The sequence below is a fragment of the Methanomicrobiales archaeon genome, assembly GCA_030019205.1.
GTDB lineage: Archaea > Halobacteriota > Methanomicrobia > Methanomicrobiales > JACTUA01 > JASEFH01.
In genome coordinates, this window is sequence record JASEFH010000021.1 from 1 (window position 1) to 45,764 (window position 45,764).

The window sequence follows — 45,764 nt, forward strand, 5'->3', positions numbered from 1 at the left end:
CTGGGGAGGCAGATGCTTCCGAATAATTTCCCAGAGATCGTCGTCGATTTCCTGGAAGGCCATGACCGGGGCTGAGGGTTCGCAAGGGACTTATAGTTTTGGGATGTCCTCATGGTGTTGACGACCATGCGCTGGATTTTTCTGACAGAATCGGTCAACTGATCCGGGATGGCGTCGAGAATCTGTCGGTATATGTCTTCGCCTTTTAGCAGGAACAAATACAACGACAGGAAGAGGATGAACGCACCGAATAATATTCCCGGGATGTTGTTGAGTATGGCGGATATGTGCGTTACCAGTACACCGATGACCGTGTTGAGCGCATTCGATACCTGGTAACCGGAGATCACCGGATTGCTCCCCAGGGAAACCAGCCATCTGTTGATGGTCAGCAGCATGGAGAAGAACACCCCGCTCCCTCTGATGAGGAGGTTCACCATGAACACGAGGACGAAGCCGATCAGAACGAATATCGCAACCGTTATCAGTGCGGCCGATCGTGGGGGGGGATAGGCGCTCGCACAGCCTCCGATGGAGCGGTAGCAGCACGATCGCAAGGGTCAGACCCAGGACGATCGCGGCGACGAGCGGGAAGTAGACGATGAAAATCGTACTGAGAATGAGGAATAGGATGATGATGGTCAGCAGGTCGTATCGAAACCTTTTTTCCGCCATGATCTCCGATACTGATAACTTGGATAAAGAGTTTTGGAGACCCAGCCCCCTCCCAGACCTGGACAGTCGGGTACATATCTGACAAGCCGGCAGCATGAGAGCAGAGCCGACCTGTTCGTGATGGTAGTTCGATAATGTCATTACGGTGGTTCAAGATGGACCATGCCCATGAAAACAGAGGGTGAAAGCCAGCTGTACACGGGAGACTGAAGACCGTGCTCGAACAACGCACTCTCTGGTAAAGTATAGGTCACGAATCCAAATCCCGCTCGAGGCCCTTTAAAAGAGTTCGTGCGTGATTGCGGTCGGGCCGGACCCAGGGGGAGTGCTTGCAGCAGCAAGGGAGTCGCCGATCTTGGCCTTGCGGGGGACACCGCCGATTCATTCGGCGCTTCCATCCTGGCACATCCTTCCTACATGGGGGGAGGGACGGGGAAGACAGCTTGCAACATTCGGAACCTGGTCGGGGAGAGCCCCCGCCTGCGGTAACTTCCTATGAATCCCTGACCATCACCGCCGCATCGCGAGGATTTTGCATGGGGTCGGCTGGACAGCTCGCAGGAAAGATCGGGTTCCGGTCGGGCATCCTCACGTTCGGCTTCGCCGCAGACTACAGCATCGCCCAGATCGCCGCACTCTTCGGTGTGTTCGCACCGCCCTGGGACTGGGTCTTCCTTTTCACACCCTCCCTCTTCCTGGCATCCGCCTTCCTGGTGTTGATGGTCGCCGTGCTGGGATTCGCCGCCGAGGAACACAGGATCTGGGGCTGCCTGGCCGTCGCGTTCGCGATCCTCTACGCAGCCCTGGTCAGCATGGTCTACTTCGTCGAACTCGTGGTCGTGGTGCCGCTCGTGCTCCAGGGCCGAGGAGGTCTCCCTGCTGCTGTTCGAGCCCGGCTCTTTCATGGTCGCCATGGATGCCCTCGGGTATGCCTTCATGAGCGTATCGACGCTCGTTGCCGCACCCGTATTCGTGGGCGGCGGATTGCTGCGCTGGACCCGACGGGCCCTCATCGCGAACGGGCTCCTGGCGTTCCTGTATCCCATCCTCCTAGCCATCGGCATCCTCTGGATCGCCACGCTTCTGCTGTCCGCCCTCCTCCTGACGATGGTCTTCAATACGGCCCGGGCAGGGTGAACAGCATCCCACAGAGCGCCGGCATGATACACGTAGGAGACGCAGGAAATCCCATCAGCCCGCTACCTCTTCCAGCGTTATGAGCAGGAATGCTTCCCCTTTATAAATATGGGATTACCCACAGGTATAGTGAATCCATGATCCGGCATAGGCCGGACTCTGCAGGGGAGTTGTTCATGAATCTCTGCATCATCTACCATTCCTACTCCGGCATTACACGGAGAGTTGCGGAGAAGATCCAGGCGGCGTGCGGGGGTGACCTCGTCGAGGTGCGGCCAAAGGAGAAGTATACGACGGTTTCAGCATACACGAAGGGCTGCAAGCGGGCGCGGAACGAGGAGCGGGACCCGATCACGCCCGAGGTCATCGATGTTTCAGACTACGACCGGCTCGTCATCGGCACACCCGTCTGGGCCTTCAAAGCAACGCCGCCTATCAATGCGGCGGTTGCCGCGCTCAGGAGCTGCGAGGGAAAGCGTGCGGTGCTCTTTGCAACCTGCGGCGGGATGCCGGGCGATACCCTCCCGATCCTGGCACGGGCCCTCGAAGCCCGGAGGGTGGCGGTGTCGGGAACACAGGTCCTGACCCGGAGGGATATCGGGGACCCGCAGAAGCTGGAAGGCCTGATCGCGATGGTTCAGGCCCCGTAGACGCAGGAAGGTCGGATGGACAGGCGTGCACCGATCCCGTATGCCTCCCGGTCGGCTGCCCCTGCTCCGTTAAAAGGTTGAATCCGAATCGAATCTAGAAGGACAGGCAATGGGCTGACAGTCCCTGTTGACGAAGTCCACAGCCTCTCGCGGCCTGCCTCCAACGTTACAACTCCGATCACGGCGCCATCCTGCGTGCGGGCGGTCTGCACGCTATCCTACCGCCTGTCACTGCCGCACGCTCGATGACCGCCCTTCGGGCCTGGTACAGGGTATACCAATGGATAAGGGCGGGGACGACGGGGGCGCTCTCAAAGCCATTCTGGAATGGCCGCCATGCTGGTTCTTCCTAGCTCCGGACGAGCCGGTAGCCGATGCCCGTTCCCATGTTGAGGCCGTACCCGAGTCCGATGAGCATGATTGCCATCGGCTCCAGGTATCGTGCGCTCTTCAGGGGGCCGACATCGACGGGATCGAACCCGATATCCCGCGCCAGTTGCACGGCGGTCCGTTTGGCCTCCGCATCGTCTCCGGCGATGAAAGCGGTGAGCTGCTCGCCGCCCAGTCTTCCCGAACTCTGGTTCTGTGCGAACACCGTATTGAAGGCTTTTATCACCCGGGCTCCGGGGAGTCTTTTCTGCAGTTCCTCCGCGGCGGATGTCGTAAACCCGATTGCCAGCTCCATGTTTTCGTCTAATGCATTCGTGACGTCGATGAGGGGCTTCCCATCTGCGGCCGGCCCGACGGCCCTGACAACGTCATTCACCGCGGAGAAGGGCACCGCCAGGATGATCGCCTCCCCCCACTCGGCGGCTTCGCGAACGGGCTCCCGTGGGTCACGGTGCCCGAACCGGATGTCGTGACCCGCTCTGCTCAACCCTCTGCCCAGCGCTGTTCCCACATTGCCCTTGCCGATAATTGCCAGTCTCATCCATTTTCACCCCGCTGAACCCTGCCGCCTGTCTATAAAAGCATTATGGGCACATGGAGCCTGCTGGCGGCTCCCTGCAGCCTGCGGACGCAGGCGTGACCAGGCGTCGTTGGGCCGCTCCCGCCGCGGTGCGGGGGACGAGATCCCGATTGTCATAAGGGCGAGGGCGATGGCTCGAACGCTGCATTTTGGCGGGGGCAGCACTCCGCGAGGCTGCCCTGGCCGCAGAGAGACCCCCTGGACGGCAGGGTGAGAGGCGCCGCCTTTGATGCAGAGCCAGTGGGCAACGTTAATATGCAGCCCTTTTATAAAGGGTCCCCGTATGGCAAAGACGGATCCGAGAATGTCCTGGGTCGGGGTAGTGGCAGGATTCGCCGTGATGTTCGTCATCAACAGCATCGTAGCAACCGTCACGAGCACCATCATCTCCCTATTCAGCACGATCATCGGGGGCTTCGTGGCGGGATGGATCGCCGGAGGCGGCGCATCAAACGGTGGAAAGGCGGGGCTGCTGGCAGGAGTCCTGAATGCAGTCGTTGTGGCGATCTTGATTGCCGCCTTCGGGCTTGTACCCTCGCCGGAGGACCTGAGCTTCCTTGCCGTTCTCGGCTCGACGCTCCTGGTGATCATCGCGCTCTTCCCCCTGTGGGGGCTTCTGGGCTATCTCGGGGGCTTGATTGCCGGAAAGGTGAAGGGCTCGTAGTCCCGGCTGTCAGGTGTCCGGCCGTACGGAGGCCGATCCCTTTTCTTACCACGGGGTGTGGCGGCACCCTCCGCCAGGATCGCCCGCGTGTCACGCCGACGACTATCGCCGGGACGGGATCGTCTCCCGAATGCCTCGGTCCATCAGCAAGTGCCCAACCTGATGATGATCGGATCCCCACCCGGATCGCATGTAACCCGACACTGCCGCGGATGTCTTTCAAGCGTTTCGGTACCGAAAGCATCCGATATTCCGGGGGTTTCAAAATCTTTCCTGACATGCTGCCGGTGCGTTAATCCCCCGTGAAAATGAGATACTCCATACAGCAGGGCATGGAAAGCTATATAAAGAATCCATGAGATGCGAGTGCGCAGCATGGAGCCTTCGAGACGGCTTTGTGCGATGCGATGGGAGAGGTGAAAAACACATGGCGCAAGGAGGTGCGGAAGCAGCACCCAGTCCCCCACCCGCACGAGTACAGGTGTTCATTCTGGATAGCCTGGTCAAGGATGCCGTCGTCAGGAATACCGCCGGCGACGACCTCGGGCACATCCGGGATCTGCTGCTCGATCTGGCCGAAGCCCGGATCGTCGCGGCTGTCCTGACTACAGCGCGGTACCTCGGGCTTGGCGGGAAATACTACGTGATCCCCTGGGATGCCTTCGAGAAGAGGTCGGCAGACAACGTCTACATCCTGGATATCCCCAAGGAAAAGTTAGCTCGTGCCCCGACATTCGACATCAACTGGACCGAGAACATCACGCCGGATTACCTGAACATGATCTTCGGCTACTATGGATACCGGCCGTACTGGGAGGAGAGCCGGGTGAACCTGCTACCATCCACATGATCTGGGGTAAAAAGGGCGGCGAGGCGGGTATATGACCTATAACCAGCCCATCTATCGAGACGGCGGACAGGATAAGGAGAATTAAGAGCCTCCTTCGGCTCTCATCGCGTCATCATAAAGAGCCTATATGCAAAAACAACGGTGTCGGGAGCTGACGCACCGCGTAAGAAAGATCTCGCCGTCAGAATCCCAATGACCGGCACCCAGCCCAATAGAGAGAGATCAAGCGAACAACCGGAGACGTTAATACGAGAAACGCAGCTGGATCTGGTGAAGATTTCATCAGGCTCTTTTTTTATGGAGCACTCCACGTCGAGGACTCTAACCCGCCCGGTTCTGTGAGATGCCGTCCTCCTATCGAGCTGTTGACGAATCGGTTAATCCCCCTGAACTATCGGAGTCCCGCGAGAATATGCCTGCTGCCCTCGACTTTCATTCCTGCAGGAATCCTCCAGATCCCGCGGGGGGTCGTGAATCCCATTCGATGGGGAGGATCCTTATGACAGCCGAACGGGGAAAATACCCTGTATTGTACTCGTCGGTGTCATCTTCATTGGTGCGAATTGACTCATTCTCCGGCCGCCCGAGCATACGAGACCCGTCCATGTTGTCCGGGTGACGAGCAGAGGCTACCAATCCCTGTGCCGCACACTTCCAGGGACGGCATAACGGATCCCGTTACCTCTCTGGCGCTCTTGCCGCCACCCCCCGGCCGTCCGTTTTTCCCGTACGAAGGATACGACCCCTGGCAGACAGTAAAATTAATATACAGGATATCCTTTGCGCTTACTCGATTCAAGGAGCGGTATAAAATGGATAGCACCTCCGATCAGCCCCCTTCGACATCAATAGCAGGCCCCCAGAACGTGATCCTGCCGCTTGCGCTGGCCCAGTTCATCTGCAGTTACGCTGCCTCGAATATGAACGTGGCCATAAACGACATCTCCATCGATCTGGGGACGACGGTAAGCGGTGTCCAGACGACCATCGCCGTCTTTACACTCACGATGGCGGCCCTGATGATCCCGGGCAGCAAGCTGACAGATATCCTGGGTCGTACGTACCTGTTCCGGCGGGGGCTCATGGTCTACGGAGTGGGAGCCCTGATAGCGGCAGCGGCGCCGGGGCTCGGGATTTTAATCCTGGGCTATTCGCTCCTGGAGGGCATCGGGACCGCGCTGCTGATCCCGCCCGTCTATATCCTTGCAACGGTCTTTACCCCCGACCTCACCTCGCGCGCCCGTGCGTTTGGCGCCATCAGTGCGGCGGGCGGGATCGGGGCGGCAGCCGGTCCGCTGGTCGGGGGGGTGATCGTCAGCGTGTTCAGCTGGCGTGCAGCGTTTGTCGTGCAGGCTCTGGTCGTCGCCATAGTCATCCTTCAGAGCCGCCGGATCGTGGATCCGGGAGTGCAGGGCCCCAAGCCCAAATTCGATATCGTCGGAACCATTCTTTCGGCGGCAGGACTCTTCTTTGTGGTCGTCGGCATCCTGCAGGCCTCGACGTACGGCTTTTTCCGGGCCACGCAGGATTTCGTCATCGGCAGTACGGTCGTGATCCCGCAAGGCGGCATCTCGCCGGTATGGTTGTTCGTTTCTATCGGAGCAATTCTGTTGATCGGATTCTTCTGGCATATCCGCTCGAGGGAACGGGCAGGCAAGGAGCCTCTGCTGCACACCAGGATGTTCCAGAACCGCGCCTCCAACCTCGGTCTGGTTACGCAGAACATGCAGTGGCTGGTCCTGCTGGGCCTCTCCTTCGTGGTGTCCGTCTACGTGCAGACGGTGCGGGGCTTCAGCGCGATCGAGACCGGTCTGGTCCTTACGCCGGCCACGATCGGCATTCTGTTGTCCTCGATGGCTGCAGGCAGGCTGGCGAAGAGGCGTCCCCAGGCGGTACTGATCCGGGCGGGTTTTATCATAACGGTAGTCGGCGTGCTCCTCCTGCTGGCGCTGGTACGGGAGACATCCAACGTCTTTACCTTCGTGCCGGGCCTCTTTCTGGTCGGCATAGGCGTCGGGATCATGCTGACATCCTCGGTCAACGTCGTGCAGTCCCTCTTTCCCGAGAAGGATCAGGGGGAGATCTCGGGCCTGTCGCGCAGCGTCTCGAACCTGGGCTCCTCGCTCGGGGTGGCGATTGCCGGCACCGTCATCGTATCCACCCTGGTCACGGGAAATCTGGGCTACGCCCTGGCCCTGGTCGTTCTGGTGTTCTTTGCGGTGGTCGGGCTTATTGCCGCATTCCTGCTGCCCGCCAATCCCGTGCCGGAAGCCCCGGAGCCCGGGCCCATCCCTGCCTGATGGGCGGTTTGCATGGCAGGAGGGGTTCTCAAGAACCCTCCGGTATTATCCTCTGGATCCATTGAACTGGGGGCTCTTCTTTCACATCGCACACATTTTGGCTGTAGGACGGATACCGTACATGAGACAGGTTTCGCGATCCCCGTGGCAGACTGGAGCGATTCCTCCCGCAGTGCCGCGACATCCCTTCCAACGGATTCCCGTCCCCGGCTCCGATGGGCCCCAACACGGCACTTTGATCTCTGGCGCCAATTTCTGGCTGCCATTGCTTCTAATCCATCAGAGATTGGATCTGTCCTTTCAGGCCTTTAACGGCCTGCTGCTGGGCGAGGGCGTGAACCCCGACGAGCTCGCGGACATCCGGCGGAGGGTAGAGTCGGACCTGGCGGTCGAGCGCGCCGGGGATATCCTCACGATGTACATGGGATCGCACGATCTGCTCGTGAATATGGGGGTGTGTTTCGTTGCAGGCACCACGGCAGAGCAGATGCACGAGGCGATCCGCCGCATCGAAGCCGACCTGGGCAGCGCATACCCGGAGATAAACCGCGTCTATATCGAAGCCGAGTCTCTGCCCGTGGAGGGGAAGGAGTACTGCCCGGAGAGACCTGTAGTTCGGTAGGATGTCTTTGAAAAACGGGGCGGTAATAGATGAAACATAGACCCCGACCATTTCTCCTGCGTCCAGGATATCGAAAGAAATTAGGCTCCAGGCCGAGGGTGCTTTTCCATCTTTTGGACAATTGCCTCCTCTCTATTGCGCTGATGTAGTCGCAGTCCACCCATTCGATGAGCGACCGATATTCCCCTGCCCTCGAGCCGGAACGGCTACTTCCCCGCAGCTGCGGATCCACTCCGCAGATAGGCAAAGATATTTAATACGAATTGCTTCATGTCACCGCGTTCCAGGACTGAATCGACATGGAACGAAGATCGTCCGGTGTTTGCGTTCATCCTGTCGTCCTGGATGACACCGGTACGAGGACAGGGAAGATCAATGAGCGAACTGGTCGTAGTCGCATTCGATGATGAGAATACTGCCTTCAGGGTGAGGGATAAACTGGTGAATCTCCAGAAGGACCACCTCATCGAACTGGAGGATCTGGTGGTCGTTGTCCACCAGCAGGACGGCAAGGTGAACATCAAGCAGGCCCAGGATCTGGTCGCCGGCGGTGCGCTGAGCGGGGCCTTCTGGGGACTCCTCTTCGGGCTGATCTTCTTCGCACCGTTCCTCGGGCTGGCCATAGGGGCCGTCATGGGTGCGCTCGCCGGAAAACTTGCCGATTACGGCATCGATGACAAGTTTTTAAAGGAGGTGGGCGAGCAGGTTCCGCCCGGCAGCTCGGCCGTATTCATGCTGATCAAGAAGGTCACTCCCGACAAGGTGCTGGCCCAGATGGGCGAGTTCAAGGGCCATGTAATCCAGACCTCGCTGACAGAGGAGCAGGAGAACAAAGTGCGGGAGGCGTTTGGCGAGAAGGCCCAGGCGGCGGCGGAGGCGGGGCAGGCAGCACCTTCGGCCTGAAATCGCCTTCCTTTTTCGATGCGATTCTTCGCAGGGCAACTAGCTGCATGGAGGTCTCCGCAGGAGGCTCGTATGTGGATACCCGTGTAGCTGCTCGACTCCCATAGAGCACCGGTGATACCAGAAACGTCATGATGGATGCCAGTCGCCTTCCGCACGTTCTTCCCATCCTCCAGGGCTGCCGGGAGCAGAACCGATCCCGCATTCTTCGTTGGTACAGCCCGGGACAGAATACGCGGATACACAGAGTTCTCCGCTCTGTAGCCATCCATGAACCGAAGGTTCACAGACCAAGGAGAATAAGAGTTCCCGCAATGAGGGGGTCTCATTTTCATGAGGTCGTCCCAAAACTCTCCAGATCGTCACGGCACAGGCCAGGTGTATGAGCCCCAGGAATGACTGTTCATAGCGTTCGTACCGGGGAATCAGCTTCTTGAAGGCTTCAATCCAGCTGAAGAACCGTTCGATAGCACTCCGTTTCTTGTAAAGGTCACGATTAAACAGAACCGGTCTTCCTCTCTTTGGAGATGTCCTATTTCTCGGATTTATTGGGATATTACTCCGGATTCTCCGTTTCCGGTTATAGCGTCGGATCTCGTGCGAATCGTAGGCGGTATCGGCGGTGATGATCGATGGTTTTTCAGCTGTCCCGGGAATCTCGAATGCATCCATCGTTGGTTCATAGAGCTGAGAATCGTGGATATTCGCCAGAGCGATCAGACAGGCCAAAGGGAGTCCCTGTTGATCGACCAGGGCGCTGAGCATATTCCCATTTACCCTTTTATAGCCATCATATCCGATATCTCCCCCTTTTTGGCACGAATATCCTTGGTATCGGTGATACAGTGGACGAGATCGAGTTTCTGGAGATCGTAGCCGGACTGCAGCAGGTCGAGGAAAATTGCCTGATAGGCTCCCCGCTTACAGAGTTCGAGGTGATACCGGTGGACGGTCGATTTGGTCCCGTATTTCTCGGGGACATCGTTCCAGGCACACCCGGTGGTCAGGACGTAGAGGATCCCATTGATGAGTTGGCGGGGATCCCGCCGGGGCCGACCGATGTGCGGTTTCTGGGGAGGGAGATGCTTCCGGATAATTTCCCAAAGATCATCGTCGATTTCCCGAAATGCCATGCCCGCGGCTCAGGGTCTTCCAGGGTCTTATAATTTTGGGATGTCCTCCATGTGAGAAAATCTTTCCGGCGTATTGTGCACATATCCTGCGGATATTTCTTCGGATACGAGGGCCTGGATCCTCCCCTCCCCGCTGCCCGTTCCGGGCCGCCCCCTCCCCTCGGAGAGGGAAGGGGAATAGTGCGATAGGCCTGGATGGGTCTCTCCAGATCCGGGCTATCGCACGAGAGGGGGAGAGGTCTCTCCTGCGAATATGCCAGTCGTCTCGGAGCATGCTCTCCCTTGGATGGGGATATCGACAGAGCCGGGTTCTCGACAGTTATTTATGCTGATCTGCAGGATAAACCCTATATGCGCCATTTCTTGGAGTGGTTCGAGCGTTTCATGTACATCTCGCTCATCGTATTCCTGATCGTGGTACTCGTCTTCACGCTCCTCGAACTGGGGTGGCTGATGGCCATAGGGCTGTTTCTGGTCTCTGCCTTCCGGCTGGAGAACCAGGAGGTGCTCGAATTGTTCGGCTACTTCCTGCTGATCCTCATCGGCCTGGAACTGCTGCAGACGATAAAAGTATACCTGGAGAGACGGGAGTTCCACGTCGAGATCATCATCCTCGTCGCCATCATCGCCATCGCAAGAAAGGTCATCCTCCTGGGTACGGAAACCTCTGGCGAGCTCATCGGCATCGCGCTGGTCATCATCGCCCTCTGCGGCGGTTATTACCTCATACGCCGGGCAGGAATACCGTATCCTTTCTCGCAAGACAGCGGGGCAGTCTCATCCGAGCGGCGAGAATAGCCGGGATACGGACTCCTTGATCCGGATCCAGCGGGACCGCTCTGCATACCGTGCAGCGGTCAGTTCGCTGCTCACGGCAAGATCGTCAAGAAAACGCCTCTTCAGCTCGGCCGCAACAGCCGCATCGTAGAAGAAGGCGTTCGCCTCGAAGTTCAGGCGGAAGCTGCGCACGTCCCAGTTCGCGCTCCCGACGGAGCCCGCTTTTCCGTCCACCACGATGGTCTTGGCGTGGATGAAGCCGTTGTCGTAGGTGTAGACCTTGACGCCGCTGTCGAGCAGGTCGGCGGCAAAGGAGAGGCTCGCCCAGTAGACGAAGGGATGATCGGGCTTGCAGGGGATCATCAGGCGGACATCGACGCCGGAGAGCGCTGCGATGCGCAGGGCATCCGAGATGCTCTCATCCGGGATGAAGTAGGGGGTCTGGACGTAGACGGACTCCCGGGCAGAGTTGATCAGCTTGATATAGCCCTCCTTTATCGGGTTCCAGCGTGTGTCCGGTCCGCCGGAGACGATCTGGACAGCCGTTCTGCCATTCCCCTCCAACCCGGGAAAGTAGACCGGGTCGGCGACCAGATATTCCCTGGTCGTGAAGTGCCAGTCGAGGAAGAAGCGGAGCTGCAGCAGGCTCACGGCCCGTCCCGTGATCTTCACGGCGGTGTCCCGCCAGTAGCCGAGAGGGCCTTTTCCCAGGTACTCGTCCCCGATGTTGAACCCCCCGATGAAGCCCGCTTTTCCGTCCATGACCGCGATCTTGCGGTGGTTGCGGTAGTTGAAGCGGTAGATCGAGGGGAAGAAGACGCCGATCTGTCCGCCGGCATCTGTCAGTTCATGGAAGGCCTGCTTCGATCCTTTGCCTGCACGCGTTCCCACGGCGTCGAAGAGCAGGCGGACCGCGAGACCCTCTCTTGCTTTTTCAGCAAGAGCGTGCACGACCTCCCGCCCGAGTTCGTCGTTGTTGACGATGAAGTACTCCAGGTGGATGTGGTGGCGTGCGTTGCGGATTGCGTCGAACAGGGCCGTAAACTTCTCTTTTCCATCCGTATAGATCTCGATCCTGTTGTCTTCTGTCACGAATGCACGGTTGTTCTGGAGAAGCGCGAAGATTGCGTCACGGTACTGTTCCGCTTCCGGGTTCGAGAACCGGAACTGCCCCTCGAGCAACTTGCGGTGCTGCTCCTCGAAGATCGATTTCAGTCGGGCGTCATCCTTCTCCTTGACGGTGAACAACCGCTGCCGGGTGTAGTTCTGTCCGAAGAAGAGGTAGAACAAAAATCCGAGGATGGGGAGAAAGAAGAGCGCCAGGAGCCAGGCCATCGCCGAAGTCGGGTTCTTCCGTTCGAAGAAGACAATACTGATGGCGGCCAGGACATTGAGTACCAGGACGATTCCCAAGATGAACTCCAGCTCCACCATATCCATGACCCCGGTGTCATAACCGATCGCCGAATGCCCGCTGAAACATCGGCCCGTCTCTGTGGACCCTCCTATTCCTCCTGGCATATATTATTGTATTGGTTCCGGGACTGGCACTCGAGTGCATGTATCAGTCGCCGCAATCTTTATACAGGCATCTGGAATACAGCCCTGAACCGAAAACGATGATTCTATCTGCCCCTGCCCCAGCGGATCCCCTCGCAGGCCATGCACGGCAGATCGTAGGAAAGGAGAACGGCTATAAATCAGACATCGCACCGGACAACAATACACCATGTTCGATGGGCCCGGCCTTCGGTCTCCAGGAGCCGATGTCACCCGACGCCTGTGCGGCGGAGGGGGTGTAGGGCTCATGGTCGATATCGCATCCTTTCAGGTGTTTCTCGAGACGGTCGGCATCCTTGCCGCGCTGATCTTCGTGATCTCGAACATGCTGTCGATGGGGTTCTCCCTCACGGTGTCGCAGATCATCGCCCCTCTGCGGAACACGCGCCTGGTGGTCCTCGCGCTCGTGGCCAATTTCATCCTCGTCCCGATCCTGGCCGTGGTGCTCGTCGCTATCTTCCCGCTCCCGGAGGGCCTGGCAATCGGCCTGATCCTCGTCGGCACCGCCGCCGGCGCCCCCTTCCTCCCCCGGCTCGCCCGGGCGGCGAAGGGCGACATGGCCTTCTCTGTCGGGCTGATGGTCCTCCTGATGGGAGTCACCATACTCTACGTCCCTATCGTCCTGCCTCTGCTGATCAGAGGAGTAACTGTCAATCCCCTGGATATCGCCCAGTCTCTCGTTCTGTTGCTGCTGTTTCCGCTCGCTGTTGCGCTCGTCGTCCGGGCACGCTACGAGGAGGCGGCACTGGGCCTGCTGCCCATCGCCTCGCAGGCGGCCAACCTGTCCCTGCTCGCGCTGCTCGTGGCATTCTTCGTGGCGTACTTCGGTGAGCTCGGCGATGTCATCGGCACCACCGCGATCCTGGCGGCTATTATCTTCCTGCTCGGCTCCTTTGTATTCGGTTACCTCCTCGGCGGTCCCGGCGGCGCCACGAGACGGGTGCTTGCCGTCGGGACCGCCCAGCGGAACCTCTCGGCCGCGATAGCAATATCAGCGCTGAATTTCACGGACCCGGACGTCCTCACCATGGTCCTCGCGGTGGCGCTGGCCGGTCTTGTGCTGCTGATGATCCTCGCGGGAGAACTGGGCAAGCTGGCCGAGATGCCGACTGGCAGAGCTCCGGAGCGTCCGTCGGCGGTACCAGGGAGTCGGCAGAAACAATGCCCCGGTTCGGATCCTCGACGTGCATCCCCCCATCCGCACGGGAAGTCGGGGGTCCATCTCCTGCCGCCGAAGGTGCAACCTGATCCTCCACGGAGTCGCTCATGGCTGGTCCGCACATTATCTTTGGCATATTCCTCTTCTTCGCCTTGTCTCGTATCGCCGAGAAGGCGCAGAGAGATATCTGAAGGGGGCTCAAAGATTATACCATTGCCATTGTCTCATTCTGCCAGCTGAACGAGTTTTACAGGAACATTTTTATAGTTCATGGAGGATATTGCGCGACCCGTTTTCCGCGTGCAGAGTTCTGAACAGGGGGAAAGAGAGCATCAATGCCCGACAACCCGTCGGGCAGCCGGGTGCCCCGACACCACCAACGACACCCTGCCGGGCGGGCGAGATTTATGAGGAGGAATACGGAAAATGGCAGAAGTGATGTACGGACCGATGCAGCTCATACTTATTGGATTTGAGAATCCCGACTTCCACGGCCAGATTCGCCGCGAACTCGAATCCGTGATGGAGAGCGGAGCCATCCGGCTTATCGATATGCGGTTCGTGTACAAGGATAAAGACGGAAACGTCACGGGCATGGAGGCCTCGCAGCTCAGCGATGAGGAGAGAATGCGCTTTGGGGCCGCCATCGGCGGGCTCATCGGGCTGGGCGCCGGCGGCAGAGAGGGTGCACGGGCCGGCATGGAGAGAGGAGCCGAAGCCGCCGCGCAGCGGACCTTCGGGATGACCGAGGACGATGTGCGGAGGATCGCCGACGAAATACCGAACGATACCGCCGCTGCGCTCTTCCTGATCGAGCACCTCTGGGCAAAGAACCTCAAACAGGCGCTCCGGGATGCGGGAGGATCCCTGATCGCCACCGGCATGGTCACGCCCGAGGCGCTTATGGCGATTGGAGCGGAACTCCGGATGGCCGTTGAAGCGGCGGAGAGGGGGGCGCCGGCGGCAGAGGCGCGCTGAAGGGTTCTCAATCCTATCCTTTTTTACAGAGACCTGGAACGGCCCTCAACCTACAGGGCGGAGAGGACTCGTGGCAGTGTGTGCGATGAGCAACGCCAAATGCAGGTTAAATGTTTCCAGAATCGGACAAGAAGAGTGATGGAGGGAAGACTGATCCTGGAAGAGTTATGCAACTCTGGACAGGAAAACTGAATTTTCCGGGGAAATCATTATCAAGAGGGAGGGCTGATCAGGGCATTTCAGCCCAGGTTTGCCCTGCGGCAGGAGTAGGACGATGAAGTTAAAAAATGCAGATACCATGGGCCTTCTTATGGGCGGCATCCTGATTTTCGCACTGTTCTGCGCAGGTTGCGCCACCGAGACGGTCCCGGATGCAGAGGCCGAACTCTGCTCGGACCTTGTGGAGCTGAATGCATCCCTCGCGAGGCTGGAGAGCCTGAACACCTCTTCGACGATGGACGAGTTCCGATCAGCGGCTGATCAGGTCCGCGACGACATGCAGCAGGTCAGGTCGAGCGCGGCGGATGTTCAGGAGGCACGGGCAGACGAATTGATTGCAGCGCAGGAGAATCTCGATCGAGCGATACAGGACGTCCCGGGTGACGCCACCCTCGAGCAGGCCCTTGCTACGGTTCGGGATGAACTGGCCGTGGTGCGGGTCGAGAGGGACCAGTACTTCGCCGACCTGGGATGTAGCTAAATAGAACAATATCGTGCGATGCGCAGTAGAGGGGATGCAGCGGCAGATAAAAACCTGAACTTCTGGCATATCTCTTGCAAGGCTGCACCTATTCCCCTCGGGGCATCATGCAACGATTCTCGCGGCGCAGGATAGCGCTGTACTCTGCAGCGTCTACTCTCTGACACCGCATAGCCCGGAGAGTACACGTCTGATAGCACAGACGATGGGCATTTGCGTGTTTGGATCATCTGGGGATAAATAATTGCAACGGATGCAGGCACGTTGTTTTTTAAGATTGTCCAGCAGATGCCGGGATTTCGTAGCGCGTGTTCGATATGTTACTTGTTGCATATATTGTCCACGTTCCCCGATGACTGGGGTGTTGCATCATTCGACAAGAACGACGTCAGGACCTTGAGACCTGCCCTTCACTCGTCGGTGGGATCTTCTCCCAACGCTGCTGCGTCACGAGTCGCGGAGGGCGAGGCACTTCGGTGCAACTCTTCTGTTGATCGTGCATATCGATAGTGTGACCGTGTGCTGCTATTCCCGACAGATCAACAGTTCGTTCCGTTTTCCCCCTTTAAAAGGGGGATCCTGACGGAATCCGGCTCTTTTTCAGTCAAATCCATCCAGACCCTTCAACCTCCGCACCTGGGCGGCGGTTTCCTGGCAGAAGAACATTCCGGGGAGGCAACGGCCGAATCCAGCCGGGTGTGCCAAAAATATGGCAAAGATATTAATACTGCGTTGCCCAGTAGCCCTCCCCTCATCTCGGGGGGAGGTGAGCGATCTCCCCAAAGGAGGGAGAACAGGTGATGAAGAATACGTTAGGTTGGCTCGTTGGTTTATCTGTACTCCTCGTCCTCCTCTGTATCGGTGCCGGCTGTGTCCTGGAACCGACGACCCAGGAGGCCGAGGCCCAGCTCTGCCAGGATCTCGGCGATCTCGATGCGGCGCTCACGCGGATGGAGAGCAGCAACCAGAGCTCCACGACGGCGGAACTGAGAGCGGTGCAGGACGATGTCACCCAGGCCATGAATCAGGTGCGGGATTCCGGCATGGAGGTCGCGGAGGCACGCACCCGGGAACCGGACGCGGCGTACCAGAATCTCGAGAACGCGGTCCGGTCTATTCCGAACGACGCAACCATAGAGGAAGGGCTAGCCTCCATCCGGGATGAGCTGGTCGCTGTCCGAAACGCATGGATCCAGCTCGAGGCAGAGGTCCAGTGCCCCTAGGATGGTATGGGTTCAGGGGAGATGGACGGTCCGGCATCGCATTCCGAACCTGCCTGGAAGCGACTGGAGAGAGGCTAGCCGCCTCCAGGCCACAAGCATACCGAGGAAGCATACATGCGACGAATGGCAGAACGCGGCCCCCGAGGCCGCGAAGGTGCAGGCGGGCACCAGTACAAGATGCGAGAGAAGCTGGTCTCTATCGGCGATGACTTCTGGATCGAGGATAATGCCGGTAACAGGGCGTTCAAGGTGGACGGCAAAGCGCTCCGCGTACGGAACACCCTGGTTATCCAGAGCAAGGAAGGGCAGGATCTCTACAAGATCCAGGAGAAGATGCTCCGGATCAAGGATACGATGGAGATCGAGAAGGGGGCCGGCGGTACGGCTGCAACAATCAAGAAAGCCCTGATCACACCCATGCGGGACCGCTGGACGGTAAATATCCCCGGGGGCGGGGACTGGGACATCCAGGGCAACATCCTGGACCACGAGTACCGGATCGAGAAAGGTCGGGAGAAGATCGCCGAGGTCTCCAAGAAGTGGTTCCGGGTGCGGGACACCTACGGAGTGGAGGTCGCCCCCGGGCAGGACGACGCGCTTATCCTGGCAATTACGGCAGCGATCGACCAGATGGCAAGCTGATCGGAGGTTTGAGGATAAGCATCCCTATGCGCGGAAAAGATAGGTCAGATAAAAGGATCGCCGCTGCGTTACTGCCCGAGCCGAAGGCCCCGAAGGGGTCCCCAACCTCTTTTCCACCTTTCTGGTTGCATCGGTGCTCATGATGCCGGAGAGCCTGGAAGGCGCCACAACGAACAAGACCGGATCCAGGCATTGTTGGGCCGAGATGATATCCAGGGAAGCACAACCGAAGACACAAGAACCTAAAGCGGAGATACTGCTCGAGGAGGAGCAGCAGTTGGTGGCGGGAGTCTTCGCCAGCAAGGAAGCGGCCGAGGCTGCAATCCAGAAGATCGAGGGGTTTGGCCCCCTGCTCCAGAACCTTGGTCCAGCACTTCCAGCCCTCCGGTAACTTGAGCTTCGACCCGAGGTTCGGTAGAGCCTCCATTACATCTGGTTCTTGTCAATGACGATCGCAAACGACTGCATGACAACGCTCATACCGTTTTGTGCATCCATGATGGGTGTTTGTCTGCACTCACACCGGCCAGTTGGTATTTATCTTACAGATTGATAAATGCCATTTTGTCATGACACTGAATCCGATAACGGGGTTCCAGAGGAGATACATGTCCTTTGGAGACATGCTCAGCGAGTGGTTGTATGGATTCATCATGGTCGCCGTTGTCAGTGGGATATTGGGCGGGTACAATCAGATCCTCTTGAACAGCCAACCCGGTTTTGGCAGGGTGTATCTCACGGTGGTCCTATTGGTACTCACCTTTGGGGTGAACATCGTTTGGGGGATCATCGATGGCAGTACCGTGATTTACGGCGGCCTGACGGATAAGGCAGACCTGGAGAAGATCATCGGTAAGCTCAAGAAGGACCGGAACAACCGGGAATTGAGGGACAGGGTTCTCGACTCGCTGGGGGACTCCTCTGTTGAGTATCTTCCGGATGAGGAGAAGGAAAAGATCGTGGACCGCATCATCGATGAAGCTCCGGAGTCTCCGGTGAGATATCATTTGAGCAGGGACGACCGCAATACCCTGATTGCCATCGCTTCCTGTGACATCCTCGCCGTTTTCCCGGTCATCCTCCCGTACCTGGTCCTCGGCTTCGGAAGAATTCCCCTTGTACTCTCCCGGCTTATCGCCGCTATCGCCATCGGGTACATTGTCTTCCTCTACGCCGAGCACACTGGCAGAAGGAAATGGCTGGCTGCAGGCATCTTCTTCCTATTAACAATCGTGATGATGCAAATCACCTACTATTACGGCTGGTGACCGGGCCTCTGGACGGATAGGATTCCATGCACCCCGGGGTACTGTCATGGTTTGAAATGCTCATCCCAGAAATTAATAATCCCGGAGAGTTGGAAAAAAGAGAGGTTCTAAACCCGATCTCTATGCCTGGAGACCGAGGGCACCGGCGATTTCGTCGAGGGCTGCTTTTTCCGGATCGCTGACAGCAACACCGTGCTCTTTGGCCGCTCCGGCCACCTTCTCCCCTATCTCCAGCAACCACCTCTTATAGGCCTCGGCCTCGTCGGGAGACACCGCAGAGAGAGCGGCGGCAGCGGATCTGCATGCCGCGATGGTCCTGTTTCTATAGCCCATCTGATCCTGCTTCAGGAGATTCTGCTGCTCCTTGATCAGCTCCTTGGCCCGGGGCTGCATGTCGGCAGAGACAAGACTGACCAGTTCGCTTCCACTCGCCGCTGCCAGTTTGGGCGGTTCCTGAAGCATCGCTTTGGTCTCGCCCCATGCACCCAGGACAGAGGGCGCTGCGGCCATCACCGTCATGGAGACCGCGTACGGCAGACTCTCGAGGTTCTTCCAATCATTCTCTCCAAATTGTTCCTTCATAGGCATGGACACCCCGATACTGTAGCGGATATTAATAGATTTCCCCAACGAGACGATGTGGGATTGTATCGGTTGTGGCATGGAGTTGTACGGTGGGGACTCTGTATTTTCGAATATTTGAGGAAATATCGATAGGATGACCGCCCATCTCCCATCAGGGTATCCGGCATGGAAAATGAGAGGAGACCACTCCTCTTTTCTCGGGAAGTCCTCCCTGCCCCGTTATCGTACTTCCGGAGGCGACATCAATCCCGCACGATCCAGGCCGCCACTTCCTTCTCGTGGTCGACGTAGTGTTCACCGCTCACGTCTATTATCACTCTGTCTATTGTTCCGCCTGTGAAGTGGAACGGTGCGGAGTAGTCCGGCGACACCGGGGACCCGCTGTCCCTTCCGACACAGAGCCCGTCGCCGGTGAGACCGAAAAAGCCGGGCTGCGTCTTGATCCGTCCCTGTCCCACCTTATCCATGTCCACGTAGAGCGTGAGGGTACCCAGGGCGCTCTTCGTCTCCGTATCCTCTCCGTCCCTGGCGAATTCCGCGGTGAAGACGTGCCGCCCGGCAGGCACGGGATCGCCAGAGGAGATCTTCTGGACATCGTCACCGAGCCAGTTGTAAACGTAGTGCAGTCGTCCGTCGGCGATATACAGGCTGTGGCCTCCGCCCACCCCCCCGTGGGCGAACAGCACGCCCTGCGCATCCCGTGAATCGATCGTCACACCGGCCGCGATGGTGTAGGAGCGCCCCCGAATGTTGACGGCGACGGACTCGGGAACTTCGGCGGTGCCCGGGTAGTAGACATAGCGGTTCCTGGGTCGGGAAGGCTGGGGCCGGGGCGTGGAGATGATCTCCAGCGCGCTGCGGTCATCGAGCGGCATGCCGTTGTAGACCCCTGCATAGTAGAACCAGAGCCCCTTGAGGAGCTCGAGCATGTCCCGGTTCTGGTCCGCCAGGTTATGCATCTGGGCCCGGTCGTCTTTCAGGTTGTAGAGCTCCCAGACGTCGTGCCCGAAGTTGCTCCAGCCGGAGAGAGGCGGGTGGACGGTGTTTGCCAGCCAGCCCTGGTGGTATATCGCCCTCTGGCCGAGCATCGCGTAGAACTGGGTATCCCGCCCCGGCGCATCGGGATCGTCGAAGGAGGGTGTAAAGCTCTCTCCCTCGATCGGGCTCTGGGTATAGCCCTTCAGCACCTTCGGCGGTTCGATGCCCAGCAGCTCGTAGAGTGTCGGGACGATGTCCACGGCGTGGATGTACTGGTGGCGTATCTCCCCCCGGGCTTTGATGCCGCGGGGCCAGGCGATAAGGCACATATCCGCGAGCCCCCCCTCGTAGCCGGCAAACCGCTTCCAGTACGGGAAAGGCGTGTCGAACGCCCACGCCCAGCCGCTGCAGTAGTGGTTGTACGCCCGGGGACCGCCGAGCTCGTCGATGAAGGGCAGATTCGCCTCGACCGTATCGGGCACGTTGTTGAAGAACTTGTTCTCGTTGAACGAGCCGCTCGGACCGCCCTCGGCGCTGGCCCCGTTGTCGGAGACGACAACGATGATCGTGTTGTCCAGCTGGCCGGACTCTTCGAGATAGTCGAGGATCCTCCCGATCTGGGCATCTGTGTAGGTGACAAACCCGGCGTACACCTCCGCCATGCGAATGAAGAGCTTCTTTTCGTCCTCGTTCAGCGAGTCCCAGGGAGGCACGAAGTCGAGGGCGGGCCAGGGCTGGCCATCCGGCCCGCTCGTTCCCGGCTCGCCGTGCGGATTGATGGGCGAGAGCTCGGTATTTTCGGGAAGGAGACCCATCCTCTTCTGGTTCTCCAGGATCTCCTCGCGGATCTTCTCGTAACCCGCGTCGAACCGCCCCCTGTATTTATCCGCCCACTCCTTGAAGACGTGGTGCGGGGCATGGGCGCAACCGGGGCAGAAGTACATGAACCAGGGCTTCTCCGGGGCGATTACCTTCGAGTCGCGGATGAACTCGATCGCTTTATCGGAGATGTCCCTGGAGAAATGATAGCCCTCGTCCGGACGGTAGGGCTGATCCATGGGGTGGTTGTCGTAGACCAGATCCGGGTACCACTGGTTGGTCTCCCCGCCCAGGAACCCGTAGAATCGCTCGAATCCCCGCCCGAGGGGCCAGCGCCCCTTCCACGCGGACATGTCGGTCTCTTCTCCCGGCGTTAAGTGCCACTTGCCGATGGCATACGTGTTCCAGCCCCTCTCGTTCAGCACCTCGGAGATGAACCCGTTCTCGAACGGGATGCGGGCGCTGAGTCCGGGAAAACCGGCGGACGCCTCCGTGATGCAGGCCATGTTGTTGCTGGTGGCGTTGCGGCCCGTGAGCAGGCTTGAACGGGTGGGCGAACAGAGCGCTGTCGTATGGAAATTGCTGTAGCGTATGCCCATATCGGCAATCCGCTTCATGGTGGGTGTCTCGATCGGCCCGCCGAAGACGTCCATGGCGCCGTAGCCCACGTCGTCCCAGACGATCATCAATACATTGGGGGCCTCTTCCGGAGCCTGCGGCTGGATGTAGGGCTCCCAGTCGGGCATGGAATTCCGGATGTCGATATCGATTGATCCACTCCATTTTTCAGGCATAAGAAATCTCCATCGTTTCTGGAGCTGATAACGCGGCGTAGAAATGATTTGCAGTTTAAATATCTTCTGTTGCCAGGACCGTCATTGTTGAGATCTGATTGCAGCTATGCGCTTCGACAAGGGGATATCAGAATCATCACACTCTGCCAAAGAGCGGGCGCCTACTCGGATGGGGGGGATCTAGAACGAACCTTGAAGGCGCCAGTACTCCCGGAACGGCATCGAGTTAGGATCGATCCGTGTATGTGTACCTATTCCCCCAATCAATATGCATGGAGGGGAGGATGCAGTGCACCGGCGCGTCCGCGGGCATCCCTCGTGGCGTGGTGGAGCCCGCCATCGGTGGGATTGCCGCCATCAAACGCTTTTTTAAGCGAACGAGTTGAGCAGCACACGGGGATGTTGCTGCAATCCTATTGGGACAGGATCTTCTGCTTCTCCTTCTGGAATTCCTCCTCCGTCAGGGCCCCCATCTGCTTCAGTTCGGCCAGCTCCTTGAGTTGAGCCATCTTCTGCTCTTGGGTGACGACCGTCTGGACGGGAGCAGGGGGCGCCTGCATCTCCTGTGGTGCCATCTGCTGCGCTTGCGTTTCCTTCTGTATCTCTCGTTGCTGTATCCGTTTATTGACCGCGTGCGACGTGGCAGTAGCCGTTCCGGCTACCACCGCTGTGCGGGCTACGGTGCCGATAAGGCCAGGTCGACCGCCTCGCATGGTATGCCTCCTCTAGTTTTTTAGCTCGCAGTACTGCCAGCGGCTGCCTCCTGCTCCTCTCTCCATGCCAGGGCGGCATCCACCCGCTCCCTCGGGATGCGATCCCCGGCAAGCACCCTGGCCCGGGCATTGAGGAGGGCATCCTGGAATCTCTTTGCCCAGAGGTGTTCGAAGAGCAAGAATGCTGCTGAGCTGTTTCTGTCAACAACATCGGTTAATTTCTGGATGTCCTCATCGGACAGGAGGGTTCTGGTCTCCTGCGCAATCGGTGCAAACGCATCGGCTGCATCCTTACTCAGGTCATCCAGTTCCATGACGCTCACCCGACCCTGATCATCCTTTCGCACGAATACGAGGTCGATGATTCGTATAGATCCGTTGTCGACGACTTCACGCAATGCCGGGATGATCTCACCCTTGAACTGGTTTCCCGGAAACTCGATCACCAGATACTCTACAGGGCCAAGAGACATAGTATCCCACCGTAGCAGGATACCCGTTCGTGTATATAATTCGATCCATGGCGGACACCTCAAGAAAAGCGCCAGCTGTACAGACGTGTTAGAAGGGGCTGCCGAGCTTCTCCAGCGCCCGGACAACCGGGGAGGCTCCTTCATGGAACGTACTGCCGGTGATGGAATCCAGAACTGCATGTTCAACAGGATCCCAGAACGTATCCGAAGGAGGCGAATCACCGGCCCATACGCACTCGAATCCACCTCTCTGTAAGGTGGCCTCAAGGGGTGCGATCGCTCGCGTATCCCCGATCTCTCCCAGGGCCCAGGCCGCGATCCAGACGAAATCGTCACACGGGTTTGAAAGCGCCTGTATCAAGGGTTCTACAGCCCGTGGGTCCCTGATCCTGCCCAGGGCCCAGGCCGCGACCATATTCAACGTGAATTCGTCTTCTCCTGCGACATAGGGGCGGGAAAAGTCAAGAGAGTGAATCAGCGGTTCGACCGCCCGGGGATCTCCAAGATAGCCAAGCCTCCATGCCGCTTTCCAGCGCACTTTGATATCTGTATCGGACAACTTTATAATCAAGCCAGGCACTGGATCCTCGCCGAGATCGGAGAACTCCTCCTCCTTGTTCCCATATCTTTCTCCAAACTCCTTTTGTGCGTCGTCCATGCACTCGGCGTAAATCCCTCTTAACATTTAATTGTACGCGTGGGTCGATGAGCGGGCAGCCGGCGCAATCATGCACATACGTGGGTGAAGATGCGGAACGGGCAGAAGCACAATATCCCAAACCTTTATGAATGGTGGGAGCAGTAAAGCGGGCAATCGCGGGATACGATAAGAGATGGCACAGCGGTGCATCCCGGAGCATTCCTATTAGTTCTATCGGTTCCGATAACGCCGGTCAAAACAGAGAGAAGGATCGATCCATGAACAGGCATACTGGTGCAGCGCCTCCCGCCTTCCATGTCATGGCAAAACCGACGGGGGCACAGTGCAATCTCGACTGTGCCTACTGTTTCTTCTTAAAAAAGGAGAGACTGTATCCGGATAGCAATTTCCGGATGACGGATGCGGTGATGGAGGCGTACATCCGCCAGACCATCGAGGGGCACCGCGTCCCCCGTGTGACGATCGCCTGGCAGGGGGGAGAGCCGACCCTGATGGGGCTCGATTTCTACCGGCGTTCTGTGGACGTGCAGAAAAAGTACAGAAAGCCCGGGACCCTCATCGAAAACACATTCCAGACAAACGGCGTCCTCCTGGATGACGCATGGTGCCAGTTCTTCCATGACAACCATTTCCTGATCGGCCTGAGCATGGACGGTCCTGCTGAACTCCACGATATCTATCGGAGGGATAAAAGCGGCCATGGAACGTTCGAACGGGTTCTCGACGCCGCCCTTCTCCTCCAGAAGCATAAAGTGGAGTTCAATATCCTCTGTACGGTCAACCGCAGGAACGCCGACCACCCGTTGGATGTGTACCGGTTCTTCCGCGATGAACTCGGGGTGCAGTACATCCAGTTCATCCCCATCGTGGAGCGGAACAGCGAGAGGGGGTACCAGGAAGGGAATACAGTGACCGATCGGTCCGTCCGCCCCGACCAATGGGGACGGTTCCTGATCGGGATCTTCGACGAATGGATCCGGCGGGACGTAGGAAGAATGTTTGTCCTGAACTTCGACGGGGCGCTCGCGGGCTGGCTCGGGATGGCGGGGACGGTCTGCATCTTTGGGCCCACCTGCGGTCTCGGGGTGGCGCTCGAGCACAACGGGGACCTGTACTCGTGTGACCACTTTGTCGAGCCCCGATACTACCTGGGGAATATTCTCCAAACGCCCCTGACAGAGCTCGTGGCCTCGGAGAAGCAGCGAGCGTTCGGGAGGGCCAAGAGAGATACGCTTCCCCTGTACTGCCGGGAGTGCGAGTTCATGGCCATCTGCAACGGGGAGTGCCCAAAGAACCGCTTCCTGGAGACCCCCAAGGGCGAGCCGGGGCTGAATTACCTCTGCGAAGGCTACCGGGCGTTCTTCACTCACGCCGACCGGCCCATGCGGATCATGGCAGACCTGCTGCGGCGGGGAAGGTTCGCCGACGAGGTGCTGCAGATTCTTGCAGCAGAGGAGAGATCACGTAAATCCGGATCGGTCAGGGTAGGCCGGAATGACCCCTGCCCCTGCGGGAGCGGACTGAAGTTCAAGAAGTGCTGCGGACAGGCCCCTGGGCGGTGAGGGATCGTGTCTGGCGTCGCCACCGATATTCCTCAAGGGATGTCTCTGCCCCGGTATATGCATAAGCTGACTCGGGATCCCGTTTCTTTTACGGATGAGCTGTACCAGATCGCCATCAGGAGTTTTTATATAGTCCTTTGTCATATTCGGACGCTGGTGGAGCCTTAATGGCCGAATATTCGCATGATAACTTCTGGGTTGCCGTTATCGCCGGATGGATCCTGATGCTTATCATCGACCTTTTCATTCCTGTTGTAGGGCCGTTTGTAGGAGGATTTGCCGCCGGCTACATCGCACGGGGTGGCCCGTGGAATGGCGGAGTTGCAGGTCTGCTCTCGGGTATCCTTGGGGGTGTCATCGTCGCGATCCTCGTCCTCGTCGGGGCCACGCTATTTCTGGGAGTGCTGGGGTTCCTCGGGGGGTTCTTCTTCGGGACGTTATTGATCGTATTTCTCTTCATCTTCCACGGGATCCTCGCGTTCATCGGCGGCGCGATAGCAGGGGCGTTGAGGATGTAAGGGCTCCAGAATCTAGGAGAGTGCCGAGTGGGCGATGCAGGCGCATCCCGAGCAGTACGGTGTGCACGGGACTGCAGAAAAGCTGGTGTGTTCACGATGAAGGGGAGGGTGCGTGTTCGAATGAGCAATCGGCGAGGCAGTCACTCCAGCGGAGCCATCGCCTTCCTTATCGTGTCATCCGTTCTCCTGATCGGGTGTGCATGCGGGCAGGCCCAGGAGGCTGGAACAGTCCAGGTGCTGACCGGATATCTGGCGCCGGAACAGGGGTTGTTCTACGACCTGCCCGATCTCCAGGAGGGGCAGACCTTGTATGTCTACGCCGAGGGGACGGGCGGCAACCTGGACCCCTTCATCGCCCTCTCGGATCCGAACCTCACTCCCTTCCAGGCCCGGAATGCCTTCGTTGCCGAGGTGAACCGATCGATCGCCGAGGGGCGCGATCCGCTCCTCGCCCTTCCGGAGGTTGCAGACCGGTTCTTCCTCGCCTGGGATGACGACAGCGGTGAGGGCTATGCTGCCGCCCTGGAGTACCGCATACCCGAGAGCGGGGATTACCGGCTGGTCATCGCCAGCACACCAACCAGAGAGACCTTCGGTGAGTACCGGCTCCTGGTCGGCCTGGATGCCCCGCAGGTGCTCACCGGGGAAGCGGAACAAGGCGGTGCACCCATCGCGGTCCTGAATACCACCCTCACCCCGCCCCGTCTGGCCATCACAGAGGCGAGCGGCTCACTGACGGAGATCCGCACATCGACCTTCTACACCCTCTACCCGGTGGAGGGCGGCGACACCTTCTATGCCTCCATCGAGGCAACCTCGGGCAACCTGATCCCCGTGATGGTCCTGCGGGATTTCGGCGGCAAACCCCTCTCCGCCGGCATTCCGGAGGGCGGGTCGAGAAGCGCTGCCCTGCAGTACACCTTTGAAGATGCCAGCAGCAACAACCGCCTGGAGATCTTCGGCCGATCTGTCAACGGGACGAATACGACTGGCGATTACCGGCTCCTGGCAGGGCTCAATGCCCCTGAGGTCCTGACGGGTTCGGCGAATGAGACCGCCCTGCCGCTGCTCCAGCAGCCCATCGAGGTGAAGGTCGGGGTGGAGCTGGACCAGATCACCACGGTGGACCAGCAGGCCGAGCACTTCGGCGTTGTGGCGAACATCTGGATGGAGTGGACAGACCCAAACCTTGCCTTCAGCCCCGATGCGTGCCACTGCAATTTCAAGCTCTACCGCAGCATCGAAAGTTTCGTCGCAGCGGAAGGAGAGCGGTGGCCGGAGTTCACCCTCTTCAACCAGCAGGAGCGGCGCTGGACCCAGAACCAGCTCATTCTGGTGGAGCCGGACGGCACGGCCACCTACTTCGAGCGCTTCTGGGTGATCCTGCAGGCACCGGACTTCAACTTCCGGCAATACCCGTTCGATGAACAGGACTTCTTCATTCGGATCGACTCTCTCTATCCCGAGGGTTTCTATGTGTTCGCCCCCTGGCCGGAGAAGACCGCCATCGGCGGGCAGCTCGGGGAGGAGGAGTGGTACATCACCAGTTCCGATGCCAACGTGACGAGCATCCAGCTGACGAACATCAACTCCCGGTACTCCTTCCACTTCAAGATGGCGCGGCATCTCACCTTCTACATCCTCCGCATCCTCGTCCCCATCCTTATCATCATTCTCCTGACCTACGTCACGTTCCTCCTCAAGGACTACGGAAAACGGGCCGATGTCGCCGCTGCGAACCTTCTGCTCTTCATCGCGTTCAACTTCACCATCGCCGGCGATCTCCCCCGTCTGGGATACCTGACCTTCCTCGATACGATTCTGATCACGACATTTGTGATCACCGCCCTCACCGTCGGGTATAACCTCTACCTCCGCTGGCTGGCGACAGAAAAGGAGAAGGAGATCGCGGAGAGGATCGATCGGGCGGCAATCTGGGGGTATCCGCTTGCCTATATCACCGTAATTGCTGTAATTGCTCTCGCTTTCTATTTATGAGGCGGATAGCCATCACGTAAGAATCAGGGGGAAGATAGACCGGATACCTCACGCCCTCGATAGCGATGTAACCGTTCTCCCGGCGATGTTATTTATTCATTTACAGCAGTTACGGTGACAGCAGCCACGTATTTCGAGGAAGGGCTGGAGGGGATACTTCAGGATCGAATGGGAGGGATAGATGAGAGAGATCGCTGTCAGGAGACTGGAGTCCGATGGAATGTCCAACCTGGAACTGGAATTTAAAACCATCAGCTCCTCGATGCCTCGGATCCCCGTCCCTTGCCCGGGAGGGAACTCACAGAAATAGCGGAGGAGCCGATCGCCGGCTACGTCGACGAATTCCTCGTAAAAAGGCCAGTAGAGTTGACCATCTCCCTGGCAAAGGATTCCATCCCCGCGGATGCGCTTGCCCGCATTTCCGATACAATTCGACGCCACTTCACATTCCGGTTGAACGATCTGGACCACGAGAAGAGATTGTCCCGGCGGGAGGGAAGGATCAGTTTTACTATTGCGGTATTCAATGCAGTCATCGCGGTCATCTTTGTTCTGTTCTTCGCTCCGTTCCTTGAAGATACCGTCTTTATCCTCCTCGGAGGCCCGGTCACCCAAAAATGGTGACCATCTGGGATACCTACGAGTATTTCGTCTATGATTATCGACACCTGACGAGCAAACAGAAGATCTACAGGAAGATCACTGGCATGGACATCCAGGTCAGAGGGCGGATCACAGAACGGGGAGTCCCCCTGCGCCGGCTGCGCAACCAGGAGGGTTTGGCGGTGGAAACAGGATTCTGTTCTCCGGATGCTTTGTTCGCTCTTGAGAGAGAGGGTAACTGCTCACCTGCCTCTCCTGAGGCAATCCCAGGATATTCGCCCTTTGTTTCGTATATTGAACGGTGAAGCCGGAGCACCTCCCGGCGGACCATCAGAAGATCGCCTGGATAAATCCCAGGGCCACGAGCATGAGGAAGACGACGACCAGGATCCAGCCCACCGTGATGAAGAAGATGCACTGCAGCTTATTCCAGCGGAGGAGCCATCCGACCGCCACGCTCGAATAAAGCCCGACAATGGGCATTGCGGGAAGGATAATGAGCGTTGCCGCCCCATATTTGGCGAGATAGGGGTATTTCTTTATCCCTTCTTCGGTCTTCTTCGTGAAGCGTTTCACCCGCTCGGACTCTTCGAAGGTCTCCAGGATCTCGTAGATGGCGAGGACCGCCCCGAGCTCCACGAAAGTCATGACCACCAGGACAAACCACGGGTCCAGGCCGAGCCCCAGCCCGACAAAGACCCCGTTCGCCTGGAGGACAAGCGTAGAGGTGATGAGCGTGAGTATCCTGCCTGCCGGGACGTCCAGGATAAGCCCGAGCAGCACGGGTATCGCCGTGGAGAGGGCAAGCCCATACAGGATCGCTCTCATCGCTTGCCGGACTGCATTGAGTATGTCAGCCATGATCCCGCTCGCACAGCTCAGGGATTGAATATGCCTGGAATCCCAGGGAGTTTGTTCTCCATTAAAATACTTTGCATCAGTCTCCATATATGGGAGGAACAACGCATCTGGCGCATCCGGGAGTTTCGGCATACGGGGAAGAATGATGATCGCTGTCCCCGGGTAAACGGAAATATGCGACCGGATCCGGATCGGATGGATCATTAGCTGGCTTTCTCTAAAAAGGAGCCCGCTGAGCGAAGTTATTTATATATGAGCATATGATCCCCGTCCTCGGTGTCAACATGACGGACGAATTGGCAGGGGCCGGGCCCGCAACATCGGCCATGGCCAGAATAGAGATGTTTCCCTGGTGGCTCGTGCTTCTCGAGGGGATCGTTGCACTCATCCTTGGTTTTGTTCTGCTCTTCTGGCCGGGGACAACGCTCCTCCTGCTTGTGACCTTCCTCGGCATATACTGGTTTGTCACGGGCATTTTTGCGCTCATCAGCGTCTTTATCGATCGAACGAGATGGGGCTGGAAGCTCCTTACAGGAGTTCTAGGCATCATCGCCGGAATTATCGTGCTCGCCTATCCGATCTATAGCGCCATCCTCATTCCAGCGTTACTGACCATCCTCATCGGCGTCTGGGGCCTGATCATCGGGTTCGTAATGGTGTTCCAGGCCTTCGGGGGGGCTGGATGGGGGGCGGGCATCCTGGGGGTTCTCAGTATCATCTTCGGGCTTGTGATCCTCGCCAATCCCCTGGTCTCGACCGCCGTGCTCATTATCATGGTCGCCATCTTCGCGATAATCGGAGGGATTTCAGCGATCTTTCTGGCGTTCCGGTTGCGGTAAAGAAGGCGTATTTCCGCCTGCAGGACTCCTGCAGGCATCTCAACTCCGGGTTCCCGACGACCTGCCCGTATCCTCATCGGGATTCTCGGGGTGGGCTACCCTCCACCTGTCCGTCTTTTTTTTGTTTCCTCAAACCGGAAGCAAATGCTGCTTTATCAAGGAAAATATCGAAAATCAGTCTCATGAATACAAGAGAGTGCCTCACGATATACATCATGAGTTGGGATGCGTTGGGATCTAGAGAGAATTCAATACAACACAATAAAGACACAAAATGCGTGTAGCACATATCAAAGTGAAATGCAATCCTGAACCAATGCCCCGAAAAGTATATCCATTCCCTTTGGCACTCACCCCGCATGTCATCCGCAAATAACGCGCCTGCAACGGAGGAAGGACGGCGGCTCCTCGAGGTCTATCAGCAGAACGCGCCCTGGCGCCGCTGGGGTCCGTACCTGAGCGAACGGCAATGGGGAACGGTGCGGGAGGATTATAGCGAAGATGGAAACTCCTGGGCTTATTTCCCCCACGATCATGCCCGATCCCGGGCCTACCTCTGGGGAGAGGACGGGATCGCGGGCCTCTCGGACGACTCCCAGCAGCTCTGCTTTGCCCTGGCACTCTGGAACGGCGCCGATCCTTTCCTCAAAGAGCGGCTCTTCGGCCTTACGAATGCCGAGGGAAACCACGGCGAGGACGTGAAGGAGTACTATTACTACCTGGACAATACGCCGACCCATGCCTACATGAAATACCTCTACAAGTATCCCCAGGCGGCATTCCCGTACGACGATCTGCTGGAGACGAACAGGAACCGCTCACGGGAAGAACCGGAGTACGAGCTGATCGATACCGGTATCTTCGATAACGATCGCTACTTCGATGTCTTCGTGGAGTATGCGAAAGAGTCTCCCGAGGATATCCTGATCCAGATCACCGTGTACAACCGGGGGCCGGAAGAGGCCGTCCTGCACCTGCTGCCGACGCTGTGGTTCCGCAACACCTGGTGGCTCGAGAAGGGCACGAAAAGACCGCTCCTGAAACAGATCGAAGGGCCCCCTGGCACCAGCGTCATCCAGGCCAGCCATCCGGCACTCGGCGACCGCTACCTCCACTGCGAGGGTGCTCCCGACCTGCTCTTCACCGAGAACGAGACCAACACGGAACGCATCTTCGGCACTCCGAACGCCAGCCCTTACGTGAAGGACGGCATCAACGAGTATGTTGTTTCCCATCGAATTTCGGCGGTGAATCCGGCGCGGACGGGAACGAAGGCCGCGGCCTACATCCCGCTGACCCTTGCAGGCGGGGAGAACCGGGTGGTGCGGCTGCGGCTGAACGAACGTCCCCCTTCCACGGCAGCCGAGGGTGAATCTCTCTTCGGGAGCCGGTTCGAGGAGATCCTGAGCGCCCGGAAGGAGGATGCGGATGCGTTCTACGACAACCTGACCCCTCCATCGGTCAGCCCGGATGCGGCCGGCGTGATGCGCCAGGCCCTCGCCGGCATGCTCTGGACCAAACAGTACTACTTCTACGACCTGGACCGCTGGCTCCGCCAGCATGGCTCCAATATGGCCATGGGCAGCAAACGGCCTGTCCGCAACAACGAGTGGTTCCACATGTACAATGCCGACATCATCTCGATGCCGGACAAGTGGGAGTATCCCTGGTATGCCGCCTGGGACCTCGCCTTCCATCTGGCCGCCTTTACGATGATCGACCCGGGCTTTGCCAAGCAGCAGCTGGAGCTGATCCTGCACGAACGTTACCTCCACCCGAACGGCCAGATTCCCGCCTACGAGTGGAACTTCAGCGATGTCAACCCCCCTGTGCACGCCTGGGCCGCCCTGTTCATCTACCGCGTCGAGGAGGAACTATTCGGCACGGGAGATGTCCGGTTCCTCGAGAGCGTCTTCCAGAAGCTCCTGATGAACTTCACCTGGTGGGTGAACAGGAAAGATCGTTACGGCCAGAACGTATTCGAAGGAGGGTTTTTAGGGCTGGACAATATCGGGGTCTTCGATCGCAGCGCCACCATCCCATCGGGAGGCTACCTGGAACAGTCCGACGGTACCGCATGGATGGCGCTCTACTGCCAGAACATGCTTGAGATCGCATCGACTCTTGCCGTTCACAATTCGGTCTACGAGGAACTCGCCATCAAGTTCTACGAGCACTTCCTCTGGATTGCATCGGCCATGAACCGCATGGGCGAGAACCAGGAGGGGATGTGGGACGAGTGGGACGGGTTCTTCTACGACCTCCTGCACCTGCCGGACGGAAGCGCCACCCGCCTCAAAGTGCGGACCCTGGTGGGTCTCCTCCCCCTATGCGCCAGTACCGTCTTCGAGCCGGATGTGCTCCGCGGAATGCCCGCCTTCCTGGAGCGCGCAAAGCGGTTCAATCAGAGCCATCCGCTGCTCACCGCCAACATCACGTCGCCGGCCCGGGCCGGGTTCCAGAATCGCCGCCTTCTCTCCCTGGTAAACGAGGAGAGGCTGCGCCGGATCCTCGCGCGCATGCTGGACGAGAGTGAGTTCCTCAGCGACTTCGGGATCCGCTCTATCTCCCGGGCCCATGCCGAGAACCCGTACACCTTCATCCTGGACGGCCAGGAGTTCGATGTCACCTACCTGCCGGCGGAATCCAACACGAATATGTTTGGCGGGAACTCGAACTGGCGGGGACCCATCTGGTTCCCGATGAACCTCCTGATCATCCGGAGCCTGCTCAGCCTGTATGCATTCTACGGAGACAGTTTCACCATCGAATGCCCCACAGGCTCTGGGCGGTGGATGAACCTCTATGAGGTGGGCGAAGAGATCAAGCGCCGGCTCGAACGCATCTTCCTCAGGGACGAGACCGGGCGACGCCCGGTCTTCGGATCTGTATCCAAGTTCCAGGAGGACCCGCACTGGCGGGATTACATCCTGTTCTACGAGTACTTCCACGGCGACAACGGTGCCGGCCTGGGCGCGAGCCACCAGACGGGCTGGACCGGTATCATCGCGCGGCTCACGCAGTTATTTGCGTATATGACTCCGGAAATGCTCCTGACACCGGAAGGCAGGCAGCTCGGGTATATGAAAAGGGCGGGTGCTACTCCAGCGGCTGCGGAGGCGCCGCCGACGGCTACGACTGCTCGATGAAGCATCCAAACCCCCCCACCATTTTTCATTAAAAAAGTTCGAGAAGATCTCAGAGCGAGTCTCTGGAGTTCGGTTTTTGCAGCCTTCGCCACAGCGACCGGGCGGGTAACTCCCGTCACCAGGATGTACCGCCAGAGGACAGCGGCCAGGACGGCGCCGATGAGGGGTGCGACCCAGAAGAGCCAGAGCTGCATCAGCGCCTCGCCGCCGACAAAGACCGCCGGTCCCAGGCTCCGCGCCGGGTTGACAGAAGCGTTGGTCACCGCGATCATGACGATACGCACCATCGACAGCGCCAGACCAATCGGCAGAGCGGCAAATCTCCTCAGTTCCTCGATGCCTGTCACCGCCATGATTACGAAGACGAACAGGAGCGTCATCACCACCTCGACCATGAACCCGGATGCAAGGGAGTAGCCTCCCGGCGACAGCGCACCGTATCCGTTCTGACCGAGCCCGTCCACGGCGAGCGAGTAGGAGGGGTTTCCCACCGCGATGGAAAGAATCACTCCGGCAGCGATGATGGCCCCGATGCACAACGATATAGATGATCGCCTCCCACGCCGGCATCTTGCCCGCCATCAGCACTCCCACCGTGACAGCGGGATATGGCACCCGGAAACGTCGCCGATGGCATAGACCATCGCAAGAAGAGCCAGTCCGAAAGCCAATGCCACGCCGAGATTCCCGACCACCGCCCCGCCAAGCACCGCACTTCCGATCCCGATCAGCACTGCTGCAGAGGTTCCGAACATTTTTTCAGCAGCGTATTTTTCCAATCCATTCCAACCATATATCTTCATCTCCGCGATACCTGGAGGCATCCGGAATTCTCGCCGCGAAGGGGGATTCCCCCGAATGAGGGAAGTGCATACGCATGTGCTGGAGAGTTGCTACTGGAACGCTCAGCACACGGAACTATCGCGTGCGGTTTTTTAAATGGATGCCACAGCGTGTGGAAGGTCACAGGGTCGGATACATATTGAGCGCTCCGGTTACGCCGTTAACCCCCTGCGCAAGCGGAAGAGATCGCATACAAATGGATTATGGTTCAACGGAATTGCAGAATCGAGAGCGGGCGTACAGTCCCCGATCGTGACATCCGCCAGGATCGATGGCAGGGGCGGAATGGTGCATTGCATACCGGTTCAGGGGGGCTGCAGGACTCCTTTTGGGCAGTGCGGGATGCACTGGTCGCACCCCCCCCACTTCGCCGCGTCGATACTCTTTGCAGCATCCCCCTACTATTGTGCACCCGCATCGGTCCGCTCGCCTGGCGGGACGACAGGCCATCGAACTACACCAGGAGGGTATAACTGATGGGGGTACCGAAGGAGTATGCGTAGCTGCGGGAGAGGTGGATCGGGGACTGGCGCTTCCGGGTGACCCGTCAGATGCCCGACGGATTCTCGCCGGTGGGAGACGGGGCCATGCAGGTCCGCGAGCTTCCTGGGGGGATCCGCCCTGGAGGCGCTGTACCGCCTCGGCTTTGCGGGAAGAGAGCCGTATGAGGAGTACGAGCTCTGGGGATACGATCATAGGGAGCGGAAGATCCACGTCTGCTGCGTGAACTCGCGGTACGCCGTGATCGCGTTCAGCGGAGAGTGGAAGGACAAAGCGGCCATGATGCTGATGGGCGAGGATACAGAGGAGAGGAGCCGCGTCCGCCAGGAGTTCACTTTCACCTGGCGATCGCGGGACGAGGTCCGGGCCCGCCAGGTGACCACGGTGGACGGGAACGAGGAGGCGGTCTCCGAGTTCGTCATGACCAGACGTTCTGGGTCATGACATCCCGTGATCCGGCACTGACCCGTCCCTGCCGGGAGGAGGGCCTCACCCTTTCCTCCGGGTCGCGGCCGGTCCTCCTTCGGCACCCTCGCGAGCACATCCCCGCCCGATTCGTCGCCATTGCCCACCTGTGCCGCCGCCGGACCTGCCGGGCATGCGCGATGCGGCATCGAGCATATCCAGAATGCCGTATAAAAATTACGGTTTCCGTCCGCACGCTGCCGACATTGCGTTCTCCTTCCGGCAGCACTCCCGACTTCGTTGTGCAGCACCTTTGCGCCTCGGTATCTCCATCCCGCCCGAAATGCTCCAGCCCCCCCTTGCCCGGCAACCCCCTGCAGCAAGGGGATCGACGCCGCAGATTCGTTCATCGCATTTCTCCCGACAGCAATCGCTGCGACACTTCGGTCAGCATCGGGTCGGGGCTCGGCAGTGATAAAAAGAGATAATTCGGATGCGGTGACGGGAGAGAACCAATTCGCAACAGTTATACGCGGTCATGGCGGATCCTCCCCCTGAGGAACGCATCGTGGCTGAAGAGGGGATGGAGGAACGAGGATCCAGCGAGGAGGAGGTCTGCGGCATACCGAGCGAGGTGCCCTTCCTCATCGGATGTCTCAAGAGCGAGCGGCTGAATATCCGGTGGAGTGCGGCAGAATCGCTGGGGGAGCTCCGGGATCCGCGCGCCGTGGAGCCCCTCATCGAAGCGCTGGGAGATCCCTACGTGGACGTGCAGTGGAAGGCAGCCCAGGCGCTGGGGAGGATCGGAGATCCCCGGGCGGTCGAGCCCCTGATCGCAGCCCTGCGGGGAGGAGAGCACTGGCTGCGGCGGGGTGCCGCCTGGTCTCTCGGGAGGATCCGGGATTCGAGGGCGGTCGAGCCCCTGATCGCAGCCCTTCAAGATCCCAGAGGAGATGTGCGGAAGGTCGCGGCGGAAGCCCTGGGGAGGATCGGGGATCCCCGGGCCAGGGACGCGCTCACAATGGCGCTCGAGGATCCGGATCAAAACGTCCGGAAAGAGGCGCAGAAAGCCATTGAACGCCTTGAGAAGAAGCAGTAAAGGCAATACAATCGCTTGAGAGCCTGCCAGCGGCAGGGGCATGATCGCGTCGTGGCGTTGTCTTTACTCCCGGAGCGTAGAGATGTTCCGATCCCTGCGGGACGTTCCACCGTGCAGCCACCGACAGGACGTCCGGATGCCCCCCGGCGGTGCGGCGCGAATGGATCCCGGCAGGGGATCGATCCATGGCTCTTGGATTCGTGGGAGGGGGAACTTTATCATCCCTCGTGCGCATTTTTCTGGTACTGCTACTCAGGATCCCCGCATGCCGGCACCCCCAGGAACACCCGAGCGGCAACGAGCCTCCAGGCATGAGATCCCCGCAGATGGGGAGCAGTTCGTTCGAGAGAGGGCGCAGCAGCTCCAGAACGAGAACGCCGCGCTGCGACGCGAGCTGGAAGCCCTGCGGGAGAGCAGGGAGCGATACAGATCCCTGGTAGAACAGTCCCCGGACGCCGTTTTCGTCCACGATCTCGAGGGGCAGCTCCTCTATGCGAACCCGACAGCCCTCCGCCTCACGGGCGTGCAGGACATCCGCGAACTGGAAGGCCGCTCCGCGTTCGCCGCGCTGCCCGCGGAAGGGGTGGGTGTCGCCCGCGCGGGCATCCAGGCGCTGATGCGGGGAGAGTCCCTTCCGCCCATTGCAATGCCCGTCCAGTTGCCCGACGGCAGCCGTATCTTCGTCGAAGCGATGGCAGCCATGATCGAGTATGGAGGGCGTGCGGCGGTTCAGGTGGTGCTGCGGGACGTCACCGAGCGCAAGAAGGCGGAGGAGGACCTGCGCGAGTCCGAAGCGCGTCTGCGGCTTGCCACAGAATCCGCCGGCATGTTCGGATGGGAGATAGACCTGGCCGCGCAGACATTCGCATGGTCCGAGAATGCGGAGCGCGTGATCGATACCCCCCTGCCGACAAAAGTGGCCGATATCTGGACACTGGTTCACCCCGATGACCGTGCCGCTCTGCAGGAGGTGCTGGAGCGGATGATTGAAAGCGGCGGCGAGTTCAGGGTCGAGTACCGGATTCTCACCCCTCCATCGGACAGGGAGATCTGGCTTCTCTCGGCCGGCGTGGCGATTGCGGGTGCTAATGGCAGGCCCGCGCGCCTGGTCGGCATATCGCAGAATATCACCGAGCGCAAGAAGGCGGAGGAGGACCTGCAGGAGCGCGAGGAGCAGCTACGGAACCTGATCGAGAGTTCCGGCGACGGTATCGTTCTCACCGACGAGACGGGGCGGATCACCACCTGGAACCGGGGCATGGAGGCGATCACCACCCTTGCCGCCAGCGATATCCTGGGGAGGCCGGCCTGGGAGATCCAGGCAGAGATCGTGGATGCGGACTGGGCGGGGCCGGATTATCGGAAGCGGTATCGGGCGGTATGGGACAGGGTGCTGAAGGAGGGGGCCTATCCGCACTACAACCGCCTCCTGGACGTGCAGATCCGCACCCCGAACGGAGAGGTGCGGTATCTCCAGCAGAGCCTCTTCACCATTCCCACCCGCCGGGGATACCGCGTCGGGTGCATCATGCGCGACGTCACCGAGAGGAGGCGGGAAGAGCGGGAAAAAGAGATGCTGCTCCAGCGCATCGAGGCAGAGCGTTCGATTCTGCGATCCGTGCTCGAACAGATGCCGGAAGCGGTGATGATCGCCGAAGCCCCGTCCGGCAGGATTATCCTGGACAACAAGCAGCTGCTGCAGATATGCCGCTTGCCCGTTGACCTGGATATCGACGTTGCAAAGGCGCCCTCCTGGAGCGCCTACGGCTACCATCCCGACGGCAGACCCTACGGCATCGAGGAGTGGCCGCTCTTCCGCGCCCTGCACCGAGGTGAGGTGATCGTCGACGAGGAGATCAGGGTGCGGCGCGGTGATGAAACCTGGGGCTGCATCAGCGTCCGTGCAGCGCCAATCCGCGATGCAGGCGGTGCCATCCAGGGCGCTGTCGTTCTCGCGGCCGATATCACCAGGAGAAAGAGAGCCGAAGAACTGCTGGAAGAGCGCTCCCGGGATCTCCAGCGATCGAACGAGGATCTGGAGCGGTTCGCCTATGCCGTCTCCCACGACCTGCTGGAGCCGGTGCGCATGATCACCAGTTACGCCCAGCTCCTCGCCCGCCGCTACAGAGGGAAGCTGGATGCGGATGCCGACGAGTTCGTCGGGTTCATCGAGCAGGGCGGGCGGCGGATGCACGACCTGATCACCGACCTGCTGGCATACTCCCGGGTATCGACCCGCCAGCAGCCCCTGGTGCCCACGGATACAGAAACCGTCCTCGCCGAAGTGCAACAGAACCTCCAGTTCACCCTCCAGGAGGCAGGAGCCGAGGTGACGCACGATCCCCTCCCCGCGGTGCTGGCCGACCCGACCCAGCTCCGCCAGGTCTTCCAGAACCTGATCGCGAACGCCGTCAAGTTCCGGAGGGAGGGCGTGCCGCCGCGGGTCCACGTTGCGGCAGAGAGGGATGGCGGCATGGTGCGGTTCAGCGTCGCCGACAACGGCATCGGGATCGACCCCCAGTACTTCGACCAGATCTTCGTCGTCTTCCGGCGGCTGCACGCCCAGATGGAGTACGAGGGGACCGGCATCGGGCTCGCCATCGTCAAACGCATCGTGGAGCGGCACGGCGGGCGGATCTGGGTCGAGTCCGAGCCGGGGAGGGGATCTACGTTCTTCTTCACGCTGCCCGCGGTGCAGGAAGCGGGCCCGGGGGATAGAGAGCCCGGATGAGACCGATCGCGATCCTCCTGGTAGAGGATAACCCGGCGGATATCAAACTGACCGAGGAGGCGCACCGCGAAGTAGCGGTGCCGGGCCAGCTCACGGTCGTGCAGGACGGCGTAGAAGCGATGGCGTTCCTTCAACGGGAGGGCCGTAGGTTTCGGCCCCGACGCCCGACCGGGATCTGAACCCCGCCCCGCATGAGCGGAATCGAGTTCCTGGACGCGATCTTTTCCGACAGCCGCCTCCAGCAGATCCCGATCGTGGTGCTGACGGGATCGGTGGATCGGGAGGAGCGGGCAGAGCCTGCGAGGCGGCCGATCCTCCGGCATATCATCGAACCCCCGGATATCGACGAGTACTTCACGGCGATCCAGTCGGTCCTGACAGATCTCTCGATACTCCGGAGGTAAAGGGCCGGAGATGGGCGAATTTCATCGCCGGCTTGCGCTGGGCATGCTCGCAGCTGACCCACGGGGATGGGACGGCCACGCGGGGAGTCGCTTCTATCGGGACCGCTGTGGCCGAGGCGATGACGGGGGCATGGTCGACCTGCATCTCACTCCGGCACCGGCCCTGCATTCCGTCGGGGGTGGAAAGGAGACTATGGATCCTCCCCGCACGGCGGGGCCACGGCTCCCATGCGGCATGGCAATGCGATTGGAGGCATATAGAACCCAATAAGCCTTTCTTTCACTTATTAAATGCCTTTAATGGAGTTTTTATCCAAACGAAACATTTCAATACCTATATCGATCGAATGGACAATTTAATTGCAGCCGTACTCCCTCGATGGAGACTCCGCCATGGCGATACCCGAAGCCCAGATCGATGCCATCCGCCGGCGGCTGCTGGACCTCACCCAGCGCAACCGCCTCCTGAACTACCGCCCCTCGAAGGCGCGCACCATACCCGTGGTAGACGAGAATCCCCGGGAGGTGTACGACATCCTGGTGCTGCGGGAGAAGGCGATGCGGTTCCACCCGCGGGAGAGAGGGGAGCCAGCCGCCGATGCAGCGGCTGCCGGGACCGGGAAGGGCGCGGGGGAAGCCTCTACCGCCCCGGCGGAGGACGAGGAGCCCTGGCAGGCGATCGCAGAGGGGGATACGCCGCCGCACCAGACCGACACGCTTCTCGAGACGCCGCTCTCCGCCGACATCCTTCGGGAGCGGCTCTTCACCGTTCACAACCAGGCGAGAACAGCCCTCGAAGAGCAGGGCTACAGTATCCTCTACCTCGCCCTGGGATTCCTGGAGTACACCGATACCGCCGGCACCGTCCGCTCCGCCCGGGCTCCCGTGCTGCTCGTCCCCGTCGAGCTGGAGCGCATCCGCGCGGGCGGGACGTATACGCTCCGCTGGACGGGGGAGGAGATCCTCATGAACCTCTCCCTGGCAGAGCGGCTCAGGGAGCTGGATGTGCTCCTGCCCGAGTTCGAGATGCCGGAGGAGAAGGCAGGCATCGACGCCTACCTGACCGCCGTGCGGGACGCGATCGTGCACAAACCCTCCTGGAGGCTGCTCGCCGGGATCTGCCTGGACTTCTTCAGCTTCACCAAGTTCGTCATGTTCCGCGACCTGGACCCGCAGACCTGGCCCGAAGGGCGGTCCCCGGCCGACCACCCCCTGCTGAACGCCGTCCTGAACCCCTCCGAAGAGTACGATGCCGCGGACGAGTTCGACGAGAAAACGGTGGACGAGCGGCTTCCGGGGCACGCGGTCTTCCACGTGGTGGACGCCGACTCGTCCCAGATCGCCGTCATCGAAGCGGTGAACCGCGGGGCGAACCTGGTGGTGGAGGGGCCGCCGGGGACGGGCAAGTCCCAGACCATCACCAACGTCATCGCCGAGAGCCTCGCCCGGGGAAAGAGCGTCCTCTTCGTGAGCGAGAAGATGGCGGCGCTGCAGGTGGTGAAGAGCCGCCTGGACCGCGCCGGCCTGGGGGAGTTCTGCCTGGAGCTGCACAGCCGCAAGACGAACAAGCGGAAGGTGCTCGAGGAGCTGCGCCGCACCCTGGAGACCGATCTTCTGCGCGAGGAGTCCTTCGAGGCCGAGATCGCGCGGCTGGAAGGACTCAAAGAGGAGTTGAACAGCTACGTGCGGGCGCTGGCCGAACCGATCGGCGGGCGGGGACTCTCGCCGTTCCAGGCCTTCTGCCTGCATGAACGGGCGCGGCAGCAATTCGAGCGGGCAGGAAGGAGCATGGCACGGATCTCCCTGGCGGATCCGGAGCGCATGGCGCCGCCCGAATGGGACGCCGCGGTCGCCGCCCTGGAGGGGCTGCAGGGCATCCTGCCCCTCGTCCGCCCTATCCAGGAGAACCCCTGGCGGGGCTGCACCCCGGGGCTGATCCTACCCCCGGACCTGGACCGCCTGCGGGATCTGCTGGAAGAGAGCGCGGGCGAGATAGAGCGGATCCGGGAGGCGGCGGCGCTCCTGGCCGAACTGTCGGGCTGCGCCGTGCCCTCGACACCGGGGGATCTTGCACGGGCGCGCACGGCCGCCGCCCTCGTCGCCTCGGCGCCGCCGCTCGAGCGGGACGTCATTCTGCACCCGGCCTGGAGGAGCCCGCCCGATTCGGTGGAGCCGCTCATGGCGCTGGTCCGGCGGTACCGGGAGGAGCGCGATGCAGTCCTGGCACGGTTCCGCCCGGAGATCCTGGATCGGGACGTGGATGCCCTGCTGGCCGAGTACCGGGCCCAGTCGTCTGCGTTCCTGAAGACGCTGCGATCGGGCTACCGTGCGGTCCGGCGGGAGGTGGGCAGCCTCTACGCCGGTGCCGTCCCCTCAGACGACGCCCGTATTCTGGCGGACCTGGCGGCGGCATCGGAGTGCCGCCGGCTGCGGGATGCGGTGCGGCAGGCGGAGCCGCAGGGGAGGGCCTTCTTTGGCGCCCTGTGGATGGAGGAGGAGAGCGACTGTGCCAGTCTGCAGGCATTCGCCGACTGGATGGCAAAATTCCGGCTCCAGCTGGCGCAGGGCGTGCTCACGCCCCGGGCGATCGGCATCCTCTACAGCGGGGTGCCGCGGGGAGAGATAGAGGGCTGCTCCCGCCTGCTGGGCCAGGCGGAGGAGCGGCTCGCCGCCGCGCTGGATGCCCTCTTCGGTACGCTGGGAACGGACGCGGAGCGCAGTCTCGGGACGCCCTGCGAGCGGGCGGCGTTCGCGGACCTCGAGTCCCGGATCCGTTCGTGGATATCCCGCCTTGACGACCTGCCGCGCTGGTCGCAGTACGTCGCATTCCGGGAGGAGGCCCTGGCCACTCCCGCCGCACCCCTCGTGGGGGCGGTCGAGGAGGATGGCATCGAGCCCGACGATCTGGTCCCGACGTTCGAAGGCAGCTACGCCGAAGGGCTGCTGAAGGCGGCATTCACCGAGAGGCCGCTCCTCGCGCAGTTCGTCGGGGAGCGGCACGAGAACCGCATCCGGCGGTTCGCGGCGTCGGATCAGGAGAGCCTCCACTGGAACCAGTGCCGCGCCATGCTCCGCCTCTACCGCAGCCGCCCCCGGATCTGCGGCGGGGCCTCGAAGGAATCCGAGGCGGGGATCCTGCTGCGGGAGTTCAACCGCAAACGGGGGCACATGCCCATCCGCCGTCTGATGAGCCGGGCCGGAGGGCTCATCCAGAAGATCAAACCCTGTTTCATGATGAGCCCGCTCTCGATCGCCCAGTTCCTGGACCCGCGATCGGTCTGCTTCGACCTCATCGTCTTCGACGAGGCCAGCCAGGTCCGTCCCGAGGATGCCCTGGGGGCGTTCCTGCGGGGGCGGCAGGTCGTCGTCATGGGGGACTCGCGCCAGCTGCCGCCGACCGCCTTCTTCGACCGCCTGGTAGAAGACGAAGAGGACGACGGGGCGGACGAGATCGCCGAGAGCATCCTCAACCTCTGCCGGCGGAGTTTTCCCCGCAAGATGCTCCGCTGGCACTACCGCAGCCGCCACGAGTCGCTCATCGCCGTCTCGAACCGGGAGTTCTACGACAACCGTCTCTACGTCTACCCGTCGGCAGTGGACCGGGCGGAGCACCTGGGGCTGCACCTCGTCCATCTGCCGCAGACCGTCTACGACCGGGGGCGGAGCTCCGCCAACCGCGGGGAAGCCCGGGCGGTAGCGGAGGCGGTGCTGGACCACTACCGCACCCGTCCGGGAAAGAGCCTCATGGTGGGCACCTTCAACGTCCGACAGCAGACCGCGATCCGCGAAGAGGTGGAGCGGCTGCTGCGGCAGAACCCGCAGGTCGAGGACGCGATGAAGGGCATCGAGCCCTTCGACGTCAAGAACCTGGAGACGATCCAGGGCGACGAGCGCGACGTGGTCTTTATCAGCGTCGGGTTCGGCTTCGACGAGCGGGGGAAGCTCTCCCTCAACTTCGGGCCCCTCAACCAGGCGGGCGGGGAGCGGCGCCTGAACGTGCTCATCACCCGGGCCCGCGAGAAGTGCGTGGTCTTCTCCAACTTCCGCGGGCGGGACCTCGCTCTGGACGAGAACGCACCCACAGGGCTGCAGGTCCTGAAGCAGTTCCTGGAGTATGCCGAGACGGGCTCGCTGGCCCCGTACGGGGATACCGGGGCGGATGGAGAGACCCCCCTGGAGACGTCCGTGTACGAGTTCCTGTTCGAGAACGGCCACACCCTGCGGAAACAGGTGGGCTGCGCCGGCTTCCGCGTGGACCTGGCGGTCGTCGATCCCGACTCCCCCGGGACCTACCTCCTCGGGATCGTGTGCGACGGCGCACGCTACCACACGTCCCGGGTGGCCCGCGACCGCGACCGCCTGCGGCAGCAGATCCTGGAGGGGCTGGGCTGGCGGATCCACCGCGTCTGGTCCCCCGACTGGTACCGCAACCGGAAGGAGTGCGAGAGGAGATTGCTGGAGGCGATCGAGGCGGCGAAGCAACAGAAAGAGCACCCGCCCGAGCGATCCCCGGAACCGGCCGCCCTGCCCCCGCCCGCCATGACGATGAGGAGCGGCATGCCGGAAACCGGAACGATGGAGGAGAGCGTCCCCCCCTATACGATCTGCGACGATCCGGGGCTGAGCCCTTCGGAAGATATCGTGTCCATTCCCGAGGGCGATCTGGTCCGGGCGGTCGGGAGGATCGCGGAGGTGGAGGGGCCGGTGCACGTGGAGACCGCGATCCAGCGCATCCGCACCGCCTGCGGCACGAAAAGGCTCGGGAAGAAGGCCCGGGATGCGGTGCTGGCGGCGATAGCGCGAGCGGAGGCGGAGGGCGCCGTGCGGCTGCGGGGAGAGTTCCTCTGGCCGCCAACCGGCCCGAATGCGCTGCTGCGGCGGCGGGACGCCGCCACGGGGATCAAACTCTACCAGATCTGCGACGAGGAGATTCGGGCGGGGATCGAACTGGTGCTGCAGCATCAGTTCGCCACGGCGGAGGAGGACCTGATCGCCCGCACGGCGAAGCTGCTCGGCATCCGCTCGGTCCGGAACGGCGTCGCGGAGCGGATGGAGGCGGTGATCGGGTCGATGGTCAAGGAGGGTGTGCTGGAGAAGGGGCAAAACGGCACGATCCAGCGTGCAGCCCCCGAACCGCCGGCGCCGCCTGCCGCGGAGAACACCCCCGATCGCCGCGATAGCGATGACGGGATCAGGCCGTGAGCGGACCGCCTTCCTCGATCACCCTGGATACGGACGGTGTACTCCGCGATCGGAATCTTCCTGCCCGAGCGTTCCAGGGCTCGTCGCAGGACGTAGTTCACCCCGTGGCAGCAGGGCACCTCCATGTGCAGCACCGTGATCGAACGGATGGTATGGAGGATGAAGATGTCCGCCAGTCTCTCGACGTAATCCTCGATGTCCTCGTCCAGTTTCGGGCAGAAGACGATCGCGATCCGCCCCCGCAGGAAGTCGCGGTGGAAGTCCGCGTAGGCGGAGGGTACGCAGTCCGCGGCGACGGGGAGATCCGCGTCTCGATGCAGGGGGCGGCCGGGTTCGGTAGCCGCAGCTGCACGGGCCACTGCCGCAGTTCCGATGCTGCGGGCCGCCGGGCCCGGGCACTCCGCCGCGGGAGCCGGACGATGCCGGGAGCCGCCCGCATGCCGCGGGGAGCCCGTCAGGCGCTCTCTTTCTCCTTCGGGGTGATGATATACTCCTCGATGAGCTGATACGGCTTGTGGTCTACCGACATCTCGTTCTTCCAGTGCACGGAGTGCGGGTCAGAGGCATCCCAGGTGAACCGCAGCTTCACGGGCGAGTCTCCCATCGACTCCATGATCAGGGCATCCCCCTCGATTCTGCCATGGAACATGAACGAAGCGCCGTTGCTGTCGACGCCCACCGCCCGATACTCGCGGGCGCGCGGATCCCACCCGGCGACCCAGTGCGCCTTCCAGGTCAGAATTTTCTTCCCCCCCACGAACTGGTCCTGTTCGAAATGGCAGGAGAGCCAGAGGCCGTCGATGATCCACGCGCAGGTCGCACGCCCGCTCGCTGCCATCTCCGGCGATCCCGCCCCCATCCCGCCGGCCTTCACGGTCCCCGTCCAGGTGCCATCCCCGTGGAACCGCTCCAGCGCCCGGGTCTCGGGAGTGGGTTCGAGTATCGCCGGGGCCCAGGGCGCACTGGTCCCGCGTTCCGTATCGTCTGAACTATCGGTCATACGGCAGAGCATGAGTGAGGGATGGCGTATTAACAGTTGCCGACGATGGGTGCGGTCTCACGAATCCGGCCGGCACGGCAGAGATAGTCTATCGCATGAATCCGACTCCCCGGGATATCTTCGGGGAGCGGCGATAACAGCCTCCGGGGATCATTTGTCTGATAAGACCTGCAGATGTTCAGGTTCTCTTTTTACTCATGCACCCATGGAGGGTGCGACCAGCGGTAGACGTATCCATCGCTCGTCCCCGCATAATTTCAACCCACGCACCCGTGAAGGGTGCGACGGGCAACCCTCATCGGGACGAACCTTATTGGGGCATTTCAACCCACGCACCCGTGAAGGGTGCGACAACCCTGCCTGGATGTTGAGCTTCTCCGCCATGTAATTTCAACCCACGCACCCGTGAAGGGTGCGACAAGAGGAAGGCGGAATATAAGCCGAAACCGAAAACATTTCAACCCACGCACCCGTGAAGGGTGCGACTGCCGTACGTCGCGAGACTCAGCTGGGACGCTAAAGAATTTCAACCCACGCACCCGTGAAGGGTGCGACGTGGTACTGTCCCGAGTGCGGGATGCAGGTGAAGTATTTCAACCCACGCACCCGTGAAGGGTGCGACTCCCAGAGAGGACACTGCGCAGTCGCATCATACTTATTTCAACCCACGCACCCGTGAAGGGTGCGACGGCCGTCAGGAACGCGCCGGTCACAAGCACCACATCTATTTCAACCCACGCACCCGTGAAGGGTGCGACTTTCTTCGTTCCCGCCGGGCTGCGCCTCCTGCTCCCATTTCAACCCACGCACCCGTG

At 60.5% G+C, this 45,764-nt stretch carries 41 protein-coding genes, 1 pseudogene and 1 CRISPR repeat array; of the genes and pseudogenes, 30 read left to right on the forward strand and 12 right to left on the reverse strand.

What is annotated here, in order from left to right; translation table 11 throughout:
* Positions 1-440, reverse strand: a 440-nt coding sequence (locus QMC96_10665) for a hypothetical protein (GenBank protein MDI6877217.1), incomplete at its 3' end; no start/stop codon positions are given.
* A 1,138-nt stretch (positions 441-1,578) separates the two neighbouring features.
* On the opposite strand from QMC96_10665, the gene QMC96_10670 reads away from it, so the two are divergent.
* Positions 1,579-1,812: a hypothetical protein gene (locus QMC96_10670; protein ID MDI6877218.1), complete on the forward strand. Its 234-nt coding sequence runs from the start codon at positions 1,579-1,581 to the stop codon at positions 1,810-1,812.
* Between the two features lie 176 nt (positions 1,813-1,988).
* Positions 1,989-2,462 (forward strand): flavodoxin, encoded by a 474-nt coding sequence (locus tag QMC96_10675; GenBank protein MDI6877219.1) that lies wholly within the window; start codon positions 1,989-1,991, stop codon positions 2,460-2,462.
* 349 nt (positions 2,463-2,811) lie between these two features.
* Here the strand turns inward: QMC96_10675 and QMC96_10680 are convergent, their stop codons facing one another.
* Positions 2,812-3,393: an NADPH-dependent F420 reductase gene (locus QMC96_10680; protein ID MDI6877220.1), complete on the reverse strand. Its 582-nt coding sequence runs from the start codon at positions 3,391-3,393 to the stop codon at positions 2,812-2,814.
* Positions 3,394-3,715: 322 nt separating this feature from the next.
* Here QMC96_10680 and QMC96_10685 point away from each other — a divergent pair, with 322 nt between their 5' ends.
* From QMC96_10685 to QMC96_10705, 5 genes are all read left to right on the forward strand, one after another.
* Positions 3,716-4,096, forward strand: a complete 381-nt coding sequence (locus QMC96_10685) for a DUF5518 domain-containing protein (protein ID MDI6877221.1) — start codon at positions 3,716-3,718, stop codon at positions 4,094-4,096.
* Positions 4,097-4,577: 481 nt separating this feature from the next.
* Positions 4,578-4,946: a PRC-barrel domain-containing protein gene (locus QMC96_10690; GenBank protein ID MDI6877222.1), complete on the forward strand. Its 369-nt coding sequence runs from the start codon at positions 4,578-4,580 to the stop codon at positions 4,944-4,946.
* An 812-nt stretch (positions 4,947-5,758) separates the two neighbouring features.
* On the forward strand, positions 5,759-7,246 hold the full coding sequence (locus QMC96_10695; protein MDI6877223.1) for an MFS transporter: 1,488 nt from the start codon (positions 5,759-5,761) through the stop codon (positions 7,244-7,246).
* A 286-nt stretch (positions 7,247-7,532) separates the two neighbouring features.
* Positions 7,533-7,868, forward strand: a complete 336-nt coding sequence (locus tag QMC96_10700; protein MDI6877224.1) for a hypothetical protein — start codon at positions 7,533-7,535, stop codon at positions 7,866-7,868.
* A gap of 375 nt (positions 7,869-8,243) precedes the next feature.
* Positions 8,244-8,771, forward strand: a complete 528-nt coding sequence (locus QMC96_10705) for a DUF1269 domain-containing protein (protein MDI6877225.1) — start codon at positions 8,244-8,246, stop codon at positions 8,769-8,771.
* Between the two features lie 129 nt (positions 8,772-8,900).
* On the opposite strand, the gene QMC96_10710 is transcribed toward QMC96_10705, so the two are convergent.
* Positions 8,901-9,617, reverse strand: a complete 717-nt coding sequence (locus tag QMC96_10710) for an IS5 family transposase (GenBank protein MDI6877226.1) — start codon at positions 9,615-9,617, stop codon at positions 8,901-8,903.
* Between QMC96_10710 and QMC96_10715 the strand changes: the two genes are divergently transcribed.
* Together QMC96_10715 and QMC96_10720 are read left to right on the forward strand one after the other, a co-directional pair.
* Complete coding sequence (locus tag QMC96_10715) at positions 9,617-9,937, forward strand: hypothetical protein (GenBank protein ID MDI6877227.1); 321 nt, start codon at positions 9,617-9,619, stop codon at positions 9,935-9,937. The genes QMC96_10710 and QMC96_10715 overlap by 1 nt on opposite strands.
* A gap of 318 nt (positions 9,938-10,255) precedes the next feature.
* Complete coding sequence (locus tag QMC96_10720; protein MDI6877228.1) at positions 10,256-10,702, forward strand: phosphate-starvation-inducible PsiE family protein; 447 nt, start codon at positions 10,256-10,258, stop codon at positions 10,700-10,702.
* Here QMC96_10720 and cls read toward each other — a convergent pair.
* A complete protein-coding gene (cls, locus tag QMC96_10725) occupies positions 10,682-12,121 on the reverse strand; it encodes a cardiolipin synthase (GenBank protein MDI6877229.1) in 1,440 nt (479 codons plus the stop codon). The genes QMC96_10720 and cls overlap by 21 nt on opposite strands.
* A gap of 367 nt (positions 12,122-12,488) precedes the next feature.
* On the opposite strand from cls, the gene QMC96_10730 reads away from it, so the two are divergent.
* From QMC96_10730 to QMC96_10760, 7 genes are all read left to right on the forward strand, one after another.
* Positions 12,489-13,640, forward strand: coding sequence for a bile acid:sodium symporter (locus QMC96_10730; GenBank protein MDI6877230.1), 1,152 nt, complete (start codon positions 12,489-12,491; stop codon positions 13,638-13,640).
* A gap of 186 nt (positions 13,641-13,826) precedes the next feature.
* Positions 13,827-14,378, forward strand: a complete 552-nt coding sequence (locus QMC96_10735; GenBank protein MDI6877231.1) for a DUF1269 domain-containing protein — start codon at positions 13,827-13,829, stop codon at positions 14,376-14,378.
* 274 nt (positions 14,379-14,652) lie between these two features.
* Positions 14,653-15,078: a hypothetical protein gene (locus QMC96_10740; GenBank protein MDI6877232.1), complete on the forward strand. Its 426-nt coding sequence runs from the start codon at positions 14,653-14,655 to the stop codon at positions 15,076-15,078.
* 800 nt (positions 15,079-15,878) lie between these two features.
* On the forward strand, positions 15,879-16,301 hold the full coding sequence (locus tag QMC96_10745; GenBank protein MDI6877233.1) for a hypothetical protein: 423 nt from the start codon (positions 15,879-15,881) through the stop codon (positions 16,299-16,301).
* 123 nt (positions 16,302-16,424) lie between these two features.
* Entirely contained in the window at positions 16,425-16,943 is a 519-nt protein-coding gene (locus QMC96_10750) for an LURP-one-related family protein (protein MDI6877234.1), read from the forward strand.
* Positions 16,944-17,082: 139 nt separating this feature from the next.
* A complete protein-coding gene (locus QMC96_10755; protein ID MDI6877235.1) occupies positions 17,083-17,334 on the forward strand; it encodes a hypothetical protein in 252 nt (83 codons plus the stop codon).
* Positions 17,335-17,512: 178 nt separating this feature from the next.
* Positions 17,513-18,211: a hypothetical protein gene (locus QMC96_10760; protein MDI6877236.1), complete on the forward strand. Its 699-nt coding sequence runs from the start codon at positions 17,513-17,515 to the stop codon at positions 18,209-18,211.
* A gap of 120 nt (positions 18,212-18,331) precedes the next feature.
* Here the strand turns inward: QMC96_10760 and QMC96_10765 are convergent, their stop codons facing one another.
* The 5 genes from QMC96_10765 to QMC96_10785 form a co-directional block, all read right to left on the reverse strand.
* A complete protein-coding gene (locus QMC96_10765) occupies positions 18,332-18,793 on the reverse strand; it encodes a hypothetical protein (GenBank protein ID MDI6877237.1) in 462 nt (153 codons plus the stop codon).
* 245 nt (positions 18,794-19,038) lie between these two features.
* Positions 19,039-21,339, reverse strand: a complete 2,301-nt coding sequence (locus QMC96_10770) for an arylsulfatase (GenBank protein ID MDI6877238.1) — start codon at positions 21,337-21,339, stop codon at positions 19,039-19,041.
* A 461-nt stretch (positions 21,340-21,800) separates the two neighbouring features.
* Entirely contained in the window at positions 21,801-21,962 is a 162-nt protein-coding gene (locus QMC96_10775) for an SHOCT domain-containing protein (protein MDI6877239.1), read from the reverse strand.
* Between the two features lie 158 nt (positions 21,963-22,120).
* Entirely contained in the window at positions 22,121-22,717 is a 597-nt protein-coding gene (locus QMC96_10780; protein ID MDI6877240.1) for a DUF6325 family protein, read from the reverse strand.
* On the reverse strand, positions 22,662-23,231 hold the full coding sequence (locus QMC96_10785; GenBank protein MDI6877241.1) for a HEAT repeat domain-containing protein: 570 nt from the start codon (positions 23,229-23,231) through the stop codon (positions 22,662-22,664). Before QMC96_10785 ends, QMC96_10780 begins: the two co-directional genes overlap by 56 nt.
* A gap of 260 nt (positions 23,232-23,491) precedes the next feature.
* Between QMC96_10785 and QMC96_10790 the strand changes: the two genes are divergently transcribed.
* The 5 genes from QMC96_10790 (at position 23,492) to QMC96_10810 (ending at position 28,220) form a co-directional block, all read left to right on the forward strand.
* Entirely contained in the window at positions 23,492-24,796 is a 1,305-nt protein-coding gene (locus QMC96_10790) for an anaerobic sulfatase maturase (protein MDI6877242.1), read from the forward strand.
* A gap of 167 nt (positions 24,797-24,963) precedes the next feature.
* Entirely contained in the window at positions 24,964-25,314 is a 351-nt protein-coding gene (locus QMC96_10795; protein ID MDI6877243.1) for a DUF5518 domain-containing protein, read from the forward strand.
* Positions 25,315-25,434: 120 nt separating this feature from the next.
* The gene (locus QMC96_10800) at positions 25,435-27,312 is read left to right on the forward strand and encodes a hypothetical protein (protein ID MDI6877244.1); all 1,878 of its coding nucleotides are present in this window, start codon (positions 25,435-25,437) and stop codon (positions 27,310-27,312) included.
* Positions 27,313-27,594: 282 nt separating this feature from the next.
* Positions 27,595-27,936 carry a hypothetical protein gene (locus QMC96_10805; GenBank protein ID MDI6877245.1) on the forward strand — a complete coding sequence of 114 codons (342 nt, stop codon included), beginning with the start codon at positions 27,595-27,597 and terminating at the stop codon, positions 27,934-27,936.
* On the forward strand, positions 27,930-28,220 hold the full coding sequence (locus tag QMC96_10810) for a hypothetical protein (protein MDI6877246.1): 291 nt from the start codon (positions 27,930-27,932) through the stop codon (positions 28,218-28,220). The genes QMC96_10805 and QMC96_10810 overlap by 7 nt, the downstream gene beginning before the upstream one ends.
* Before the next feature lie 25 nt (positions 28,221-28,245).
* Here QMC96_10810 and QMC96_10815 read toward each other — a convergent pair whose 3' ends face one another.
* Positions 28,246-28,776 carry a small multi-drug export protein gene (locus tag QMC96_10815; protein MDI6877247.1) on the reverse strand — a complete coding sequence of 177 codons (531 nt, stop codon included), beginning with the start codon at positions 28,774-28,776 and terminating at the stop codon, positions 28,246-28,248.
* Positions 28,777-29,036: 260 nt separating this feature from the next.
* Between QMC96_10815 and QMC96_10820 the strand changes: the two genes are divergently transcribed.
* Entirely contained in the window at positions 29,037-29,615 is a 579-nt protein-coding gene (locus tag QMC96_10820) for a DUF308 domain-containing protein (protein MDI6877248.1), read from the forward strand.
* A 359-nt stretch (positions 29,616-29,974) separates the two neighbouring features.
* Positions 29,975-32,764, forward strand: a complete 2,790-nt coding sequence (locus QMC96_10825) for a glucosidase (GenBank protein ID MDI6877249.1) — start codon at positions 29,975-29,977, stop codon at positions 32,762-32,764.
* A gap of 194 nt (positions 32,765-32,958) precedes the next feature.
* Here the strand turns inward: QMC96_10825 and QMC96_10830 are convergent.
* Positions 32,959-33,519, reverse strand: a pseudogene (locus QMC96_10830) (aquaporin).
* A gap of 811 nt (positions 33,520-34,330) precedes the next feature.
* On the opposite strand from QMC96_10830, the gene QMC96_10835 reads away from it, so the two are divergent.
* The 7 genes from QMC96_10835 to QMC96_10865 all read left to right on the forward strand — a co-directional run bounded on the left by QMC96_10835 (position 34,331) and on the right by QMC96_10865 (position 44,455).
* Positions 34,331-34,552 carry a hypothetical protein gene (locus QMC96_10835; GenBank protein ID MDI6877250.1) on the forward strand — a complete coding sequence of 74 codons (222 nt, stop codon included), beginning with the start codon at positions 34,331-34,333 and terminating at the stop codon, positions 34,550-34,552.
* Between the two features lie 499 nt (positions 34,553-35,051).
* The gene (locus QMC96_10840; GenBank protein ID MDI6877251.1) at positions 35,052-35,612 is read left to right on the forward strand and encodes a HEAT repeat domain-containing protein; all 561 of its coding nucleotides are present in this window, start codon (positions 35,052-35,054) and stop codon (positions 35,610-35,612) included.
* A 265-nt stretch (positions 35,613-35,877) separates the two neighbouring features.
* The gene (locus tag QMC96_10845; GenBank protein ID MDI6877252.1) at positions 35,878-38,343 is read left to right on the forward strand and encodes a PAS domain S-box protein; all 2,466 of its coding nucleotides are present in this window, start codon (positions 35,878-35,880) and stop codon (positions 38,341-38,343) included.
* Complete coding sequence (locus QMC96_10850) at positions 38,340-38,522, forward strand: hypothetical protein (GenBank protein MDI6877253.1); 183 nt, start codon at positions 38,340-38,342, stop codon at positions 38,520-38,522. Before QMC96_10845 ends, QMC96_10850 begins: the two co-directional genes overlap by 4 nt.
* Positions 38,523-38,534: 12 nt before the next feature.
* The gene (locus tag QMC96_10855) at positions 38,535-38,747 is read left to right on the forward strand and encodes a hypothetical protein (protein ID MDI6877254.1); all 213 of its coding nucleotides are present in this window, start codon (positions 38,535-38,537) and stop codon (positions 38,745-38,747) included.
* Between the two features lie 360 nt (positions 38,748-39,107).
* A complete protein-coding gene (locus tag QMC96_10860; GenBank protein ID MDI6877255.1) occupies positions 39,108-43,949 on the forward strand; it encodes a DUF3320 domain-containing protein in 4,842 nt (1,613 codons plus the stop codon).
* A gap of 152 nt (positions 43,950-44,101) precedes the next feature.
* The gene (locus tag QMC96_10865; GenBank protein MDI6877256.1) at positions 44,102-44,455 is read left to right on the forward strand and encodes a hypothetical protein; all 354 of its coding nucleotides are present in this window, start codon (positions 44,102-44,104) and stop codon (positions 44,453-44,455) included.
* Here the strand turns inward: QMC96_10865 and QMC96_10870 are convergent.
* A complete protein-coding gene (locus tag QMC96_10870) occupies positions 44,404-44,949 on the reverse strand; it encodes a DUF1579 family protein (GenBank protein MDI6877257.1) in 546 nt (181 codons plus the stop codon). The two genes, QMC96_10865 and QMC96_10870, sit on opposite strands and share 52 nt — an antisense overlap.
* Before the next feature lie 187 nt (positions 44,950-45,136).
* Positions 45,137-45,707: direct repeats of the CRISPR family, unit length 32 nt; unit sequence ATTTCAACCCACGCACCCGTGAAGGGTGCGAC.
* Positions 45,708-45,764: the final 57 nt, after the last annotated feature.

Bases quoted from the DNA above. Each gene is read 5' to 3' on its own strand.
- QMC96_10855 (MDI6877254.1), top strand. From the start codon at position 38,535: ATGAGCGGAATCGAGTTCCTGGACGCGATCTTTTCCGACAGCCGCCTC.
- QMC96_10675 (MDI6877219.1), top strand. From the start codon at position 1,989: ATGAATCTCTGCATCATCTACCATTCCTACTCCGGCATTACACGGAGA.
- QMC96_10705 (MDI6877225.1), top strand. From the start codon at position 8,244: ATGAGCGAACTGGTCGTAGTCGCATTCGATGATGAGAATACTGCCTTC.
- QMC96_10790 (MDI6877242.1), top strand. From the start codon at position 23,492: ATGAACAGGCATACTGGTGCAGCGCCTCCCGCCTTCCATGTCATGGCA.
- QMC96_10730 (MDI6877230.1), top strand. From the start codon at position 12,489: ATGGTCGATATCGCATCCTTTCAGGTGTTTCTCGAGACGGTCGGCATC.
- QMC96_10780 (MDI6877240.1), bottom strand. From the start codon at position 22,717: ATGAAGGAGCCTCCCCGGTTGTCCGGGCGCTGGAGAAGCTCGGCAGCC.
- QMC96_10775 (MDI6877239.1), bottom strand. From the start codon at position 21,962: ATGGCACCACAGGAGATGCAGGCGCCCCCTGCTCCCGTCCAGACGGTC.
- QMC96_10840 (MDI6877251.1), top strand. From the start codon at position 35,052: ATGGCGGATCCTCCCCCTGAGGAACGCATCGTGGCTGAAGAGGGGATG.
- QMC96_10820 (MDI6877248.1), top strand. From the start codon at position 29,037: ATGATCCCCGTCCTCGGTGTCAACATGACGGACGAATTGGCAGGGGCC.
- QMC96_10815 (MDI6877247.1), bottom strand. From the start codon at position 28,776: ATGGCTGACATACTCAATGCAGTCCGGCAAGCGATGAGAGCGATCCTG.
- QMC96_10740 (MDI6877232.1), top strand. From the start codon at position 14,653: ATGAAGTTAAAAAATGCAGATACCATGGGCCTTCTTATGGGCGGCATC.
- QMC96_10680 (MDI6877220.1), bottom strand. From the start codon at position 3,393: ATGAGACTGGCAATTATCGGCAAGGGCAATGTGGGAACAGCGCTGGGC.
- QMC96_10845 (MDI6877252.1), top strand. From the start codon at position 35,878: ATGCCGGCACCCCCAGGAACACCCGAGCGGCAACGAGCCTCCAGGCAT.
- QMC96_10765 (MDI6877237.1), bottom strand. From the start codon at position 18,793: ATGAAGGAACAATTTGGAGAGAATGATTGGAAGAACCTCGAGAGTCTG.
- QMC96_10800 (MDI6877244.1), top strand. From the start codon at position 25,435: ATGAGCAATCGGCGAGGCAGTCACTCCAGCGGAGCCATCGCCTTCCTT.
- QMC96_10850 (MDI6877253.1), top strand. From the start codon at position 38,340: ATGAGACCGATCGCGATCCTCCTGGTAGAGGATAACCCGGCGGATATC.
- QMC96_10735 (MDI6877231.1), top strand. From the start codon at position 13,827: ATGGCAGAAGTGATGTACGGACCGATGCAGCTCATACTTATTGGATTT.
- QMC96_10745 (MDI6877233.1), top strand. From the start codon at position 15,879: ATGAAGAATACGTTAGGTTGGCTCGTTGGTTTATCTGTACTCCTCGTC.
- QMC96_10810 (MDI6877246.1), top strand. From the start codon at position 27,930: ATGGTGACCATCTGGGATACCTACGAGTATTTCGTCTATGATTATCGA.
- QMC96_10870 (MDI6877257.1), bottom strand. From the start codon at position 44,949: ATGACCGATAGTTCAGACGATACGGAACGCGGGACCAGTGCGCCCTGG.
- QMC96_10785 (MDI6877241.1), bottom strand. From the start codon at position 23,231: ATGGACGACGCACAAAAGGAGTTTGGAGAAAGATATGGGAACAAGGAG.
- QMC96_10695 (MDI6877223.1), top strand. From the start codon at position 5,759: ATGGATAGCACCTCCGATCAGCCCCCTTCGACATCAATAGCAGGCCCC.
- QMC96_10755 (MDI6877235.1), top strand. From the start codon at position 17,083: ATGATGCCGGAGAGCCTGGAAGGCGCCACAACGAACAAGACCGGATCC.
- QMC96_10825 (MDI6877249.1), top strand. From the start codon at position 29,975: ATGTCATCCGCAAATAACGCGCCTGCAACGGAGGAAGGACGGCGGCTC.
- QMC96_10750 (MDI6877234.1), top strand. From the start codon at position 16,425: ATGGCAGAACGCGGCCCCCGAGGCCGCGAAGGTGCAGGCGGGCACCAG.
- QMC96_10670 (MDI6877218.1), top strand. From the start codon at position 1,579: ATGGTCGCCATGGATGCCCTCGGGTATGCCTTCATGAGCGTATCGACG.
- QMC96_10760 (MDI6877236.1), top strand. From the start codon at position 17,513: ATGACACTGAATCCGATAACGGGGTTCCAGAGGAGATACATGTCCTTT.
- QMC96_10770 (MDI6877238.1), bottom strand. From the start codon at position 21,339: ATGCCCGACTGGGAGCCCTACATCCAGCCGCAGGCTCCGGAAGAGGCC.
- QMC96_10685 (MDI6877221.1), top strand. From the start codon at position 3,716: ATGGCAAAGACGGATCCGAGAATGTCCTGGGTCGGGGTAGTGGCAGGA.
- QMC96_10720 (MDI6877228.1), top strand. From the start codon at position 10,256: ATGCGCCATTTCTTGGAGTGGTTCGAGCGTTTCATGTACATCTCGCTC.
- QMC96_10865 (MDI6877256.1), top strand. From the start codon at position 44,102: ATGGAGGATGAAGATGTCCGCCAGTCTCTCGACGTAATCCTCGATGTC.
- cls (MDI6877229.1), bottom strand. From the start codon at position 12,121: ATGGATATGGTGGAGCTGGAGTTCATCTTGGGAATCGTCCTGGTACTC.
- QMC96_10795 (MDI6877243.1), top strand. From the start codon at position 24,964: ATGGCCGAATATTCGCATGATAACTTCTGGGTTGCCGTTATCGCCGGA.